A 57,671-nucleotide genomic window follows, 5' to 3' on the forward strand; every position below is an offset into this window, starting at 1 on the left:
AACAGGGTTGGGCGCACATACCAGCCGCGCTGGGCCGGACTCTCGTCACCGCCGAACACCAGCCGGGCTCCTTCCTGCTGGCCCGAGCGGATGTAGTCCCACACGCGCTGCTGTTGTCGCTGTGCGACAAGGGGTCCGATGTCAGTTCGCTCGTCGGTGGGATCGCCGACGTGCAGACCCGACATCATGTCAGCCAGCGCATCGACCACCTCGTCGTGGCGGCGTTCGCTCACCAGGATGCGGGTTTGCGCCACACAGGCCTGGCCGTTGTTCATCAAGCTGGCCGTCTTCAAGCCGGCGACGGTCTTCGTCACGTCGGCATCGTCGAGGACGATCGCTGCCGACTTGCCGCCCAGTTCCAGACTCACTCGTTTCAGCTGCTCGCCACAAAGGGCCGCAATACGGCGACCAGTAGCGCTGGACCCGGTGAAGGCGATCTTGTCGACGCCGGGATGGCGCACCAGCGCCTCGCCCACTGACGGTCCGCCGGTGACCACCGATACCACCCCCTCGGGCAGGTCGAGCCCTTCGATCATCTCCGCCAACCACAAAGAGTCCAAAGGGGTTTCGGGTGCGGGCTTGACGACGACGGCGCAGCCAGCGATGAGCGCCGGGATCAATTTGGGTATCAGCACACATTGTGGGACATTCCACGGCACGATCGCCCCGACCACCCCAACCGGGGCGCGGCGCAGGTGCGCTTCACCCAGCACGCCCCGGCGGCGTTCCACCCACGGGAACTCACGGGCGGCCGCCAGCGCCAGATGCATCATCGATACCGCCCCGGCGGCCTGGCCCAGCCTGCTGAAGCTGCGCGGTGAACCCATCTCCGCGGTGATCAGATCGGCCATCTCGTCGAGGTGGCGCCCGTAAACCGCAGCCAACTCTGCTAGCTTGCCCATTCGCTCCGCGACGTCAAGTCGAGGCCACGGACCGAGGTCGAAGGCCTGGCGCGCAGCGACAACGGCCGCGTCGACGTCTTCGGGGCCCGCTGCCGGGACGTGGCCGATTGGATCTTCGGAGTGTGGTGAGATGACGCTGAGCCGTTCCGGCGTAGCGGGTTTGCGCCAGCGCCCACCGATGAACAGTTCGTCATAGCAAAGGTGGCCAGGATCGTGCGTCACCACCGTAACTTTACTATTGGCGCTAACATAGCAAAAATGCGAAGCCGGGCTGTGGCATGAACGACGACTGGCGCCGATATCCCTTTCAATTGGTTCCTGGGGACGATTGGCTGGAGTTCCCTGCCGCCGAAGGCGAACACCCCGACCAGGAATCCGACACGTGGTTCCTCGCGGGCCAGCTCGACGCGCCCGAGGACGGCCGGTCGTTCGCGTTCCTGACCATCTTCAACAAGAACCGGCCCGGCGGTTCGATTGTCGCCGACTTCTACACGCTGGCGTTGTTCGATCTGAATACCGGCGAATACGGCACCTATACGGACTACGACATGCCACCGGCCAGCATGGACCCGGAAGCCAAGCCCAAGCTTTCGGCCGCCGCTGGGCATCTGGATCTGCAATACCGCAGCGATGCCGGCACCGCGTCATGGGTCACCCGTCGCGACGGCGACGGCGAACTACTGCCGTACAGCTACCGCGTCAGCCTGGCGGGCGTGGACCAGGCCGGCCGCTCCATGCGACTCGACCTGGACGTGACGCCTACCCGTGCCCCCACACCGGTGGGCGCCTCGACCTACCACGGCAAGATCGTCTGCTTCGGCCAGCCCGACACCTACTCCTACTTCCAGACCGCGATGACGATGACCGGAACGCTGCGCTGGGGAGACCTCACCGATCAGGTGTCCGGGGCCGCCGGTCACGTCGACCGGCAGTGGTTTCCGCTGTATGCAGGCGGTGGAACCGGGGAACCACCACGGACCAGGTCGCACGAATGGCGCACGATCAATTTCGACAACGGCGTCGACATGAGCATCTGGCGCCAATTCGACCGCAGAAACCGCAATGCCCTGCAACCGTTTACCGGAGTGACCACGAGTTATCCCGACCCGGCGCGAGCGCCGGAGTGCACCGAGGACTTCCAGATCACGATCGAGAGCTACGTGCGGTGGCCAGACGAAATCCAGCCATTGATCCGTCCGCCCGCGCCGGCGCGCTACCTACCGGACCGCCATCGAATCAGCTGTGCCGCTCTGGGTTTGGACATCGTCGGTGAGCCGCTGGTCCCTGCTCCGGCGCACGGCCTGCCGATCGAGTACATGGAAGGTCCCTACCGATACCACGGAACCCTTGCGGGTCAGCCGGTGAGTGCGTTCGCTTTCAACGAGCGTTCGCTGGCGCTGTACCGGGACTGGGAACTCGTGGAGGTTTTGACCACCACCGCCGCCAGCGCCGAACCGGCCGATCCACACCTGCAGAAGATGGTGGATCAGCTTGTCCCGCTGGTGGACTCGGGCCGTGGCCGCGAAGCTAAGGAACTGCTGATGCGGGCGCGTCGCGGCTGCGGCGACAAGGTCGGCGTGATTATCGACGATCTGATCGCGGCGCTATCGCCTGCTCCCACGTGATGTGGCGATGTTGTAGCCCAGGCTCGTTGCGGCCGAACACAAGCCGGTCCCGGGCTCCGGATTCGAGGTTGGCCTGCAGCCCCTCGACCAGTCGGTAATCCTCGTCGCGCACCGTGGCATGCGCGTACTCGAAGACGGCTTGCGCACCGGCGACCACCGATTCGTCGGAGATGTCCAGCGGCGTCGAATTCTGATGCACCGTAATGGATCTGCCCGGGCGATCACCGGGGTAGACCCGGAACAGCTCGCCATTGGCAATCGTCACCGACAGCACAATGTTGGGGAACAGCGCGTAGATCACCACCATGTTCTGGAATGGATCCCACTGGTCCTCGGGAACGTTGTCCAAGTCCAGGATCGCGTTGAGCGGGAAGATCAACCGGTGATGCGGCCCGTACGAGTCGAATACCGTGCAGTTGCTGCGGGCGATGGTGGCAAAGGTTTGCCGGTGCACGGTGGCGAAGTGGTAGTTCTCGGCGAACGTGTCGACGGCCAGCTTCCAATTGATGGGGGAGTCGAGTACCTTCTCGCCCAACGGAGACCACCGGCCGATGCCCCACGAGTCCAGTTCCTCGGCAAGTTCTCCCAGGTGCGCCGCGACATCCAGGTCGGTACCGGGAGTCATTGCCACCCAAAGGAATCCGGCGAACTCGACGGCCGGAAGTTCGGTCAGGCCGTCGGACTTCAGCGCCACGTCGGGAAAACCCTCGCGGCCCGGCAGACCGACCAGGCGCCCGGTGTTGTCGTACGTCCAGGCGTGATAGGGACAGGTGAAGCGCTTGGCGGTGCCGCAACCCGTGACCACCTGCGACTGCCGGTGCAGGCAGACGTTGTCGAAAGCCCGAACCGATTCATCGGATGTCCGGGTCAGCAGGATGGATCGGCCCATCACCGTCTTGGTGCAATAGCTGCCGGGGCCCGGCAGTTCCGAGACGTACCCGACGAGTTGCGGACTGGACAACACCATGGCCCGGTCGAGGTCGTGGCGTTCCACCGAGGTGTACTCGCGGGCGGGAACGGTGTACTGCTGGGCGGCAAGGTCAGTGGTTTTGTCGCGCGCCAGCTTCAGTGCCCGCCGGGTGAGGTCGATGAGCTGATCGTGATCCATGCGAACCCCCGTTGCAGTGAGCGCTCACCGTAACTTCACTAACTTTATAGTGACAGCAAGAATAAGGCCAACGTTCTCTAGCCCGACCCGAGGAAGCGCAGCAGCTGCGGGTACTGCTCGGCGATCATACGAAGACGCTGGGTGCCGTCAAGACGATGCAGGTAGTCGGAGGTGGACTCGTCGGCCGGAAAGAACGACTCGATTGCAAGGCTTTCCACGGAAATATCCAACGGACTGCCAAAGGTCGCGATGGTGCTGACGAACCGTAGCTCGGTGCCGTCGAGGGTGGCGAGATGAAACGGGACATAGAGCTCGCCGGCCTGTTCGCCGCGGTCGACTCTCCCGGGCGCCGGATAGCCGGCCAGTTCTTCGTAAAGCCGGCGGACGTCGGGTGCCGCGGTGGCGTCGGCGTGCCGGCGAACCCGGCGCAGGATGGACGCATGTACCTCGGCGAAGTTCAGTAGCCGCCGCGACAAGCCGCGCGGGTGCAGACACAATCTCATGACGTTGATCGGCGGTTGCAGCAGCTCGGAGTCCAGCCCTTCGGCGAGCAGAGTGCAACCGATGTTTCCGGCGATGAGGTTCCAGCACGCATCGGTGACGACAGCCGGATATGGGGCATGGCCGGCCAGCACCGAGTCGATGGCCGCCTTTACCGGCCGCATCGGCTCGGTGTCTAACGTGTGTTCACCGAAAACGGGTGCATAGCCGCCGTCGAGTAGCAGCCGGTTGCGGGCGTCCAGTGGCAGATCCAGTTGCTCGCCGATGCGTAGCAACAATGCGCGGCTGGCGTTGGCCCGACCGGTCTCGACGAAACTGAGGTGGCGCGGCGAGACGCCGATTAGATGCGCGAGTTCCATTTGGCTCAAACGCCGACGAGTGCGCCACTCGCGCACCGCAATACCCGCGGACATCTTTGTGAACCTAACGCCATTACATGGCCTGAAACCATTACCTCGAAGGTAATCGACATGATTATGTGGACGGCCAAGACTGACTACATGAGCACAACACCGATCACCACGCCGGCCTTGCCGCCGCAACCCAGGGTGCTGCGCCGCGCCTTTGCCGCCGCGGCGGTTGGCCGGATACTGTTGGGCGCCAGTGCATTTGCGTCTCCTCGTTCCCAAACCCGGATGAACGGCGTGCCAGACCAGCTGCTGTCCACCGAAACCAAGTACTTGATCCGCATATTCGGGGCCCGCGCCCTGGCCCTTGGCATCGGTTATCTCGGCAGCGACGAACTCAACCGGCGGCGTTGGCAATACCTCGGTCTCATGGTCGACACGCTGGACAACCTCAACGCCGCGATGGAATTGAAGAACCTCGAGCGCGGCGATCCCCGGGTCCGCTCACTGCTGAGCCTCGTCGCGGTGACCGGCCCTTACGCGATGCTGGGGGCAGTGGGCGCCATACAGCGCCACTGGGTCCGCTAACGAAGTTGTAGCAATGTGATGCACATGTGACTGCTGGTGTCAATGTGTCAAAAGGGGTTTTTGTCGTACTCTGTGGCATGTGTCGGTATCGCGACGTGACGTGCTCAAATTCGCGGCCGCAACTCCGGGTCTGTTGGGTCTCGGAGTAGCGGCGGCGTCGCTGCATGCGCCGCCGGCGTCGGCCTCGCTGGGCACCCTGCTGGATTATGCGGCCGGCGTCATCCCCGCCAGCCAGATCAGAGCGGCCGGCGCCGTTGGAGCGATCCGGTATGTCTCTGACCGGCGGCCCGGCGGCGCGTGGATGCTCGGCAAGCCGATTCAACTGACCGAGGCCCGTGACCTCAGCGGTGGCGGGCTGAAGATCGTGTCCTGTTATCAGTACGGAAAGGGCAGTACGTCGGACTGGCTGGGCGGTGCCGCAGGGGGGCTGCAGCATGCCAAGCGCGGCGCGGAGTTGCACGCCGCAGCCGGCGGGCCGGCCAGTGCCCCGATATACGCCTCGATCGACGACAATCCGTCATTGGACCAGTACAAAACACAGATCGTGCCCTACCTGCGGTCCTGGGAGTCGGTGATCGGACACCAGCGCACTGGCGTGTACGCCAACTCGAAGACGATCGATTGGGCGGTCAACGACGGCCTCGGTGCCTATTTCTGGCAACACAACTGGGGTTCCCCCAAGGGCTACACCCATCCGGCTGCCCATCTGCACCAAGTCGAAATTGACAAGCGTCAGGTCGGCGGGGTGGGAGTCGATGTCAACGAAATATTGAAGCCCCAATTCGGTCAGTGGGCATAAAGTTACGCATCAGTAAGTTGTGTCAACCGACCTCCAGCAAACACTCGTTCGCTCGCTGAACGGCGTCGCCCGCCCCTGCGGAACCGAGATCCCGGTCACAGCGCGACATCACGCGACCACCGAAGCGCGGATTTTTAACATAACGATTTGGTAACAATACTGCTTTGAACAGCGCTGTTATAGCTACTCGACCGTAACCACCTACATGCAGGACGTTTGTTCGGCAGACCCGCGCCGCTGATTCAGCGTGGTGTTACCCACGACACGGTTACCCGTGCGTAGAACTCGCCAGTAACCGATCGGCGTAAAAAAAGTGGACCAATCCTTATGACACTCTTATGAGGGCCGCTGCAGTTCCGGGCGCCGCTCGACCCACGAGCCGGCCCCTGACAACACACCGGTTAGTCGATTTTTCGACTGCGATTCGATGCGGAATCGATGACGCCCCGGCACGGGTGTCCTGGGACCGGCCGAACGAACCGATACGTACAGACGCATATAGAGGCATACAGGAGATAAAGACGTGACGATCCACGAGCACGACCGGGTGTCCGCTGACCGCGATGAAAACGGGCCGCAAAGCACCCATGCTCTGGTCGATCGTCTGACGGCGGGTGAGCCCTATGCTGTCGCCTTCGGCGGCCAGGGCAGTGCCTGGCTGGAGACCCTCGAAGAACTCGTGTCCTCGGCCGGCATCGAATCCGAGCTGGCCACGCTGGTAGGCGAGGTGGAGCTGCTGCTGGAGCCGGTCGCCAAAGAGCTGGTCGTGGTTCGTCCGATCGGCTTCGAGCCGTTGCAGTGGGTGCGGGCGCTGGCCGCTGAAGATACGGTCCCGTCGGAAAAGCACCTCACATCGGCCGCGGTGTCACTGCCCGGCGTGCTGCTCACCCAGATAGCGGCGGTGCGCGCCCTGGCGCGGCAGGGCATGGACCTCATCGCCACCCCGCCGGTAGCCCTGGCGGGGCACTCGCAGGGCGTATTGGCCGTTGAGGCGCTCAAGGCCGGCGGTGCTCGTGACGTCGAGCTGTTGGCGATGGGCCAACTGATCGGCGCCGCGGGGACACTGGTGGCGCGCAGGCGCGGGATCTCGATCCTCGGGGATCGGCCGCCTATGGTTTCGGTCACCAACGCCGACCCGGAGCGCATCGGGCGCCTACTGGACGAGTTCGCCCAGGACGTGCGCACGGTTTTGCCGCCGGTGCTGTCCATCCGCAACGGACGGCGTTCGGTGGTCATCACCGGAACCCCCGAGCAGCTGTCCCGCTTCGAGCTGTACTGCCGGCAGATTTCGGAGAAGGAAGAAGCCGACCGCAAGAACAAGATCCGCGGCGGTGACGTCTTCGCGCCGGTTTTCGACCCGGTCCGCACGGAGGTGGGTTTCCATACCCCGCGGCTGGCCGACGGCATCGACATCGTCGGCGGCTGGGCCGAGAAGGTCGGACTCGACGTCTCGCTGGCGCGCGCACTGGCTGACGCCATTCTGGTGCAGAAGGTCGACTGGGTTGAAGAGGTCACCCGGGTCCACGAGACCGGGGCACGCTGGATTCTCGACCTGGGGCCCGGCGACATTTTGACCCGGCTGACGGCCCCGGTGATTCGGGGCCTGGGCATCGGCATTGTGCCGGCGGCGACCCGCGGCGGTCAGCGCAACCTCTTCACCGTCGGAGCCACCCCGGAGGTCGCCCGGCCCTGGTCGAGTTACGCACCGACCGTGGTTCGACTGCCTGATGGCCGCGTCAAGCTCTCGACGAAGTTCACCCGGCTGACCGGCCGCTCGCCCATCCTGTTGGCAGGCATGACACCCACCACCGTCGACGCCAAGATCGTTGCCGCCGCGGCCAACGCCGGACACTGGGCGGAGCTGGCCGGCGGTGGCCAGGTCACCGAGGAGATCTTCGCCAACCGCATCGACGAGCTGTCCCGTCTGCTCGAGCCCGGTCGCACCTATCAGTTCAACGCGCTGTTCCTGGACCCCTACCTGTGGAAGCTCCAGGTCGGCGGCAAGCGGCTGGTACAAAAGGCCCGCCAGTCCGGCGCGGCGATCGACGGCGTGGTGGTCAGCGCCGGCATTCCGGATCTCGAAGAAGCAGTCGATCTCATCGATGAGCTCAACGACATCGGCATCAGCCACGTGGTGTTCAAGCCTGGAACGATCGAGCAGATCCGCTCGGTGATCCGCATCGCGACCGAGGTGTCCACCAAACCGGTGATCGTGCACGTTGAGGGCGGGCGTGCCGGGGGTCACCACTCCTGGGAAGACCTCGACGACCTGCTGCTGGCGACCTACTCGGAGTTGCGGTCGCGGGCCAACATCACCGTCTGTGTGGGCGGCGGCATCGGTACCCCGGAGCGGGCGGCCGAATACCTGTCCGGCCGTTGGGCGCAGGCGTACGGTTTCCCGTTGATGCCGATCGACGGCATCCTGGTCGGCACGGCCGCGATGGCGACGTGCGAGTCCACCACGTCGCCGTCGGTCAAGCGGATGCTGGTCGAAACCCAGGGCACCGACCAGTGGATCAGTGCCGGAAAAGCCCAGGGCGGCATGGCTTCCAGCCGCAGCCAGCTCGGTGCCGACATTCACGAGATCGACAACAGCGCCTCACGCTGCGGCCGGCTGCTCGACGAGGTCGCCGGCGACGCCGATGCGGTTGCCGAGCGGCGCGACGAGATCATCGCCGCGATGGCCAACACCGCCAAGCCGTACTTCGGTGATGCCGCGGAGATGACCTATCTGCAATGGCTGCAGCGCTACGTCGAATTGACAATCGGAGAAGGCAACTCGACCGCCGACACCGCCGCGCCGGGCAGTCCGTGGCTGGCCGACACCTGGCGTGACCGTTTCGAGGAGATGCTGAAGCGTGCCGAAGCACGTTTGCACCCAAAGGATTTCGGCCCCATCGATACGCTGTTTGACGAGGCCGCGTTGCTGGAGAACCCCTCCGCGGCGATCGACTTGCTGCTGCAGCGCTACCCCGATGCCGAAACCGTGCAACTGCATCCCGCGGATGTGCCGTTCTTCGTGACGCTGTGCAAGACGCTGGGTAAGCCGGTCAACTTCGTGCCCGTCATCGACAAGGATGTGCGGCGCTGGTGGCGCAGCGACTCGCTGTGGCAGGCGCACGACGCCCGCTACGACGCCGATCAGGTGTGCATCATTCCGGGCACCGCTGCCGTTGCCGGCATCACCCGAATGGACGAGCCGGTCGGCGAATTGCTCGACCGCTTCGAGCAGGCCGCTATAGACGAGGTGCTCGGCGCCGGATCCGAGCCGCGCGAGGTCACCTCGCGCCGACTCGGCCGACCCGACGTCACCGGACCGTTGGCCGTCGTGCTGGACGCCCCAGATGTGTTGTGGGCCGGGCGCACCGCCATCAACCCCGTGCACCGCATCGCGGACCCGATCGACTGGCTGGTCAATGATGAACCCCAAAGTTCCCGCGCCACACACTCGTCCACCGGAGCGCGACTGCAGCTCGACGGCCAGGGCGCCGTATTGAGCGTTCCGGTTTCGGACACCTGGATCGACATTCGATTCACCCTGCCCGCCAACACAATTGACGGTGGCATCCCGGTTGTGTCGGCTGAAGACGCCGCCACCGCAATGCGCTCGGTGCTCGCCATCGCCGCCGGTGTCGACGGTCCGGACTCGCTGCCGCCGGTGCAGAACGGAACAGCCACGCTGACCGTGGGCTGGGACCCGGAGCGGGTCGCCGACCACACCGGGGTCACCGCCACTTTCGGTGAGCCGTTGGCGCCCGGCCTCACCACCGTGCCCGATGCGCTGGTGGGCCTGTGCTGGCCCGCGGTTTTCGCGGCCATCGGCTCGGCGGCCACCGAGGCCGGCGTGCCGGTGCTGGAGGGCCTGCTGAGCCTGGTGCACCTGGACCACGCCGCGCACGTGACGGGTCAGTTGCCGGCCGAGCCGGCTCAATTGGGCGTGGTCGCAACGGCTTCGGCGGCCACCGACACCGACATGGGCCGTGTGGTGCCAGTGTCGGTGACGGTCACCGGTCCCGACGGCGCAGTAATCGCAACCCTCGACGAGCGGTTCGCGATCCTTGGGCGCACCGGCGCCGCCGAGCTTTCCGATCCCGTCCGCGCCGGCGGTGCGGTATCCGAGAACGCCACCGACACCCCGCGTCGCCGCCGCCGCGACGTCACGCTGACCGCGCCGGTCGACATGCGTCCGTTCGCGGTGGTCTCCGGCGACCACAACCCCATTCACACCGACCGGGCGGCCGCGCTGCTGGCGGGACTGGAATCGCCGATCGTGCATGGCATGTGGCTCTCGGCCGCCGCGCAGCACGCGGTGACCGCCACCGACGGGCAAGCCCGCCCACCGGCCCGGCTGATCGGTTGGACCGCACGGTTCCTGGGCATGGTGCGTCCGGGCGACGAGGTGGACTTCCGCGTCGAGCGCGTCGGAATCGACCAGGGCGCAGAGGTTTTGGAGGTAGCCGCGCGCATCGGCTCGGATCTGGTGATGTCGGCGTCGGCGCGCCTGGCCGCGCCCAAGACGGTCTACGCGTTCCCCGGCCAGGGCATCCAGCACAAGGGCATGGGCATGGATGTTCGGGCCCGGTCCAAGGCGGCCCGCAAGGTGTGGGACACCGCGGACAAGTTCACCCGCGACACCCTTGGCTTCTCGGTGCTGCACGTGGTGCGCGACAACCCGACCAGCATCATCGCCAGCGGCGTGCACTACCACCATCCGGATGGGGTGCTGTACCTGACGCAGTTCACCCAGGTCGCGATGGCAACCGTGGCGGCCGCGCAGGTTGCCGAGATGCGCGAGCAGGGCGCCTTCGTCGAAGGTGCCATCGCGTGTGGTCACTCGGTCGGCGAGTACACCGCGCTGGCCTGTGTGACCGGCATATACGAGTTGGAAGCGCTGCTGGAGACGGTGTTTCACCGCGGGTCGAAGATGCACGACATCGTGCCGCGTGACGAGCTGGGTCGCTCCAACTACCGGCTGGCCGCGATCCGGCCGTCGCAGATCGATCTTCCGGACGACGAGGTCCCCGCGTTCGTCGCCGGGATCGCTGAGAGCACCGGTGAGTTTTTGGAGATCGTGAACTTCAACCTGCGCGGTTCGCAGTACGCGATCGCCGGCACGGTCCGCGGTCTCGAGGCGCTGGAAGCCGAGGTGGAGCGCCGCCGTGAGCTCACCGGCGGACGGCGCTCGTTCATCCTGGTGCCTGGCATCGACGTTCCGTTCCACTCCCGGGTGCTGCGGGTCGGCGTGGCCGAATTCCGCCGCTCGCTAGACCGCGTCATGCCCCGCGACCAGAACCCCGACATGATCATCGGGCGTTACATTCCCAACCTGGTGCCGCGGCCGTTCACCCTGGACCGCGACTTCATCCAGGAGATTCGGGACCTGGTGCCCGCCGAGCCGCTTGACCCGATTCTGGCCGACTACGACACCTGGCTGCGCGAGCGCCGCAATGAGATGGCGCGCACCGTCGTCATCGAGCTGCTGGCATGGCAGTTCGCCAGCCCGGTGCGCTGGATCGAGACCCAGGATTTGCTGTTCATCGAGCAGGCCGCCGGCGGCCTGGGTGTCGAACGGTTCGTCGAGATCGGCGTGAAGTCGTCGCCGACCGTAGCCGGCCTGGCCACCAATACGCTCAAGTTGCCCGAATACGCCCACAGCACAGTGGAAGTGCTCAACGCCGAGCGCGACGCCGCCGTGCTGTTCGCCACCGATACCGACCCCGAGCCGGAGCCGGAAGAGGAAGAGGTTTCCGCCGGACCTGAGTCCGAAGTTTCTTCGGAAGCCGCTCCGGCCGCACCGGTCGCCGCGCCCGCGGCGCCGTCGGGTGGTCCCCGACCGGACGACATCGCATTCGACGCCGCCGACGCAACCCTGGCCCTGATCGCGATTTCGGCCAAGATGCGCATCGACCAGATCGAGGAACTGGACTCCATCGAATCCATCACCGACGGCGCGTCGTCGCGACGTAACCAGCTGCTGGTGGACCTGGGCTCCGAGCTGAACCTCGGCGCGATCGATGGCGCTGCCGAGGCCGACCTGGCCGGGCTGCGGGCACAGGTAACCAAGCTGGCACGCACGTACAAGCCTTATGGCCCAGTGCTTTCCGACGCGATCAACGATCAGCTGCGCACCGTGCTGGGGCCGTCGGGCAAGCGGCCGGCCGCCATCGCCGAGCGAGTCAAGAAGACCTGGGAGCTCGGTGAGGGCTGGGCCAAGCACGTTACCGTCGAGGTCGCGCTGGGCACCCGCGAAGGCACCAGTGTTCGTGGCGGCACCATGGGCCACTTGCACGAGGGTGCATTGGCCGACGCCGGTTCGGTCGACAAGGTCATCGACGCCGCGGTCGCCGCGGTCGCCGCGCGGCGTGGCATTTCGGTGTCCCTGCCGTCGGCCGGCGGTGGCGGCGGCGCGACCGTCGACGCGGCCGCGCTGAGTGAGTTCACCGAACAGATCACCGGTCGCGACGGTGTGCTCGCCTCGGCGGCGCGGCTGGTGCTCAACCAGCTCGGCCTGGACGACCAGGTCAGCGCCGCAGCGGCCAGCTCCGATGCCGAACTCATCGACTTGGTGACCACCGAATTAGGTTCGGACTGGCCACGTTTGGTGGCACCGGTGTTCGACGCCAGGAAGGCCGTCGTATTCGACGACCGCTGGGCCAGCGCCCGCGAGGACCTGGTCAAGTTGTGGCTGACCGACGAGGGCGACATCGACGCCGACTGGTCGCGGTTGTCGGAGCGTTTCGAGGGTGCCGGTCACGTTGTGGCGACCCAGGCCACCTGGTGGCAGGGCAAGTCACTGGCGGCGGGCAAGCAGATCCACGCGTCGCTGTACGGCCGGATCGCCGCGGGTGCCGAAAATCCCGACCCAGGCCAATACAGCAGCGAAGTCGCTGTGGTGACAGGCGCTTCGAAGGGTTCGATCGCGGCTGCTGTCGCCGCCCGTCTGCTCGATGGGGGCGCCACCGTCATCGCGACCACCTCCAAGCTCGACGAAGAGCGGCTGGCCTTCTACCGCACGCTGTACCGCGACCACGCCCGCTACGGCGCGGCGCTGTGGGTCGTTGCGGCCAACATGGCGTCCTACTCCGATATCGACGCCCTGGTCGAATGGGTAGGCAACGAGCAATCCGAAAGCCTTGGGCCGCAATCAATTCACGTCAAGGACGCGCAAACCCCGACGTTGCTGTTCCCGTTCGCCGCACCGCGGGTGGTCGGCGACCTTTCGGAGGCCGGTTCGCGCGCCGAGATGGAGATGAAGGTCCTACTATGGGCCGTGCAGCGGCTGATCGGCGGCCTGTCGACGATCGGCGCCGAGCGCGACATCGCGTCGCGGCTGCACGTGGTGCTGCCCGGTTCACCCAACCGCGGAATGTTCGGCGGCGACGGCGCTTACGGCGAAGCCAAGTCGGCGCTGGACGCCGTGGTGAGCCGTTGGCACGCCGAGTCGTCATGGGCGGCCCGGGTCAGCCTCGCGCATGCGCTGATCGGCTGGACCCGTGGCACCGGGCTGATGGGTCATAACGACGCGATCGTCACCGCGGTCGAAGAGGCCGGCGTGACGACCTACTCGACCGACGAGATGGCGGCGCTACTGCTCGGCCTGTGCGACGTGGAATCCAAGGTGGCCGCGGCGCATTCGCCGATCAAGGCCGATCTCACCGGGGGCCTGGGCGAAGCCAACCTGGATATGGCCGAGCTGGCGGCTAAAGCGCGCGAAGAGATGTCGGCCGAGGCGGCCGCGGATCCAGAAGGAGTGGCGGAGGGCACGATTGCCGCGCTGCCGTCGCCGCCGCGGCTGGTTACCCCGGCACCGGCGCCGGAATGGGACGACCTTGCCGTCGACCCCGCCGATCTGGTGGTGATCGTCGGCGGTGCCGAGATCGGCGCGTACGGTTCGTCGCGCACCCGATTCGAGATGGAGGTCGAGAACGAACTGTCGGCGGCCGGCGTGCTCGAGCTGGCCTGGACGACGGGATTGATCCGCTGGGAGGACGACCCGCAACCGGGTTGGTACGACACCGGATCCGGCGATCTCGTCGACGAGGCCGAACTTGTCGAGCGCTACCACGACATCGTGGTTGAGCGCTGCGGCATCCGCGAGTTCGTGGACGACGGTGCGATCGACCCCGATCACGCTTCGCCGCTGCTGGTGTCGGTGTTCCTGGACAAGGACTTCACCTTCGTGGTGTCGTCGGAGGCCGACGCCCGCGCGTTCGCCGAATTCGACCCCGAGCACACGGTGGTTCGGGCGGTCCCCGATTCCACCGACTGGCAGGTGACCCGCAAGGCGGGCAGCGAGATTCGGGTGCCGCGCAAGACCAAGCTGTCGCGGGTCGTCGGCGCGCAGATCCCGACCGGGTTCGACCCGACCGTGTGGGGGATCAGCCCCGACATGGCCAGTTCCATTGACCGAGTTGCGTTGTGGAACATCATCGCGACCGTCGACGCCTTCCTGTCCGCCGGATTCAGCCCGGCCGAAGTGATGCGCTATGTGCACCCCAGCATGGTGGCCAGCACGCAGGGCACCGGGATGGGCGGCATGACGTCGATGCAGACCATGTATCACGGAAACCTGTTGGGCCGGAACAAGCCGAACGACATCCTGCAGGAAGTTCTGCCGAACGTTGTCGCCGCACACGTGGTTCAGTCCTATGTCGGTAGCTACGGCGCGATGATCCACCCGGTAGCGGCGTGTGCGACCGCGGCGGTGTCGGTCGAGGAGGGCGTCGACAAGATCCGCCTGGGCAAGGCCGAATTGGTGGTTACCGGCGGGCTGGACGACCTGACGCTGGAGGCCATCATCGGCTTCGGCGACATGGCGGCCACGGCAGACACGTCCATGATGCGCGGCCGGGGCATCGCGGACTCGAAGTTCTCCAGGCCCAACGACCGGCGTCGCCTGGGCTTCGTGGAGGCCCAGGGCGGCGGGACCATTCTGCTGGCCCGCGGTGACCTTGCGCTGAAGATGGGCTTGCCGGTGCTCGCGGTCGTGGCCTATGCGCAGTCCTTCGGCGACGGTGTGCATACGTCGATCCCGGCGCCGGGCTTGGGCGCGCTGGGCGCGGGCCGCGGCGGCCGGGACTCGGCTCTGGCCCGGGCGCTGGCCAAGGTGGGCGTGGGAGCCGACGATGTCGCGGTGATCTCCAAGCACGACACCTCAACGCTGGCCAACGACCCCAACGAGACCGAACTACATGAGCGGCTGGCCGACGCGCTGGGCCGCTCGGAGGGTGCCCCGCTGTTCGTGGTGTCGCAGAAGAGCCTGACCGGTCACGCCAAGGGTGGTGCCGCCGTCTTCCAGATGATGGGGCTCTGCCAGATGCTGCGCGACGGGGTCATTCCACCCAACCGCAGCCTGGATTGCGTCGATGACGAACTCGCCGGGTCCGCGCACTTCGTGTGGATCCGCGACACCCTGCGACTGGGCGAGAAGTTCCCGCTCAAAGCCGGGTTGCTGACCAGCCTCGGGTTCGGCCACGTGTCCGGTCTGGTCGCGCTGGTGCACCCGCAGGCGTTCATCGCCTCGCTGGATCCCGAGCAGCGGACGGATTACCGGCGGCGGGCCGACGCGCGTCTGCTGGCCGGGCAGCGGCGTCTGGCATCGGCGATTGCCGGCGGTGCGCCGATGTACGAGCGGCCCGCTGACCGTCGCTTCGACCACGATGCGCCGGAGAAGCCGCAAGAGGCGTCGATGCTGTTGAATCCGGACGCGCGGCTGGGCGCCGGGGACGCTTACCAGGTCTGAGTGTCCATCCGTTAACCTGGCCACCCATGGGCATCGTCGGAGTGGGGATCGACCTCGTCTCCATTCCTGATTTCGCCGAGCAGGTCGATCAACCGGGAACGGTGTTCTCGGCGACGTTCACCCCCGGTGAGCGCCGCGACGCCTCCGACAAGAGTTCGTCGGCGGCCCGCCATCTGGCTGCCCGTTGGGCAGCCAAGGAGGCGGTGATCAAGGCCTGGTCCGGTTCCCGGTTCGCGCAGCGGCCGGTGCTGCCGGAGGACATTCACCGCGACATCGAAGTGGTCACTGACATGTGGGGGCGACCGAAGGTCCGGCTCGCCGGCGAGATCGCCAAACATCTGGCCGACGTGACGATCCATGTGTCGCTTACCCACGAAGGGGATACCGCAGCGGCGGTGGCCATCCTCGAGACCCCCTAGGGGGCCCGCGAGCAGACGCAGAATCGCATCAAAATCTCCGATTTTGTGCGATTCTGCGTCTGCTCGCGCTACTAGCGGGCCAGGCTGCGGGCGTAGCCGGCGCCCATGCCCAGCAACACCAAACCCACGACGATGAATGCCGCGACCCGGAAGATGCCGTCCAGCGTTGCCAGATCGAACAGGAACAGCTTGGCGGTGGCGGCTGCAGTGAGCGCGAGCCCCGCGGTGATGGGAGCGGTGCGGCCCGCCGGGCTGTGACGTCGCAGCGCGTAGACGAAAAGCGCCGCCGCCATAGCGATCCAGCAGATGGTGGCCGCCATGTGGCCGGCCAGGAACCCGCCGTTGCGGCCGCCGACGAGCACGCCTGCGGTCACGGTGAATGCGGTAACGGCATAGACGATCAGTGCCCCGGCTGCCGCGAGGCAGGCCCGGGCCATCAGCACCGCGAAAGCGATGGCTAGCAGGCTGCCGGCCAGGATGGACACCGCGATGGGCGTCGGGAGCACCGTCGCTCTCATCAGCGCATGCGGTGGTGCGTAGCATACGAAGAACCCGGCGCCGATGATGCCGAATCCTGTTGCGGTCCAACGAGCTATGTCGTCATGGCGGCCGGCGACGGCGACGATGACGGCCAGCGCCAGCAACACCGGGCCTTCGACGTAACCATGGAACGCGACGGTGACGGCCACCAGAGCTGCGATGGCCGACAACGCCGACCAGACTTGAGTGACGACTCGGGGCAGATCGAAGATCAGCACGATGATCAACATCCCGGCGGCCACGGCCGCCGCCAGCACGGTGGCCAGCACCCGGTCGACCCCGATTCCGGCTGCCAGTACCGGGACGGTGCCGGCGGCCGTCAGAACCGCGAGCGTGCCCGCGTTCTTGTTGGACGGCAACAGGATTAGGCCGCTGGCAATGGCGTTGATTGCGGCCACCCCGCAGGCGCCGCCGACTAGCCAGGGATTGTCGTGACGGCCGATCGTCACCAGCGCCACCAGTATCGGCAGGGTGGCCGCCGCCACCCGGGCGGCCAGCATCGACGTCCAATCCTTGCCCAGTTGCACGGGCAGGGTGGCAGCCGAGAGCGCCAGCATGAAGCTCACCAGCAACAGGCCGAAACCGGCGGTGATGACGGGTGCCAGCGCGATGAGCGGCACCAGCACCAACATCCCGAGATGTTCGGAGTCCCATCGCCGGGCCAGGGTGAGTCCGCCGCCGCCGATCAGCGCGGCGAGCAGCAGCCCTGCTGGTGCCGGAACCCACTCGTAAATGGTGGTGAGTGCGATGACATCGAGGTATGCCGTAGCAATACCGGTGGCGGCCAACGCTATTGCGCCGGTTCGTCCGCCGGGCCGGTGTTGTTGCAAACAAGCCACTCCGATGAGCACGATCGACAACGCGACACCGCCAGCCACCCGGATTTCCGGGCGCAGCAGGCCGGCCTGGGCGGCCAGGACCAGTAACAGCACCACGCCGATAAGCGTCACAGCGACCCCGGCGACGGCGAGTAGTTTGCCGATCCAACCGGATTCAGTCGCCTTCGGTTCCCGCGGTGGTGGCGGCGCAGCGGGTCTTGGGGTCGCAAGCACCGGTGGCGGGGGAGTTTGGGGCGGCTCAGGCTGCCAGTAGGGCTGCCAATAGGGCTGCCAGTAGGGCGCTATGGGTTGGGGCGGCGGTGCCGAACCGGAGATCAGGTGGTCAAGTTGGCTGAGTTCGCCGGATACTCGCGACATCTGCCGGGACAAGGCTTCGAACTCCTGGGAAAGCCGACTGATCACGGCCCGCTGCGATTCGGTCATGGGGGCAACCCTGCCGGGACGTGCCTGAGATGGGATGAGTAGGAATACCCAAATGCGGCTAGTCGTCGAGCCCGTGTTCGATGGCGTAGCGGGTCAACTCCACCCGGTTGGCGACTTGCAGTTTTCGGAATGTCGCCTGGATGTGGTTTTCCACGGTGCGATGACTTAGCGACAGGCGTTCGCCAATCTGTTTGGCGGATAACCCTTTTGCGACATACCGCAAGACTTCGGTCTCCCGCTCGGTGAGGCTGGGCGTCGCGGGTCCGGCATCCGGGCTCGCCGCGATGCGCCGGTATTCGCCCAGGACCAGCCCGGCCAGGCTCGGGGTGAACACCGCCCGCCCGGCCGCGGTGGCTCGCACGGCGTCAGCGAGTTCGGCTTTCGACGCGCTCTTGACCAGGTATCCTGTCGCACCGGCCTTGACTGCTTCGAGCACGTCGTCGCGCTCATCGGACGCCGACAGCACCAGCACCCGGGTGGACGGGGAAACCTCGAGTACCTCCGTGGTTGCCCGCACGCCGTCGCCGTCGGCAAGTCGCATGTCCATCACCACCACATCCGGCTTGACCACAGCGGCGCGGCGCCGCGCCGCCGCCACACCGTCGGCGGTGGCCACCACGTTGAACCCGTCGTCGGCGAGGTCGCGAGCAACCGCGTCGCGCCAGATCGGATGATCGTCGACCACCATCACCGTCGGTTCGGCACGCTCAGCTCCCATTCGGTACCCTCTCCCAGCTCGGTGTGCAGTTGCGCAGTACCGCCCATCGACATCAACCGTCCCACAATGGACTTCGAGATGCCCAGCCGTCCCTGGCTGGCCGCTTCCTCCAGCCTGCCGGCAGCGATGCCGATACCGTCGTCGCGGATGCTCACCGTGACCGAATCGCCGAGGTCTTCCAGCAACACGTAAGCGCGGGCGTCGGGGCCGGCGTGCAAGCGCACGTTGTCCAGGGCGTTGCCCACCGCGGAATCCAGCTCGGTAGCGAGCGCCCGGTGCATGGTCACCGGGGTTCCGGGCAAGCTCACCGAGACGCGGCCGGATTCCCTGCGGCGCAGCAGCGTGCGCAGGTCGATTTCCTGGCTGTCACCGTCTTGGTCAATGTCGGTGGAGGTCAACCAGCTTCGCAGGGTTCGTTCCTGTTCGCCGGCGAGTTTCGCCAGTTCGGATGTGGCGCCGCCGATTTCGCTACCCCGCCGGGCGACCAGCGCGAGGACCTGCATGACACCGTCGTGCACCTGCCGGGACAGCCGTTCGCGTTCATCCAGCGCGGCCGACAATTGGGCCGCCCGCTGCAGTTCGTCGTGGGCGCGCAATGCGGTGCGCGCCGCCATACCCACCGCCAAGCCGACGGCCAGTTCGACGACGATGGTGGCGCTGCGCCCCAGGTTGACGTTGAGGTAGCCCTTGACGGCTTCATTGGTGGCCGTCACCGCAACGCCGGCCAGCATGCCCCACGCCGGGCCGAACTGAAGGGCCGCCGAAATGGTGGCGTTCGTGGCCCACAGTGTTGTCGGCCAGGTCTGGTTGTCGTGGGCCCACTGGCTGGAGGCGACGATCTCGGTGGACGCCATGAGCAGCACAACGACGAGAATCTCGGCGATCACCCACGCCGTTCTGCGACCGAATCCACGCAAGTAGACAACCGCACACGCCGCGCTCCAGCCGATGAGCACCCCGAACAGCAGCCACGCCACCAAGGGGTGGCGCAGGTCGGAGTTGATGGCTATCTGGAAGCCCAGCGCGTAGCCGCAGCTCAGCAGGCGGAAGACTTGGGCTGCCCGCCACAGCGGCGCGATCGGGTCGGGACCGTCGGTGGCCATCGGGCCAAGCTTAGCGCTGAGTTGGCCCGCCGATTTCCCCACGAACAAACGATCCGGCGGATTGTCTCACTGCGCCCCACTGCCAATGTCGTTGCCGCAGGCGCCAATCGAGGAGACCCAATGCTGCCCAATTTTGCTGTGTTGCCACCGGAGATCAACTCGTTGCGGATATTCAGCGGGCCGGGTCCGGCCCGTTGCTGGAGGCGGCAGTGGCCTGGGAGGGGCTGGCCTCCGAGCTCGGTTCGGCAGCTGCTTCGTTTGGCTCGGTGACTTCGGAACTGGTTGGCCAGGCATGGCGAGGTCCCGCCGCGGCGGCGATGACGTCCGCGGCCGCACCGTATGTCAGTTGGCTCAGCGCATCGGCGGCGCAGGCGGCGGACGCGGCCGGACAGGCGCGGGCGGTAGTGAGCGTGTTCGAGGCGGCAAGGGCAGCGACCCTCCCGCCGATCGCGGTGGCGGTACGTCCGGCTTCTTCAACCAGGGCGACGATTCGTCGGGCTTCGGCAACCATGGTGATGAGAGCACCGGCATCGGCAACCTGGCTCCGAATGGCTCGGGCGTTTACAACACCGGGTTCGGCGGCTCGGGCGTCGGCAATTCCAGCGATCCGGGGTTCAGGCTTTTTCAACAGCGTCAACAATGGTGGTGGATTCCAGAACTCGGGGTTCTTCAACACCGGAATCCGCAACTCGGGCGTTGGAAACCTGAGTGAATACCCCGCCAGTCTGAGCAGGGCATTCCGGATTCTTCCACCGTTGACGGCTTCGGCGGCCATAGCCCGGCACCCGCCAAGCTAGCCTCGAGACCATGACTGATCTGGTTGAGCGGGTACGCGAGGTGTTGCCGTCGGTGCGTCGTGATCTCGAGGATCTGGTGCGCATCGAGTCGGTATGGGCCGACTCGGGTCGCCACGATGAGGTCCACCGCAGCGCACAGGCGGTGGCAGACCTGTTGTCGCAGGCCGGCCTTGGTGATGTGCGGATCGTCAGCGAGGGCGGGGCGCCGGCGGTCATCGGCCATTATCCGGCGCCACCGGGAGCGCCGACCGTCTTGCTTTACGCCCATCACGACGTGCAGCCCGAAGGCGATCGCGGTCAGTGGGCGTCGCCGCCATTTGAGCCGACGGAACGTGACGGGCGGTTGTATGGCCGTGGTACTGCCGACGACAAGGCAGGAATCGCAACGCATTTGGCGGCACTCCGGGCACATGGTGGCCGGCCACCGGTGGGGGTGACCGTCTTTGTCGAGGGTGAAGAAGAATCCGGTTCCCCGACGCTGGGCCGGTTCTTGGCCGCCCACTGTGACGCCCTCGCCGCCGACGTGATCGTCATCGCCGACTCGGACAACTGGAGCACCGACGTTCCGGCACTGACAGTGTCGCTGCGCGGACTGGCCGACTGTGTGGTCGAGGTCGTCACACTTGACCACGGACTGCACTCGGGGTTGTGGGGCGGCGTGGTTCCTGACGCGCTCAGCGTGCTGGTGCGCCTGCTGGCCAGCCTGCACGACGATGACGGCAATGTGGCGGTGCCGGGTCTGCACCACGGCGACGCCGCCGACGTGGACTACCCGCCTGAGCGGGTACGGGTGGATTCTGGTCTGCTAGAAGGGGTTTCGGAGATCGGCGCCGGTTCGGTGCCGCAACGGCTGTGGGCCAAGCCGGCGATCACCGTGATCGGCATTGACACCACCTCTGTTGCGGCAGCGTCGAACACGCTGATTCCGCGGGCACGGGCCAAGGTCAGTATGCGGGTCGCGCCGGGTGGCGACGCCATCGCGCATCTTGATGCGCTGGAAGCGCATTTGCACCGGAACGCCCCATGGGGTGCACAGGTCACCGTTACACGCGGCGAGATCGCGCAGCCGTTTAACATCGACGCGTCGGGGCCCGTCTACGACGCGGCGCGGGCGGCCTTTCGGCAGGCGTGGGGTGTCGATGCCATCGATATGGGAATGGGTGGTTCGATCCCGTTCATCGCTGAATTCGCCGCCGCGTTTCCACAGGCGCAGATCCTCGTCACCGGGGTGGAGGATCCCAACACCCAGGCACATAGCGTCAACGAAAGCCTGCATTTGGGCGTCCTGGAACGCGCCGCGACGGCTGAGGCGCTGCTGCTGGCCAATCTTGCGGCTACACAGACAGATCGCGCCGCAGTTTGCTGACGTGGCTGGCGGCCTTGATGACGTTCAGCGGTGCCTGCTGAGAGCGTCGTCGGTCACGCGCCGGCCTGACTGCCTCGGTCTGATCCACTTCTCGAGGTCGAACCCCTGCCGGGTCGCTTCAGCGAGGTAAGCCGCTTCGGTGGCGTCGTCGATGTGAGCTTCGCGGGCCAGCAGCCAGAGGCACTCGTGGTCAGGTGTACCGACGAGGGAAACCGTGTAAGCGTCATCGATTTTCAGGACCCAGTAGTCGCCTTTCGTGAACGGGATCCACCTCAGGAACTGCGGAAGGAACGACACTTGCAAGCGTCCCGCCTGGCCGTTCACCGGAGTTGCGCGGCCGATCGAGCGCGACGGTACACCGTCTTTGTTGAGGCAGCGATTGTCGACGCGGACGCTTGCATCGTCCTCGAGTGTGTATTCGGCTGTGATGTCCGAGGCCTCGGCGTCCTCCCATTTGAACGGGCGCCGGCCGATCTCATACCACAGCCCGCGATAGCGGTTGAGGTCGAGAGATTCGACAGAGGTAACGGCGCACTGTTCACGCATCATGGTTTTCGTTCGGCTTCTTGAGCGCCTCGCTCGCGCTGCTGACGACACTGCGGATGAACTCGTACTGCGTCTTCACCAGTTTGTCCGCCATATCGAGGGCGGCGTCGACGATGGTTTCGCGTCTCGACGGATGGTCGTCCCCGTGTCCGGGCAACGACTCTTCGACAGCGCCAACGAACTTGCGCACGGCTTCGATGGCGGTCCGTTGTCCGGATTCGACCGACTTGAGCACTTCGTCGGACAGGCCTGCTGCTCGCTCCGCCAGGTCTGACGCTAGTTCCGCCGGCGTCTTCTTCTCGGTGTCTTGTGACATGATCGGCCTCCAAGGAATGGCTTCAAATAAGCAGTCTCGAATGACTTGGACTCAAGAATGCGCTCAGGTCTCGGCGTTCTATAGGGCCGATGGTCCTTTCGCCTGCTGCGGAACTACCTCTGGACAGCCGGCGCAGATCCTTGTCACTGGTGTGGGGGATCCCCACCCCAGGCACACAGCGTCGACGAAAGCCTGCACCTAGGCGTCCTGGAATCTGCCGCGACGGCTGAGGCGCTGCTGCTGGCCAATCTTGCGGCTATACAGACAGATCGCGGTGACCTGTCGGGCGGCTTTGCGCGCTGAGCTGACGGCAGTAACGCACATGGATGTCAGTCGCGACGGTGAACTCGTGGCCGAAATCGTATGTGCCCGAGAGGCATGACGCGCAGGCGGCGGCGGCAAACGTTTCGAGTTGCGGTGTGCGCGCCGCTTCATGTTATCCCCGCATCGTAGAGATAGCGGAAAGCCGTCAAAGCGAAATAGGTGTTGTCCTAGGTGCAGCCGGGGCGTTAGCTTGCGTCGATGGACGCTGCTCACGCCCTGGGAATTTTGCACGACCTGGCAGCTATCCCGCTACGGGAAAGGATCGGGTACCTCATCGGTATCGCGGTCATGATCGGCGCAGCAGTTGGTGCCATTAGGCGCTGGATGCAACGGAATCCAACAATTCGCGGTGACGCGCTGACGGGTACGGCGCAGGTCCTGTCGATGAAACGGGCGGGTTGGCTTGATAACGACCACCGGCCCTATCTCCGGCTGAAGCTAGGCGTGCAGGTTCCGGGCCAAGAACCATACGAGGTGACCGTGCAGCGGAGTGTGGATAGCGTCTATTTGTCGCGCGTGCAGCCGGGCGCGACTCTCCCCGTCCAAGTAGATCCGGTCAACCCGCAAATCGTTCGGCTCATCTTCGATCAATCGATCGCCTAGCGCTTCGAGCGCGGTGTCAGCCCATCGCCTCGGCCTGCGCCAGGTATCCCTGGAAGTCGGCTGCGAGTGCTTTCTCGCGGAAGCGTGCCAGGAACTGCTGGTAGCCCAGCTTGTCTCCGCTGTTCCAGGCAAGGAGCGCCCGTAACCGCAAAAGCGGCAGTTCGTGCAGGACGAAGCCCGGCTCGGTCGGCACAGCAGCCAGTCTGTCCACCGCTTTCTGCGCTTCGTCGATGTCGGATGGTGTGCCGCGACGGAGTAATGCCTCGCCCAGTACCGCGGTGGCAGGACCACGAAACATCGTCTCGTCGGTGGCGAACTGCTCCTCGACGACCTGGCGCGCCAGAGCGATGGCGCCGTCGAGCTCGCCGGACCTGAGTTTTGCGCGAGCGAACTCGATATCGGTCAGCCTCCGCAATGTCAGGGAAAGTTTCTCGCGAACGATCACCTCGCGCGCTGCGGTCAACGCCTCGATGCCGGCCGCTCGGTCACCCTCGGGAGAGTGCAGTAACGCCGCCGCTCGATTCAGGTATGCGAAGGTGACGGCGCTGTTGTCGCCCGACTGTAGCGCGATCTGCAGCGACTCCGATGTCAACGAGATGTCCTCCGCGTCGGGCACTATAGCGTCGTTTGCCATCGCACTCGCGAATTTGTACGCCTGGGCCAGAATTCGGGTTGTCGCGTCATACGACCGCGCCATCGCAATGCCCCGTTGGATGTCGGCCCGCCATCCCGGCCGGCCCAAGGCCATCGCCGATGCACCCCTCAAACTCATGGCCCAGGCAAGCGGAGATCCGATCACGAAGTTCCCCATGACGGGGTCGCCGTCCGCGAGGTCGATAATGCGCTGCGCCAAGCGCTGGCTTTCGACCACCTCACCGGCTTCCCAATTGGCCTGCGCCGCCCCATAGAGAAGGCCCACGACCATCTCTGGTTCCTCTATCGACTCGACCAGCGCGGCGAACTCGGACGCCATATGTACGGCTTCCCGGTGGCGCGAATTGAACGTCAGCGTGTTGAGGTAGCCAGCCATGCCCACCGCCAGTGACTTCTTGTCGCCGGCTGCGGCCGTGATATTGCGCAACTCTTCGAAGCCAGTGGTTTCTGGAACGCCTCCCACGCGAAAGGCGCTGCCGCACAAGAAAGCCCGCGGTGAGATCCGCATCGCCAAACAGGTGGGATGATCGCCGGGCATTTGGTCGGCAACCCGTGCGGCCTGTTCCCAGCTTCCGCGTGCCGCCCGGATGTCGCGCGGCCCATAACCGGTCGCGGCGCGCATGAACCATTCATATGCCTCGGACAGCTCACCCGCGGACTCGTATTGAGCGGCGATCATGGCCGCCCCCTCACCGGTGGCTGCGGCATTCGTCTGCTCCATGATCACGGCCACCCGCCGGTGCAAGTCCGAGCGCGCGGCCTTGAGCTGCGATTCGTAGGCCACCTTCTGAGTGAGCGGATGGTGGAAGGCGTATTCGGCATCGTCTCCGTAAGTGACCTGGTCGACCAGTTCGGCTTCGACGAGTGGCGTCAGGTCCGTCCGATCGAGCAATCGCTCCAACAGCTCGGCGCGAAATCGAGCACCGATGACCGCTGCGGCGTTCAACGTCCGCTTCGCCGAGGGAGTGAGCCGGTCGATACGGTCACCGATGGCCGCCTGCAAGGTGGGTGGTACGTGCACGTCGCCTACTTCTCGCAGACACACGTAGGCACCCGGGTCGCCCTCGATCTCGCCCCGCTCAGCCAGATCGCGCACGATCTCTTCGGCGCAGAACGGTATGCCCGCCGCGCGGTCGGCGACCACCGTGGACAACCTGCCTACCGACGAATCCGCCCCGAGCAGCTCCTCCAGTAACTCATCGATGTACGAATCACTCAGCGGTGCAAGTACGATGGCCTCGGCTTCGGTGAGTTCTGACATGATGCCCTGATACTCGGGGCGATACGTGATCAACATCGTTGCCCGCATTTGGCGGACGGCGGCCGCGAAATCGCTGAGCATCGACTCGCTGACACCATCTATCCAGTGCGCGTCTTCGATGACATATACGACGGGGTTCGGGCGACCCAGCGAAACTGTCTTGATGAGCTCGATGAGCCGCCGCCGCCCGGCGTCCGGGCTGATGTCTGACAGCGGCATATCGGTATCACGGATGCCCAGCTGCTCATCTAGCAACAGCAGGTCCTCGGCATCGGCATGGGGTGCGGCTGCGCGCACCCGCACCCGGGCGGCTTCTGGTGTGAGACCGCCGATTCCGAACACTGCGCATAACAGTCGCGAGATCACATGGAACGAGATCTCGCGGGTATGCGATTCGCAGTAGGTGGAAAACACCTCAAAACCACGGCTTGTCGCGGCCGAAACGGATTCGCGCACCAACCGCGTCTTACCGATGCCCGGTGGCCCGGACACGGTGACCACGGAGCCGACCCCATCGAGCGCCCTGTCCAGGATCGCCGAGATCGCTGCCGTCTCCGACTCGCGGCCCACGAGGCGAGAATGCCGACGACCGACCCGCCGTTCAGCCGACGCGGACAACAGCCGACGGGCCGGCACTGTGTCCTCGGAACCCTTAATATGGACGAATTCCTTTGTGCCTAAGGAGAAATGGTACTCAACGAGGGTGGCCGTCGACTCGCTGAGCATCACCCCGCCCGGCGGCGCGATAGATTCCATCCGCTGGGCCATGCCGACCTGTTCACCGACTGCGGTGTAACCGAAAGAGCCTGAACCGATCTCACCAGCGATCACCTCGCCAGAGTTCAACCCAACCCGCAGCTTGAGCTCGATACCGTCGCGCCCCTGAACTTCGACGGCAAGGGGCTGCGCCTCCTCCTGGATAGCCAACGCCGCCAGACAGGCACGCACAGCATGGTCCTCCAAGGCCTGGGGTGCGCCGAACACCGCCATGATGCCGTCGCCGGTGAAACTGCCGACGGTGCCCCCGAAACGCCTTACCACTCCGGCGCACCTGTCCGCCAGGTCGGCCATGATCTCATGCAGCCGCTCGGCACCCACCACTGCGGCGATGTCCATCGAGTGCACCACGTCGGCGAATACGACGGTGACCTGTTTGTACTCAGCCGACTTGGTGGCCCGCGTGAGTCGGTTACCGCACTCGCTGCAGAACTTCCCCGTCGGGCTGGACGGCGCCCCACAGGAACCACAGATCAACTGGGACGCGGTCAGCCCGCTATCTCCCTGACTTCCACATGAAGATCGTTCCACCGCTGCTCGACCATGTCCGCCATATCGCCCGTACCACCTTCGACACGAACTTCGTCTATTCCGAACGCACTAGCTCACCCGAACTGGGCCATGATCTTCTGAATATTCGATGCCGTATGGGCAGCCTTGACGTTGTACTGCGCCAGGGCGATCTTGCCCTTGTCGTCGACGACGAAGGTAGACCGGATCACGCCGGTGACCGTCTTGCCGTACATCAGTTTCTCGCCGTAGGCGCCCCAGGCGCTGAGCACCTTGCGTTCGGGATCAGACAGCAGAGGAAACGTCAGACCTTCGGCGTCGCGAAACTTGGCCAGCTTCTCCGATTTGTCCGGGGAGATGCCGACGACATCGATGCCGGCGTCGTTGAGCTCGCTCAGGCTGTCGCGAAAGGCGCAGGCCTGTTTGGTGCATCCGGGCGTCGAGGCGGCGGGGTAGAAGTACACAACTAGGTGGCGGCCCTTGTAGTCGGCCAACGACACCTTCCTGCCGTCGGCGTCGGGCAGGCTGAACGCTGGGGCTTTGTCTCCGGGGGCTAGCCGTGTGGTCTCGGTCACTGCTCTAGGGTAGTGCGGGCAGGGGCACCAGGCTCAGTTGGAGGACAGACACGTGGCGGACCGCGATCCCGACACCATCAAGCAGGAGATCGACGTCGCCCGCGACCAGCTGGCGGCCACTGTTGATTCACTTGCTCAGCGCGCCAATCCTCGCCGTCTGGCCGACGACGTCAAAATACGGGTGATCGCATTCGTCAAGAAACCCGTGGTCACGGTGTCTTTGGCCGGCGTCAGCGCCATTGTTGTCGTGGTGGTGGTGCACCGGGTCAGGAATCGCTGACTCGCCAGCCTGCACCGTAGAGTGTGCATCCAGGCATTCCCGCGTCACTCCTGGGCGCAGAAGTCGCCGAACGCCCGCCGTGGGCTCACACTCGAGTCCGTCGGACATGCACCGGTATGTCATCGGCCCACGGTTGAGTGGTGACCATGTCCTCGACGTCGCAGTAGCCGCGCTCGAATTCCCCGGTCGCCGCATCGACCAGCCGGTACTCCTGCGTCTTGATGTGGATGGGCTGGGCGTCCAGAATCACCACCCGGACCTCGCCCGGCTCGAACCCGCAGCGCTCCTGTAGCGCCTCGATGAGGCATTCGTTATGCATATGCCCGTCGCCGAAGTTCCAGCCGAGCACCATCGCGCACAGTTGCTCGCCCTCGCACAGCACGTAGTCGTCCTCGTCAAAGCCGGCCAGTGCCCGGTGTACCAGCGTCATCAGCGCGCGTCCGTGCGAGTTCATCCCGCGAAAGGCATACCCGAGATGAAGGGGGATCGAGGCGTCCTCTTTGTTGCCGTACAGCCGTTCGAGCTGCAGGTGATACATCGGGCCCAGGGCGCGCGAGCCGATACGGAACTTCTCGTCGGCCGACGGCTTGACGCACCACAGTGTGGTGTCCCAGTTGCCGGCGTAATACCGCATACCGGGCAGGAAGGAAACCTTGCGGGGGTAGAGGTTTCCGACGACGACGGTTGCGGCGATAACGGCGAATAGGACGGCGATGGGCCACGGGTTGCCGACATTCGACAGTCCCAGCTGCGCATGTGCGACGAACAGCCACAGCACCCCGAAGATCATGAACACGTTCCACTCCAGGGGCACTCCCATGGGGAAGGCCAGCAGGATGTTGAGGTGGAACACGACCATCACGAACGCCGCGATGGCCGTCGGCCAACCTCCGTGTGAGAAGAAGAGCACCAGTGGCACCAGCCCCTCCACCGCCGTCGAGAAGTGGGCGATCAAACCGGCCAATGCGCTGGGCCGCAAGTCATCTGGATAGCGTCTGAACATCGACTGCTTGAGAAATCCGGCGGGGATGAACGGGTTGTTCGCCAGCATCGTCGAGATCACGAACGGGAAGTGCCGGTTGAGTTTCGACGTGGCCGCGCCCAGCCAGATCACCATGAAGACCACCTTGGCCCCCACGACGATGTCGGCGCCGGTGAACACGAACACCAGCGCCAGCGGCGCGTATACCTCGCCGCGAGCCGCCAGGAAGATGATCTTGTCGCGCAGGCTGAGCACGGCCAGCACCGACAGGATCGCGATGGTCTGCCAGCGCGGCAGCACCCCAATTGCGGTGCCTAGGGCCGGAATTGGCCCTGTGCCATCGGACACCAAGGCGACGACGAGCAACACCAGCAGCATGCCGTATAGCAGCGCGTCGAACGGGGTTCTGTTGCTGCCTTTGGTCAGCGGCACTCGGTTCGGCCAAGGTGGCAGCCGAATGGTTCCGGGCCGCAGCCAGTACAGAATCGAGCCCATCGGCGGGAAGTAGCGTCCAGCCATGGGGCCGAAGCAGCACCCGAGGCCCACGACTTCGAACAGCATGGTGAAAAGGACGGCCTTTTCGAAGACGATCGGCTCGGTCCACCACGTCACCACATTGACAAAGCCGTCGATGCCTTTGGTGGCCAATGCGAATAACCAGCACCCCAGGATGTACATCACGATCTTCAGGCCGTACATCACGTGCATGATCAGTGGGGTCCCGAAACCGTTCCGGGCGATATGGCGCGCCATCGGCACGATGCGCTCGGCGCGGGCGAGTTTGCTCCACTCGGCTACGTCGACGACGGGCAGGTTGGGCTCGATGAACCCCATTTGCAGCTCCTTCGACACAAGGGGGCGTCAGGAGGAGAAATTACCGCTGCGACCACGAATCCGACAGGATTAACCGGAAGAATCCGATTAGCGGGAGCTGATCTCGCTATCCGGCGTCGCGCCACCGAACCGAGAGCGTGGGGCCGCTACGAATCATTGTTGGCCACAAGTGCTTTGGCGCTGCAGGCCATGCTCTGGGTGAGAAGCGGTCGTCGTGACCTACTCACGCTGTCGAGTCTCCGAGTATTCGCAGGGGTGGTGCGGTGAGGGGGCGCTGAGGGGTGCCGTTCAGTTCGGCAGCAAGGTCGTGCTCTAGCGCCGGTACGCTCATGCCCCGGCGGCGCAGTTCCCTGTCCAGTGACCTGATGAATAGTCCCTCTCCGGCGCGGCGACAGCCTAGGACCGCGTTGTCGTTCATGACATCACGCGTCAAGGATGCGGCGGGGCAGGCGGCAACTACCTCTAGGGATTTGCGAAGGTCAAGTGTCTTTGTCACGCCACAGGATGGCGACGTGCCGATACCGACGATCCCCGCCACGGTGATTCCGGAGCGCTCGTAATCGACGACATCGCGGGCGATTCGCCTTGCCAGCAGGCGGTAAATGAACTTCGTCCATAGCAGGAATCCAGTGAGTAACGGGCCCCGCAACCTGTACAGCACGCTGCCCTTCGAGCCATAGAGAAGCAGGCTGTACCGCTTGAGGACACCGCCCCACGCCAGCCGTTCTGGACATGGCAACTGGTGAATTCCGTACCCCGAGTGGACCAGGTAATCCACGACTTCGCTAACGGCGCCGGCCCTGGTCGCCCCACCGGCGTATCGGGTGTTCTCGTTCAGCAGACAGTGCGACACCAGTACGACTTGCCGGCCTCGGTCATCATGCAGCTGATCAAGTAGTAGCCGCTCCCGGAATAGCCTGCGTCCGCCCATATTGGGCACGCTATCTCTACGAGCCGCCAAGCTGAATGCCTTTTCGCTCGTCTGAAGGAGATTTCCTCTTGGCCGCGGTCGCCACGCAGGCAAGAATGCAAATTCGGATGAAGTCGCTGTAATCCTTGCCGAAACGGACGTGCCTGTGCCTGAGGAAGTGTTCTTCGACTCCGGCGGTGTACGGTGTGCGGCCGATCTATACCGCCCTGAATCCGTCGACGGAAAGCTGCCGTGCGTGGTTATGGGCCACGGTGGCAGCGGCACTAAACGCCTCGGCTTGCCCAGGTACGCGGAAAGGTTCAGTGCGGCGGGCTTGGCCGTGTTCGCGTTCGACTATCGACACTTCGGAGCCAGCGCAGGCGAACCTCGACAGGTCATCGACACGGCCGAACAGCAAGACGACTACCGAGCGGCGGTGCGATGCCTGCGCGGGCGTGGCGATATCGCCCCGGACCGGATTGCTCTTTGGGGTACCTCGCTCAGCGGTGGTCATGTACTCGCGGTGGCGAGCACTGATCCGCGTATTGCGGCCGTGGTTACGCAGGTGCCCGTCATTGACGGCTGGCATCGTGGCCGGGGCCTCCGCGAGTGGCTGAGCTGGAATGTAACTTGGCGCACTGCGCAATTCACCGCGGCGGCGCTTCGGGATGTCGTCCATCAGCGTCGGGGATGGCCGCCCTACCTGGTGCCCGTGGTGGCCGAACCCGGTCGTGTCGCGGTTTTCACGGAACCGGACGCCAAGGCGGCGTTCGAAGCTCTCGGTGGTGAGACCGTCGGGTGGCAGAATGCCTTAGCACCTCGCATGCTTTTTCACCTGCCCCGCTACCGTAGCGGGACCGCCGAAAAGCTGCGCATGCCGGTTCTCTTGTGCCTTGCCGATTACGACGTGCAAGCGTCGAGCAGATTTGCCGCTCACGTTGCTACCCGCATAGTGAATGTGGAAATCCATCATTTCCCGGTGGGGCACTTCGAGGTGTACCTCGGGCCGTTGCGCGACGAAATCCTTGCTATACAAACCGAATTCCTTCGGCGGCAACTTCAATTGGGGACTTGAAAGCGATGCGTCAAAGTGGTGCCTTCCCCCGGCACTCCCGCGATCGGCCCCTCCACAGCGGGCAGGTCCGAGGACTACGGCTTCGCAGACGGTCTGGGTATCACCGAACGGCTCCAAGTCACGATGCCAGCGGTCGCGTCGTTACTCTGCGCGGCAATAGGTTCATGATCCGCGATAGCTGTTCATGCAGAAACCAGCTACGCGTGGTGGTGTGCGCGCGAAGTTCGACGCCGACCTCGCGGTGCCGCAAACTTTCGCGCGGCTACGGGCTGGTCCACACTTGTGGGATGAAGCTATGTGATTACACCGCCGTCGCGCCGACGACAGTGCGGCCGGCGTGACCGGGCCCCAGGGCGAGCCGCGTCGCGTGCTGAAAGGCCTCTCGGACGTACGCGCGTTCTTTCACACCAATACCGTGCCGTTGTACTTCATCTCGCCGACCCCGTTCAATCTGCTCGGCATCGACCGCTGGATACGAAACTTCTTCTACCTGACCTACTTTGACTCGTTCGAGGGCATACATTCACGCGTGTTCGTACCCCGCCGGCGCGACCGCATTGATTTCGAGTCCATGGGCGACGTGTGCAACCACCTGCTGCGCGATCCCGAGACGCTCGAGTTCATTGCGGGCCGAGGGCCCGGGGGCAAGGCCTGCTTTGTGATGATGGACGAGGAGACCCAGGCCCTGGCGCGGCAGGCGGGTCTCGAGGTCATGCATCCGCCGGTGGAGCTGCGTAACCGCTTGGGTTCCAAGACCGTCATGACGCGCCTGGCCGACGAGGCGGGCGTTCCGAGTGTGCCGCATGCGATGGGGCGGGCGGGCTCCTATGAGGAACTGCTGACGCTCGCGCAGAACGCCGGATTGGGTGATGACCTCGTCATCTCGATCCCCTACGGCGCCGCCGGCAGCGGGACGTTCTTCGTGCGCGGCCAGCGCGATTGGGACGAGCACGCCGCTGACCTGACCGCGCAGCAGGAATTCAAAGTCATGAAGCGCATCCGCAATGTCGAGGTGTGTATCGAGGGTGCCGTGACCCGCCACGGCACCGTGATCGGGCCCGCGATGACAAGCCTGGTCGGTTACCCGGAGCTGACTCCGCACCGGGGCGCCTGGTGCGGCAACGACATTTGGCGCGAAGTTCTGCCGCCCAACCAGACGCATGCCGCGCGGGAAATGGTGGGAAAGCTCGGCGACATCCTGAGCCGCGAAGGGTACCGCGGATATTTCGAGGTGGATCTGCTGCATGACCTGGACTCCGACCAGCTCTACCTCGGCGAGGTGAACCCACGCCTGAGCGGCGCCAGCCCTATGACGAATCTGACGACCGAGGCCTACGCCGACATGCCGCTGTTTCTCTTTCATCTGCTCGAGTACATGGATGTGGAGTACGAGCTCGACATCGAGGGGATCAACGCGCGCTGGGAGCGCGGTTATGGCGAGGACGAGGTCTGGGGCCAAGTGATATTGAACGAGACCTCGCCGGACGTAGAGCTCTTCACCTCGACGCCGCGCACCGGTGTGTGGCGCATCGACGACGACGGTCGTGTCTCCTTTTCCCGCACCGCCAACGACTGGGCCACGCTGCTCGACGGGTCTGAGGCCTTTTACATGCGGGTGGCGGCCCCGGGCGACTTACGTTCCGAAGGCGCCCAACTCGGCGTGCTGGTCACCCGGGGGCATCTGCAGACCGACGACTACCGGCTCACCGAGCGCTGCCAACGCTGGGTCAACGGCATGAAGGCGAAGTTCGCCTCGACACCGCTGGCGCCGGCCACGCCGATCGTCTCGCGGCTCGTCGCACGAGCGTGAGCCGCCCGGCCGGAATCTCACTGGACAACTGGCTGTCTGAGCCCTACGCGCGGTGGTCATTTCAGCACGTCGAAGACTTCGTGCCGACCGCGACCATCTCGCGCGGCACTGGGCCCACCGCTGCGTTGCCGGCGGCCTGTGCTCCGCTGGCCGACATCGGCGTGACCCGCACCCGAGGGGTGGATACCACGGTCAGCGCCGTGATGGCCGCGACAGCGACCGACGGTTGGGCAGTTTCCCACTGCGAGTCGATAGTGGCCGAGCACTACCTGGACGGCATGGGAGCCCACACCCGGCACCTGATGTTCTCAGTCAGCAAGTCGCTGGTGGGTGCCGTCGTCGGCGCGCTGCACGAGGCGGGTGCGATCAAGCTTGACGCGCCGGTCACGACATTCGTTCCGGCCCTGGCGAACTGCGGCTACGCCGGTGCGACGGTGCGCCACCTGCTGGATATGAGGTCGGGTATCAAATTCTCCGAGGACTACGACGACCCCGTCGCCGAGATACACCTGCTCGACCAGGCGATGGGCTGGGCGCCGAAGACTAGCCCGGATGGCCCGGCAACGCTGCGTGACTTCCTGCTGACGTTGCGGCAGAAGTCGGCGCACGGCGGTTCGTTCCAGTATCGATCGTGTGAAACCGACGTCCTCGGCTGGATCTGTGAAGTCGCCGGTGCCCAGCCGATGCCCGAACTGATGTCGGAGTTGGTGTGGAGCCGCATCGGTGCTCAATGCGACGCCACCATCGGCGTGGACGCGGACGGCACCGGATTCTTCGACGGCGGCGTCAGCGCCTGTCTAACCGACATGATCCGGTTCGGGTCGCTGTTCTTGCGCGACGGCGTCTCGCTGACCGGCCGGCAAGTGGTGCCGGCGGAGTGGATCGTCGACACCCTCGACGGCGGCCCTGACTCGCGCCAGGCCTTCGCCGCCAGTCCCGACGACACCGAACTGCCCGGCGGGATGTATCGCAACCAGATGTGGTTTCCCTACCGGGGCAACGACGTGGTGTTGTGTCTGGGCATGTGCGGTCAGATGATCTACGTCAACCGCACAGCGGAGGTGGTCGCCGCCAAGTTGTCCACCCAGCCGCACTCTCACGAGCCACACATGTTGGACACGCTGCGCGCATTCGATGCGGTGGCCGATGCGCTGAGCAAGTAGGTCGAGAGAAGGCCGAGTAGCCCGATGAGCGTGAAGTGCGCCGTCAGGGTTTCGAACCCCGGACCCGCTGATTAAGAGTCAGCTGCTCTACCAACTGAGCTAACGGCGCCTTTGGTCGGCCAGAGACCGCTTTGCGACAATAACAGGCATTCCGCCACGGCGCGAAATTCCAGGTGACATATGGCACTGGACCGGCGTGAATCACGCCAGCTTTCCGCGGAGTGCGGCCGCGAGGCACTACAATACTGGCAACAATCCAGGGTCAGCGGTGACCAACGTGAGCGAGATTATCTGGAAGGTCACTTGATGACGCCTTTGCGCAGACGTCGATCGTGGCTGGCTGCGGCCTTGATACCGGTTGCTGTGTTCGCCGTTGCGTGCAGCGGCGGCGGAGCGCCCCCGCAGGCGAAGGTCATCGTCGACAAGGGCACCCCGTTTGCCGATTTGCTGGTCCCCAAGCTCACCGCATCGGTGACCGACGGTGCCGTCGGTGTGACGGTGGATGCACCCGTCACCGTCAACGTCGCCGACGGCGTGCTGGCCGCGGTCACCATGGTCAACGACAACGGAAAGACGATCAACGGCCAGCTCAGCTCCGACGGGCTGCATTGGCAGACCACCGAGCCGCTGGGTTACAACCGGCGCTACACGCTCAACGCCAAGGCGCTCGGGCTCGGCGGTGCCGCCAACCGTCAGATGACGTTCCAGACCAGCTCTCCCGCGCATTTGACGATGCCCTACGTCGTGCCTACCGACGGCGAGGTGGTGGGAGTCGGTGAACCGGTAGCCATTCGGTTCGACGAGAACATCGCCAACCGTGTCGCCGCCGAGAAGGCCATCGTGATCACCACCAATCCGCCCGTCGAGGGCGCCTTCTACTGGCTGAACAAGCGTGAAGTGCGCTGGCGGCCAGAGCATTTCTGGAAGCCGGGTACGGCCGTCGACGTGGCGGTCAACACCTACGGCGTCGACCTCGGTGAAGGGATGTTCGGCGAGGACAACGTCAAGGTGCACTTCACCATCGGTGACGAGGTGATTGCCACTGCCGACGACAACACCAAGATGCTGACCGTTCGGGTCAACGGTGAGGTCGTCAAGACCATGCCGACGTCGATGGGTAAGGACAGCACCCCGACGGCCAACGGCATCTACACCGTCGGCGCGCGGTTCAAGCACATCATCATGGACTCGTCGACCTATGGCGTACCGGTCAACTCGCCCAACGGATATCGCACCGACGTGGACTGGGCCACGCAGATTTCCTACAGCGGAGTCTTCGTGCACTCGGCGCCATGGTCGGTGGGCGCCCAGGGGCACACCAACACCAGCCACGGCTGTCTGAATGTCAGTCCCAGCAACGCGCAGTGGTTCTACGACCACATCAAGCGTGGGGACGTCGTCGAGGTGATGAACACGGTGGGAGGCACCCTGCCGGGAACCGAGGGGCTGGGCGACTGGAACATCCCCTGGGAGCAGTGGCGTGCCGGCAACGCAGCGGGCCCGAGCTAGAGGCGCAGCACCGAACTCAGCGCTGAGAGCGGGATATGCGCTTCGACCGCACCGCCGTCCATGGACCACTGCATGGACCCTGGGGTGAAGTTGATCGGCTCGTCGTGAGCCACCGGGTAGTCGGGCATGTAGAGGATCAGTTCGTCGGGTGTCAACGCCCACGCCCGGTACGCGCCGGAATAGACCTTGTCCGGTGTCCACCGGTCGGCGACGAATGGATAGGTCCCCGGATCGTGTGGGGGCGCAGCCTGATTGAGTGCGTTCTCGATGAACGGTTGGGCCAGCGGCGGTATCGCTGAGAGCGGCGCCAGATCCGCCAGTTGCAGCCGCCGGCCGCTTGCCATGTCGAAGGCGAAGGTGCGAAACGCGTTGTTGGGTCTGGGCCCGTCGGCGTGGTAGTCCTCGTGGAACATGGCACTGAGCAGATTGCCGTGCTGGAACACCTGGTAGTTCTCCTCGCCGAAGCTGTCGGCGGCCATGCGGGCCCCGACGGTCTTCCAGTTATTGACCAGGGTTCGCAGGTAGTCGCGGATGGTTGCGCTGGTGGTCGGGTTGTCGATGAGGTCGGCCGGCACGGCGACCTTGATGTCGCGCACGGCGCCGCGTTCGGAGGTCACCGAGGTGTGGCAGTACTGGCCGTCCCAGTCGCCACCGAGCTCACCGCAGAATGAGGGGGCCGACGCGTGCGCGGTGGCCACTGCGCTGACGCCCGAGATCGCGAGCAGTAGAGACGCCGCGATCACCCTGCCGATCACAGCAGCTGGACCTTGCTGGCCAGCCAGCGGCCGTCGATCTTCTCCATGGTGATCTTGATGCGGCTGCGGTCGATTCGCGGATCGGGCACCGCCATGTTGGTCACCGTCTGGTCGATAAATACCAGCACCACAACCTTATTCGCGGATGCCGACGCGATCGCCGAGTCCACGACCACACCGTGCGCGGTCGCCTTATTATCGATCAGCAGCTGCCGAAGCTGCACGCTGGACTGGGTGTACATGTCCTTGAATTCGCCCGTCGCGCCGTCGAGCACCTGACGGAAGTTCTGGTCGACGTTGTTGGAGTCGATGCTGGTCAATATCTGGGCGTAATTGACGGCCGCTTGCTGGGCCTGCTGGCCGGCGATCATGACCTGGTGCTCCTGCCACTGCCGCCAGCCCAGCAAGCCCGAGACGGTAAGCGAGGCAACGAGCAATACCGGCAGTACGCTGCGGCGCAGATACCGCCCCCAGGGACGCTTACGGCGCTCGGCTTTGTTCCGCTTGCCGAGCAGCGGGCTGTCGTCTTCATCGCTTTCCTCGGCCCCGGTTGCCGCCTCGGTTTCAGGTTCGACGTCTTCGGTTGGGGCTTCTGGCTTTTCGGCCTCGGGCTCGGTGTCCTTCTCGGTCATGGCAACCACAATCATCTCCTAGTGGGGGTAGGTCTTAGTGCGGCGGTTCGATCGGCAGCTGCGGACCCCCATAGGGGGTGGGAATCGTGAAGCGGCCCCTGGGCGTTGGGTCGGTTCTGCGGCCCAGGTCGGCTCCCGGTGGCGGCCCGGCGGTGTCGTCTCCACCTGGTCGCGGCGCGTTCTTGGCGCCCCGGATCAAGACCCCGGGATCGTCGTCGCGGCAGTAGGTGTACATGAACGGCTCGGGATAGTCGGCGGCCGAGGGAATGTAGGAGGGCGTGCCGTAGTCGCATGCATAACGGGGGTAGAGCTCTGCCGTCGCCCACACGCCGTGGTCGTGGAAGGCGCTGGCCAGGGCATCCAGTACCGACCCGCGGTAGTCGGGGAACAGCGCGTTGAGTGCGGGCACCCGCAGATAGAGGAGCTGGGAGGTAGTGGCCATGCTGCCCAGCAGTTGCACCATGGTGTCGGAGTTGTCGGCGAACAAGCTGTCGACTCCGGCCAGCGTATGCGGGGTCTGATCGAGCAGATGCCGGTAGCCGCCTTGCATGCCGGCGATGCCGGCCAGGGTTCGGTTGAGGCCGACGGTGGTGGCGGCCAGCCCCGCGTTCTTGTCGGCAACCAGCGTCAGCACCACTCGGCTGGTCTTGATGATGCTGGTGGTTTGGGGCAGGACCGAATCGAGTGTGGAAAGCAGGAACGTGCCGCCGTCCACAATGGCGGCCAGCTTGCGCGGCCCGTCCTTGCTCATGCTCAGTTCCTTTTTGATCAGCTCGATCTTGCGCGGATCGACCTGGGCCAGCAGTCCGTCGGCGTCGCTGAGCAGTTGCGCCAAGCTGACGGGGACCGTGGCCCGGTCCAGCCCCAGGACGCTGCCGTCGAGCAGATACGGCCCAGCATCGGAGGCGGCCTCGAAATTGAGGAATTGCTCGCCGGCCGCAGATAGTGCGGAAACGTGGACGACGGCTGATGATGGAATCTTCACCCGCGACGTGATCTTGGCGACGGCGTTGACGCCGCGGTCGGTGATCTGCAGCGATTCGACTCGCCCGATCCGCACCCCGCGCAGCGCGACATCCTGATTTGGCAGCAGCCCAGCCGATTCCGGTAACTCGACGGTGACCTGGTAGGTCGAAGCGAACGGTGTCACGCGCAACGCTCCGGCCAACAGGTAGGCGGTCGCAACGACCAGGGTGAGCAATAGTCCGGCCACCGACAGCCAAGTCTGGCGCCGGTGGCCCGCACGCACCACGGCGACAAGGACATTGGCGACGGCCCCGATCATGGCGGTGGTCCTGGAGCCGGCTCGATACCGCCGGGGACGTTCGGATTCGGCAGCAACGGGATCTGCGGCGAGTTCGGCCCTCGTCCCACGACTCGTTCCTGCAGGCGCCACAGGGTGTACTTCAGCGAGCCGATGAACTGATTCCAGTTGTACCGGTGTGGTCCGTGCAGGCCGATATCGCCGGGGAACCCGATGTCGGGTATGGATCCGAGCACCAGGCGGTCGACGTTTGCGCGTACCGAAATCGAGCCTCCCGCAGTGGTTTTGACCATCGGTGGGATCATCCGGTTCAGCGGGAGCCAGCTGGTGTCGGGGCTTACTGCGATGTCGTTTGCGGCCCCGGCGATCGTGTTCAGATCGCCGATGATGCTGCGTCCGCTGGTGTCGGTTCCTGCGATGGAGGGAAACCGCGCCAGCAGGCGGGTAGTGTCGCCGACTTGTTCGACCAGATTGGAGAGCTCGGTGGTGTTGGCGGCCAAAGCATCGGTGGCCGGGCCGGCCGCCGCCATCAGTTCGGAGATGGTCTGGTCTTTGCCGTCGAGTTCTTCAGTCAGACGCGATAATTCGGACAGCGCGGTCGAGATCTGGGTGGACCGGGAGTCCAGCGTGCCGAGCAGCTGGTTGGACCTGCGCACCAGATCGCCGAACGCCTGCCCCTGGTCGCCGGTGGCTTTGCCGAGGCCGTTGATGATGTTGGTGAAATTGCGAACGGCTCCGCCGTTCACCAGGATGGCCGCCGAACTCAGCACGGACTCGACCGTCGCTGCCGCTCCCGTCGAATCCAAGCCAATGGTGTCGCCGTTCTTCAGCATCGGCATAGTCGGCTGGGCGGCAGCGGGCGGCCCGGGTGGCTTGAGGGCCACGAACACGTCGCCGAGTGGTGTGGCGGTGCGCAATTCAGCGGTGCTGCCCCGCGGCAGTTGCACACCGTTCACGATGCGTAGCGTGGTGACCGCGGTGTAGTTGCGTGCCACGATGGATTCAACCTGACCGACATCGGCGCCGGCCAGTTTGACCTTCGCATTCATCGGCAGGTTGAGCGCGTTGGAGAACACCGCCGTCAGTGTGTACCCCCCCGAGTCGAGCCCCGGAGCCGGAAGCGGCAGGCTCGCAAGGCCATTGGTGGCGCAACCTGAAGTGAAAACCACGCTGGCCGCGATAGCTGCGGCAGCCCTACTGCGGCTAGTCATTTCTGTCCCATGGCTGCCATGCCGTCCAGCACGTAGGTCAGCCCGAAATCGGGCCCGAAGTCCTGCAGGGTCCCGGTGCTGCAGCCCAATTGCCGCAGACCCATCATTTTGCAGACCTCTTTGACCACCTGGCTGTCGAATATCATTCTGTCGGTGAGGAAGTGCGCCCGGACGGATCCGTTGGCCCGATCGATCGCGTTGTAGCCGTTATCGGCGACCAGCGGGGCCAGATCGAGTATCTCGGCGAGGTCGCGTTGCTGATTGGCGACCGTCTTCAAGGTGGTGCCGGTATTGAGCAGGGTCTGCCTGATCGCGTCGCGGTTGGCGTCGAGCAGGTCTGCGGCCCGCTGCACCAGTTGATCGAGCTTGCGGCCGGTACTGCCGCTACCGAAATCCTCGTCGGCCAGGATTTGGCTGACCTGGTGGATGGTTGACGCGAATTCGCGCAGCTTCGCGTCGTTGGCGGCCGCGGCGTCGAACAACGAGCTGATGTTCTTGACGATCGTGGTGATCTGCTCGCGGGTCTGTGCGCCGCCGTCGCTGCTCAGTCGTAGGGCCCTGGACAGTTCGTTGAGTGCTCCCTTGATCTGGCCGCCGTTTCCGTCGACAACTCCGGCGCCGCCGTCGAGCACATCGGCGATCGGGCCACCGCCACGGCCGTCTCCTTCGAGTGACTTGACCACCTTGTCCAAAACGCTGAGCACCCGGCTGAATTCGACGGGCGTCTTGGTGCGGGTCAGCCCGATGGTGTCGTGGTTCTGCAGGACCGGACCGCCGCGGTACGGCGGGGTGAGCTCGATTTGTCGATCGGTGAGGATGGACGTCGACACGGTGACGGCCTGTGCATCGGCGGGAACGCTGACGTTGCGGTCGATGCTGAACTCGACTTCGACGTAGCCGCCCTTCGGGATGATTCTGATGACTTTACCCACCGGCATGCCCAGCACCGCAACCGCGTTGCCCTCGTATAGGCCTGCGGCACTGTCGAATTGGGCTGTGACGATGATCGGGTCGTCCTTGGCGCCCAGATACCACCACCCGGCGCCGATTGTTGTCGCCACCAACACCGTGGCGACAACAATAACCAGCACCCTTGCTTTCATTTGCAGTCCTTGAAATACGGGATCATCCCGAACTGCTGGGCCCGGCCACTGATCGCACACATCCACGAGTCGACGAGCATGCCGCTGGGGGCATTGAAGTTGATCGCGTTGCCGTCACCGGTGATGTTGGCCACCTCGCGGAAGAAGACGGGACTGACCTGCAACAGGTTGCGCAGCAGGTCGTCGTGTTTGGCCATCAGATCGGTGAACTCGCGCATGTCTTTGACCAATGCGTCCACCCCCGACCGATCCTTGACGACGATCCTGCCCAGGATGTCCACGAGGCTCCTCAGCGATTGCATCATGGCGTGGAAAACGACTCGGCGCGCGACGAATTGGCCCATCAGGTCCTGGCCCTGGGTGACCAGGTTGCCGATGTTGGCTTGCTGGCGGCGCAGCGTGTTGGTGACCTGTTCAGTGTTCTTGAGCAGTTGCCCCAGTTGGTCGCGCCGTTGCGCGATGATCGACGACAACGTTTTGATGTTCGTCATAGCCTGCGGCACTAGCGGGGGCAGTCGTTCGAGTTGCTTGCCGAGCACGGCAAGCGATTGGGCGAACCGGTCGGAATCGACCTGCTCGAAGGTGGTTGTGGCGTCCTTCAGTGCGGTCTGCAGGTCGTAGGGAACCTCGGTATGGCCCAGGTCGAACGTGTTGTGCGGCAGCGAACCCGGGCCGTTGGGTTCCAGTGCGAGATAGCGGGAACCGAGGATGGTGGTGACCTTGATGGTCGCCTTGGAGTCTTTACCCAGCACGATGTCGTCGCGAACCTTCAGGCCCGCTTCGACGTGGTCGCCGACGAGTTTCATGCTGGTGACGGTGCCGACCGGGATGCCCGCAATCGCGATCGGGTTTCCGGGCCGCAGCGCGGCCGCTTGGACGAACTCGGCAGTGTAGTGCCGGTACCCGGCGCCGACGAGATGGACCACGAGCATTCCCGCGATCACCACCGCAACCACCGCGACGGCGATGAACCCAAGCCAAGTCTTGTTGTAACTCTCCAGCGGACGCTTCTTGGGCCGCTTGAGCCGAACTGCGATCGACGCCTCAGCCATTGTTCCTGCACTTAGGGCTGTGCCACGCTGCGTTGCCCGGCGTGGCCGCATTGACGATGATCGGCAGCACATCGTTGAGGCCTGGGAAGAAGCCGAGAAAGTTGACGTCGCACACGTACGCGTTGCCGTAGGCGCCGCCGTTGCCGACGCGAGTGAGTCCCTTCAACATCAGCGGTATGTTGTCGCCGAAAAACGCCACCTGAGGTTCGACGCTGAGGATATGGCGGGCGAAACCTGGCTGGCGATAGATGAATTCGGCCAACGCCGGGTATACGTCGCGGGCAGAGATCGATAGCCGGCCCAGCACCCTTGCCAGGGAGCCGGTAGAGGCGACCAGCTCCGGGCGGCGCCGGTCGAGGACGGACACCGCGTCGCGGGTCTGCGTGATGACACCGTCGAGGTTGTTGTTCTGCGCAGCGAGGTTGGAGATCACCTTGTTGAGGTTGGTGATCACATCGCCGAGGGCCTGGTCTCGTCCGGCGAATGTCTCGGTGAGCGTGGATGTCTGGCTGATCAGTGTGGCCAGCGACGAGCTGTCGCCCTGCAGCGATTCGATGACGCCTTTGGTCAGGTTGTCGGCGTCTTGCGGGTTGAGCAAACTGAACAGCGGCTCGTAGCCGTTGAGAAGTACGGTGACGTCGAATGAGGGCTCGGTTCGCTGTAGCGGAATGACGCTTCCCGGCGGCAGCTGCTGCGGACTGCCTTCCTTCCCCAAAGACAGGCCGAGGTAACGCTGCCCGACGATGTTCTGGTAAGTCACCGATGCGACGGTGTTGCCGAATAGCCGCTGATCGTCCTGTACCACGAACGATACTTTGGCCAATTTGCCTTCCAGCTCAACCTTTTCGACCCGGCCCACCCGAACCCCGGCCATCCGGACGTCGTCGCCGTCCCGCAATCCGTACACGTCGCTGAACACCGCCCAATACGGCGTCGTCTTCCCGGCCACGTCGCGGCGCAGACTCACATACACCATCCAGGTGAGCGTCGTCGCGACGACCATGAACACCGAAAGCCCGATGAAGGCGCCGCGGGATCTCATTTAGACCTCGACACAGTGGTTCCGCGAGCGAGCGGGCCGAGTAGCAGCTCGGTAGCGACATTGGGCTGCTGGCCGGTGATCACCGCCAGCGCGTTGCGTTCCTGCTGGCTGCCGACGGGCCCGACGTTGCCGCCGATATTGCCGCCGACACCCCCGCCGTATGACGATGGCGCAGCTGTCCCGGGCACCGGAGGCGACGGCGTAAGCCAGGGCGGCAGCGGCGGATTGGGATCGGTCAGGTTCGGGTTGGGGTTGATCAGTGGGGGGCCGACGGCGACGAGATTGCCGTCGGGTCCGATAACTGTTCCCGCCGGGGGAGCCAGATCCATGGGCGGCTGATAGTTCTGCGGAAGCAGCACTTCGGGGAGATCAGGCCGGACCGGGACCAGCGGGGCGGTGAAACAGCTGGGTCCCTTGAGCTCGCCGTAACGTGGGCAGTCCGCGCGCGTGTAAGAGTAGCTCCGCGTGAACGAGAGGTTCACGCGCATGTTTCCGGTGCCGCTCTCGGGCACCCAGACCTCGTCCATGAATTTGGTCGCCAGGTTGTCCAGCTTGACCACGGCGGGCAGGAAGTTGTTCGACTTCAGCGCCAGGACACCCAGCACCGGGGTGAAGTCGGTGGTGATCTTGATGAGCTGGTCGATGTGGTTGTTCAGCGATTGCTGCGTGGTGGCGATCGTGTTGTCGGCGCCGGAGACCAGCGCGGCCAACTGTGCGCGCGTCTGGGCGAAGGTCCGCATCGGTTCGACGGCCTGATGCAGTGCATCGACCAGATCCGGTGCCGTCGCCTGCAGCCCGCGGGTCGCCTCGATGAGCGCGGACACCGTCGAGGGGCCGGTATCGGTTGCGACGATCGAATTGAGTTGATCCAGCAGGCGATTCAGCTGTGCCGCATCGTTGAGCAGGACTACCCGACGATGATCGGTGGCGGCAGCGAGCGCGGCCAGGATACCCAGCGAATTGTCGTCTCGGCCGCGTCCGGCCGCGGCGAGCAGGTTACGCAGCTTGGTGACGGTGGTTTGAAACAGAACCGTCGGCAACTGCGTGTCTTCGGCGATGTGCGCGCCGGCATGGATGGCCGCCCCGGGACCGTTGCCCACCAACTGAACTGACGACACGGCGAAGACATTGCTGGGCACCACCCGCGCGGTCACCGCGGCCGGGATCGATTTCGCGTATTCGGGTTTGAGGTTGATCTGGACGTAGTTGGGTTTTCCGTTCGCCGCGGGAACGACGTCGTTGACCATGCCGACCAGCACGCCGTGGTACTTGACATCGGATTTCTGCGGAAGGCCGTCGCCGACGTTCACCAGATCGGCCACCACGCGCACGTAGTCGTTGAACCGGCCGGTGGACTTGGCCAACAGCGCGACGGCGAGCAGCGCGGACACGATCACAACGGCGACCCCGCAGCCCAGTAGCTGGCGGTCCGACGGGCCACGTCCATCCAGTTCAAAAGAATTGGGCATCGGCGCTAACCACCGAACCTGGCGCCGGAGTCAGCGCCCCACAGCGCCATGGTGAGCAGCATGTTGACGATGATCACGACGGTGATGCTGGCCCGCATGCCATGTCCGGCGGCGACCCCCACACCCTCGGGTCCGCCGCTGGCATAGAAGCCGTAGTAGCACTGGATGGTGGAGGCGATCCACACGAAGATGACGGTCTTGAGCAACGAGAAGGCAATGTCCTTGCCGGCCAGCATCAACGAAAAGTAATGCAAATAGGACCCATTGGAGCCACCACTGCTGACGGTGACCACCAGTTGGGTGGTCAAGTAGCCGATCGCCAGGCATGCGGCATACAGCGGGATCATCGCGATCACCGACGCCATCAGCCGGGTGGTCACCAAGAACGGAATCGGGCGAATGGCAATGGATTCCATGGCGTCGATCTCTTCAGCGATTCGCATCGACCCCAGCTGCGCGGTGAACCGGCAGCCAGCCTGCATGGCAAACGCGAGCGACGCCATCAGCGGCGCCAACTCGCGGGTATTGACCAGCGATGAGATGAAGCCGGTGGCGGGACCAAGGCCGAGCAGTTCGAGGAAGTTGTAGCCCTCGATGCCGACCAGTGCGCCGACGGTCATACCGAGCACAACCGCCACGCCGGCGGTGCCGCCGCCCACCACGATCGAGCCGTTGCCCCAGGTGATGTTCGACAGCAGGCGCAGGAATTCGCCGCGGTAGTGGCGCATTGCGATCGGCACGCCGGCAAGCGCCCGGAAAAAGAACACCAGCATGTGGCCGACCCGAAGGATTGGCCTGGTGGCCCGGCGGTAGACCTGGGTCAGCCGGTCGGTGATCGGTGCCAGCGGTCGGTAAGACGAGACGGCCACGTCACAGCCCCGTCCGCGGCGCCAGCATGATGTGCAGTTGACTGATCGCGACGTTGACGATCATCAGCACCAGGATCGACTCGACGACGGCCGCGTTCACCGAGTTTGCGACACCCGTCGGGCCGCCCTTGGTGGACAGTCCTTTCTGCGCCGACACGACGGCGACGATGGCGCCGAAGATCATCGCCTTGAGCAACGCCAGGATCATGTCGTCCGTCGTCGCGAACGACGCGAACGTGGCCACGAAGCTGCCCGGCGCACCATCCTGGAAATACACGTTGAACAGGTAGCTGGCGAAAAACCCGACGAAGCACACGACTCCGGTGAGCGCGACGCCGATCATGATCGCCGCCGCGAAGCGCGGCACGACCAGGCGGCGGATCACCGATACGCCCATTACCTCCATGGCATCGGTTTCCTCGCGCATCGTTCGCGAGCCGAGGTCGGCGGTGATGGCCGAGCCAACGGCCGAGGCCATCAGGATGGCGGCCACCAGCGACGCGCCCTGGCGGATGACCGCGAGTCCGCTGGCCGCGCCGGCGAGCGAGACCGCGCCGACCTGGCCGGCCAGCAACGCGAACTGAATCGACAGGGTGACGCTGATGGGCAGGGACACCAGAATCGTCGGCACCACGGCGGTGCCGGCCATGAACGCGCCCTGCCGCACGAACTCCTGCCATTGGAAGCGGCCGGTGACGAGATCGAAGAAGAAGTATTGAACGGTGCGTACCGCGAGGACGAACTGTTCGCCGACCGTGGTGAGCGAGGCGAGTGGGTGGCGTTTGACGTACCCGACAGCCCAGTCGCCGATGGCGTCGACGCCGTCGTCGGTGCGTTCACCTTGCAATGCGGGCGCTCTCCCACAACTAATGTGCTGAACCCGCAGCTCATCCGGGTTTGCGGTAACACGCTAGCGCAGATGACAAAGGTTTGGAGCCGAGATGGTTCGACGAGGGCCCTTGGTCTTCTGCGCATGGGATGTCCTGGGTACAAGACGCACTTGTATCCCTGCAAGAACGCGGTGGCTGCCGGGGTGTCGTCGCCGGACGAATGATCAATGCCATGAACACTTCAGCAAAGACCGAATTCCAGAGCCGCGGCATGGCCGCTGCGCTGCTGGCCACGGCGATCATCGCGACCCCAGTGGGTCTGGCGGCACCGGGCCACGCCGACGGCGGCCAGCCGGCGTCGCCGGGCACGGCAACGCAACTGCAATCGCTGATACCTACACCGGCGAACACCCAGCACACCGACGGCCCGGCCACCATTGCCAACAACGGCATCCGGATGCACTTCATGGTCAACGGGGCAGCAATGGCCGTTCTGGACGCGTACAAGGCCGAGCTAGAGGGCATGGGCTGGACGGTGACCGTGGCGAGTTCAGGTGGTTGGGGAGGAGCCGGCGGCGCCACCTTCACCGGGACCCACGGCGGAAGTTATGGCGTATTCAGCGGAGGAGGCTCCGGTGGCGTCACCGACGTCAAGTCCTGCGCGTGGCCGGCACAGCCCGCGAACCCCAACTGCGGTGGCGGCTGATTCGTCGCCGCACAGTCAGGCGAAAGCAGAAGGTCAGAGGGTAGAAATACCCTCTGACCTCATGGGGTGAGTGACGGGACTCGAACCCGCGACATTCAGGATCACAACCTGACGCTCTACCAACTGAACTACACCCACCATGACCACCGGCCGGCCCCGAGAGGCGCAACGAGCGGCGACGTCGATATTAACCGCTTGGACGCTCGTCGGCCGAATCAATATCTTCCGGCGTGGCCTCCGCGCCGGAAATTTCGGCGACCACCGCCGCAATTTCGCTGGTAGACGGGCCTGGCGGCGGCACGAACGCAGTGCGCCGGTAGTACTGCAATTCGCGGATGGACTCATGGATGTCAGCGAGCGCCCGGTGCGCGAGCCCCTTGGGCGGCTGGCCGAAGTAGATCCGCGGGTACCAGCGTCGGCAGAGTTCCTTGATCGAGCTGACGTCGATCATCCGGTAGTGCAGGAACCCGTCGAGCTTGGGCATGTCGCGGGCGATGAAGGACCGGTCGGTGGCGATCGAGTTGCCGGCCAGCGGCGCCGTCTTGGGTTGCTTGACGTGCTCGCCGATGTAGTCGAGCACCATCTGTTCAGCCGTCGCGAGGTCGACCGTGGACGCCCGCACCTCGTCGATCAGCCCTGATCGCGAATGCATTTCGGCGACGATCTCGATCATCGACGACAGCGCGGCTTCTTCGGCGTGGATCACCACGTCGACCCCGTCGCCCAGGATGTTCAGATCGGCATCGGTGACCAGCACGGCGATCTCGATCAGCTTGTCCGAGCCCAGATCAAGCCCGGTCATCTCGCAGTCGATCCACACCAATTCGTCGCGCACAGCGCTCAGCGTAAGCCCATGTGAGGCCCCGCCCGTGGATTCCCCTACACAAGTAGTGTGATGCTTTGCCGCACTGCGAGGGGAACTGATGAGCACTGAATCGGCAGCGGGTGGGCCCGACGGTCCTGCGAAGCGGATCTCGGCCGGTTATGCCGTCGCCGGCCAAGCGCTGGAATTGGGCACCGTCGTCGTCGATGGCCAAGCCGATCCGGCCGCGCAGATACGTATTCCGCTGGCCACCGTCAACCGTCACGGTCTGGTGGCCGGGGCCACCGGGACCGGCAAGACGAAGACGCTGCAGCTGATCGCCGAGCAGCTCAGCGCCGCGGGGGTGGCAGTGCTGATGGCCGACGTGAAGGGCGATCTGTCCGGCCTGGCGCGACCGGGGGAGGGCAACGACAAGACCGCCGCGCGCGCCAAGGACACCGGCGACAACTGGACACCCACGGCGTTTCCGGTGGAGTTCTTGTCCCTGGGCACCGATGGCATCGGCGTTCCGGTGCGCGCCACCGTTTCCAGTTTCGGCCCGGTTCTGTTGTCAAAAGTGCTGGGGCTCAACGCCACTCAAGAGTCGACGCTGGGGCTGATCTTCCATTGGGCGAAGGAAAACAACCGCGCGCTGGTCACGCTGGACCAGTTGCGCAACGCCATCAGCCATCTGACCAGTGAGGCGGGCAAGGCCGACCTGAAATCCCTCGGCGGGGTCTCGTCGACGACCGCCGGTGTCATCCTGCGGTCGCTGGTAAACCTCGAAGCAGAAGGCGGTGACACGTTCTTCGGCGAGCCGAAGCTGGACCCACAGGATCTGCTGCGTGTCGACGACCAGGGCCACGGCGTCATCTCGCTGCTCGAATTCAGCGGGCAGTCGTTGCGTCCGGTCATCTTCTCCACCTTCCTGATGTGGGTGCTGGCGGACCTGTTTCAAGTCCTGCCTGAGGTCGGTGACGTAGACAAGCCCAAGCTGGTCTTCTTCTTCGACGAGGCGCATCTTTTGTTCACCGATGCCTCCAAGGCATTCCTCGAGCGGGTCGAGCAGACGGTCAAGCTGATTCGTTCCAAGGGCGTCGGTGTTTTCTTCTGCACCCAGCTGCCCACCGATCTGCCCAACGACGTGCTCTCCCAACTCGGAGCCAGGGTGCAGCACGCATTGCGCGCGTTCACTCCCGATGACCAGAAGGCGCTGAGCAAGACCGTGCGCACCTATCCGAAAACAGATGTCTACGACCTGGAGTCGGCGTTGACGTCACTGGGAATCGGTGAAGCGATTGTCACCGTGCTGTCCGAGAAGGGCGCACCCACACCGGTCGCCTGGACACGCATGCGAGTACCACGGTCGCTCATGGCCGCCATCGGTACCGACGCGGTTGCTGCCGCGGCCAAATCAAGTCCGCTGCAGGCCAAATACGGCCAGACGATCCAGCAGGCAACGGAACCTCAAGTGCCCCAACAGGTCCCGCCGCCGCAGGAAACGCCGCAGCCGCGCGGACAATACGACCCGCTGCCGTGGCCCGACCAACTCGAGGTGCCGCCGATGCCTGCGCCCGCGGAGCCGCAAGGTCCCGCCATGTGGGAGCAGGTACTGCAGAACCCGACGGTGAAAAGCGCGATCAACACCGGGGTACGCGAGGCGATGCGCAACCTGTTCGGCAGCGGCCGGCGTCGCCGGAAATGACCCGGCCCTAGCCGCCACCGAGCTTCTTGTAGAACGCGCCCACGATCGGAGCCACGACGGCACGGGGCCCGTAGCCGCTCGCCACCGACATCGCCTTGGACGTCAGACCCGGCACCACCCGCATCTTGTTGCGCTCCAAAGCGTCCAGCGATATCTGCGCGGTGTGCTCCGTCGAAATCCACAGGAAGTCGGGCACCAGCTTCTCGACGAGCGAGCGTTCGGCGTCGGCGGGCAGGTCGCTGCGCACCGGCCCCGGGGCCAACACCGTGACATGCACACCGCAGCGGCGCAACTCGCCGCGCAACGATTCACTGAACGTGTTCGCGAACGCCTTGGTGGCGGCATATGTGGCGTTGTAGGGGATTGGCGAATTGCCGGCTGCTGAACCGGAAATCAAGATCCCGCCGGCCTTTCGTTCGACCATACCCGGCAGCACGGCCAGCGTAAGGTCATGCACACCAAGGACATTCAACTGCACCTGAGCTTTTTCCCCCGCCGGGTCCAGTGTCGCTATCGGGCCGAACGTCGCGGTTCCCGCGTTGGCGCACAGAATTGAGATGGGCCGCGCGGCCAATTCCTCGCACAGCTTTCCTCGTTCGGACGGGTCAGCGAGATCGGCGGGTCGCACATCGATGGTGACCCGATACTGGTCGGTCAGCCTGGCCGCCAAATCGTTGAGCAGGTCTTCGCGGCGCGCGGTGACGATCAGGTTGTGCCCGCGCGCGGCAAGTTCGGTGGCCAGGGCTTCGCCGATGTTCTGCGAAGCGCCGGTGACCACCGCACGCGCGTCAGGACTGGGAGCGGGAATGGGCATGAGCACGATCGTAAACGTGCACCGGAAGCGGGGACCCTGCCGATCCCATTAGAGTGCCGGGCATGAATCAGCCGGGGCCGGGTCCCGTCGAGCCTGCAAATCCGCAGACAAACTCCGAGTACGGGCCTGCGATATTGCAGCCTCGGCGCCAACCGCGATCTCGCATTGTGGCGTGGGCATTGTGGGATTGCGGTTCCACCGGTCTGAACGCGATCGTGACGACGTTTGTGTTCTCGGTCTACCTGACCAACAGCGTGGGCGTGGGCACGCCAGGCGGCGCCACGCCGGAAAGCTGGCTGGGCCGCGCCGGGGCCTTCGCCGGGATAACCATCGCCGTGCTGGCGCCGGTGGTCGGAGTGTGGGTGGAGTCCCCGCATCGCCGGCGGGTGGCGCTGGGCGTATTGACCGGGGTAGCGGTGGCCCTGACCTGCGCGATGTTCCTCATCCACGACAGTCCCGGCTACCTGTGGGCCGGGCTGGCGTTGCTGGCCCTGACGGCGGCATGCAGCGACCTGGCCAGCGTCCCGTACAACGCCATGCTGCGACAGCTCTCGACGCCTTCGACTGCCGGCCGGATTTCCGGGTTCGGCTGGGCGGCGGGTTATGCCGGCAGCGTCCTGCTGCTGGTGCTGGTCTATGTGGGCTTCGTCTCCGGCCGAGGCGACGTGCGTGGGTTGCTGCAGCTGCCCGCTCAGGACGGGCTCAACGTGCGCGCGGCGATGCTGATGGCCGCGGCGTGGCTGGCGTTGTTGGCGCTGCCGCTACTTTTGGTGGCACACCGACTACCCGATTCCGGCGCGGTGGCCCGCTCGACCACCACCGTGCGGGGCGCCTATCGCAAGCTATGGACCGACATCACCGGCGAATGGCGCCGCGACCGCAACCTCGTCTACTTCTTGATCGCCAGCGCGATCTTTCGGGACGGGCTCGCGGCGATGTTCGCCTTCGGCGCGGTGCTCGGAGTGAACGTCTACGGACTCACCCAGGCCGATGTGCTGATGTTCGGCGTGGCCGGAAGCGTGGTGGCCGCGCTCGGTGCGACGGTGGGCGGATTCGTCGACCACCGAGTGGGATCCAAGCCCGTCATCGTCGTGTCGCTGGCCGCGATCCTCACGTCGGCGCTCACCCTGATGACGCTGTCTGGATCGTTCGCGTTCTGGGTGTGCGGGCTGCTGCTGTGCCTGTTCATCGGACCGTCGCAGTCGTCGGCACGCGCCTTGTTGCTGCGCATGGCTCAGCACGGGAAGGAGGGGGTGGCGTTCGGCCTGTACACGATGACGGGCCGGGCGGTGGCGTTCCTGGCGCCTTGGCTGTTCTCTGTGTTCGTCGACGTGTTCGACGCGGTTCGCGCCGGCTTGGGCGGGATCTGCCTGGTGCTGTTCGTCGGCCTGGTGGCGATGCTGGCGGTTCGTGTGCCGCGGCACGGCGTCACAGTCGTCGCCGAAACGGCCTAGTTCGTCGGGGCGTCGCAGATGGTCAAGCCCACCCCGGTGCGCTGACGTACCTGCACTCCAGCCACGGTCACCGAACAGGTGACGTTGTGGCCGATGTTGACGATCGTGACGGTTGCCGGATGTTCCGTCGACCTCGACAGGCTGACCTCTTTGCTCCACGGCAGTGCAACATTGAACTCGGTCTGGATGACGTCCCCGGTGTCGAGGTAGGTGACGCTGATGGCGCGGCCTTCGCCGGTGACGTTATAGACAACGGTCTGCATGGCGCCGGCCGGGGTGGTTGCGGTGGGGGTACCCGACTCGGTTGTGGTCGTTGGCGTCGACGTGACACTGGGCGAAGGCGTAGTCCTGGTCGTGGTCGGAAGTGTCGAACTCGGCGTCGGCATCGGCGGCAACGGCTCGACCGCCGTTTGATCCTTGACCGACATATTCGCAATCACCAGTGCGATGACCAGCCCGACCACCAACAACACGGCCGCGCCGGCGGCGACCCACAACCAGCGCGGTGTCTTCGGGCCGTGCGGTGGCGGCGGCTCCTCAGGTGGGCCGGAACCCGGCGTGCCCTGGTCTTGCATCCAGTACGGCGGCAACTGCTGGGTGGGGTTGGGGTCGTTGGGGCCCGGCGTCCACGGCGGGACGGTGCCGCCATAGGTGGGCGCGTACGGCGCCTGACCGGCGTACGCCGGATCGATGGGCGGCGGATTGTAGGAACCCTGCGGCCCGACCGGTCCCGCCCCCGATTGAGGGGGACCAAACCTTTGGGGCCGACGTGGATCGTTCATGTCCACCTCATGGATTGCAGGGTACCCAAGACTCGCGCGGCAGCGCTGGCGGACTGCTCTGCCGGTGCTTACTTGCCCCCGGCGGTTAGCGCGGCGAGCGTCATGGCCCGCATGACGGCGCGGGAACGAACCGTGCGCGCCGGCTTGGTGTCGGCCGACTTCATGCTGTGCGGTGTCGAGTTCAGCAGGCCGAAGGTGGCGTGTGCCATCAGCCGGGCATCAGCTTCGGCCAAGTCGGGGTGAAGCTCGCGCAACACGCCCACCCAGACCTCGACGTATTGCCGCTGGGCTTTGCGTACTTGCCGTTCCGCGGCGTCGGGCAGGTGCGCAAGGTCACGGTCCTGGATGCGGATGAGGTTGGGTTCCCCCAACGCGAAATCAAGGTGAAAGTCGATGAGGCCGTCCAGCGCCGCGGTCGGATCCGGGTTGTGTGCCGTGACGTCGCGCGCGCCGGCCAGCAGCCGGGCACTGATGCCCACCAGCAACTCGACCAGCAGTGACTCCTTGTTGGGGAAGTGACGGTAAATCGCCGGACCGCTGACGCCGGCAGCGGCACCGATGTCCTCCAGTCGCACCGCCAGGAAACCGCGCTCGGCGAACAGGCGCTCGGCGGCCGACAGGAGCTGCAGTCGCCGGTCGGACTTCAACTTGCTGCGACGATTCGGGGCCTCCGGCTGGCCCGGCCGGCCGTCGGGCGCGGTCATGACGGCCTCCGTCCCAACTGGTTCTGGACACTTCGGTTAATCGTCACTAACATAGCACGAGTTATTCGCTGTTAACTCGAGTTTGTCGCGTGGGGGGCGCCAGGCGGAGGAACCGTGACCACAGCAGGCCCCCTTTCGTATGAGCGCGGTCCGGCCGAACCCGCACTACTGGCGACGACGATCGGCGCCAATCTGGCCAATACCGCGGCGCTGTATGGGACGCGGGATGCTCTGGTCGACATCCAGGCCGCGCGGCGGTGGACGTACGACGAACTGCTTGCCGCCGTGCGCCGCCTGGCGACCGGACTGATGCGGGCCGGAATCGGGCCTGGCGATCGGGTTGGAATCTGGGCGCCGAACCGGTGGGAGTGGGTCCTGGTTCAGTATGCGACCGCTGAGATCGGCGCGGTGCTGGTGACCATCAATCCCGCCTACCGTGAGCGTGAATTAGACTATGCGCTAAGCCAATCCGGGGTTGCCATGGTGATTGCCGCGGCGGGCTTCAAGGATGCGGACTACGCCAGGATGCTGGCTGAGGTGGTGCCGCACTGCCCCGGGGTGCGCGAGGTGGTGCTGTTGGACAGCGATGACTGGGAGCGGCTGGCCGGGGCACACGCCGACCTGACGATGTTGCAGAATATTGCGGCGACGTTGGACAGCACCGATCCCGTGAACATCCAATACACCTCAGGCACAACAGGTTTCCCGAAGGGTGTCACGCTGAGTCATCGCAACATCCTCAACAACGGCTACCTGGTGGGCGAACTGCTCGACTACACCCCACACGATCGGATCTGCATCCCGGTGCCGTTCTATCACTGCTTCGGCATGGTGATGGGCAATCTGGCGGCCACCAGCCACGGCGCCTGTATGGTGATCCCGGCGGCCCGCTTCGACCCCGCGGCCACGCTGCAAGCGGTGCAGGATGAACGGTGCACCAGCCTCTATGGGGTGCCCACGATGTTCATTGCCGAGCTGGGGCTGCCGAATTTCGCCGAGTACGAGCTGACGAGCCTGCGGACCGGGATCATGGCCGGCGCTGTCTGTCCGGTGGAGGTGATGCGCAAGGTGATGCACCGCATGCATATGCCCGGTGTGTCGATCTGCTACGGCATGACCGAAACATCGCCCGTTTCGACCCAGACTCGCAGCGACGACTCGCTGGTGCGCCGCGTGGCCACCGTCGGCCGGGTAGGGCCGCACCTCGAAATCAAGGTGATCGACCCGCTCACCGGGCAGATGGTGCCGCGCGGCGTGACCGGCGAGTTGTGCACCCGCGGCTACTCGGTGATGGCGGGCTACTGGAACGAGCCGGAGCGTACCGCCGAGGTGATCGATGCCGACGGCTGGATGCACACCGGAGACCTGGCCGCGATGGATGAGTGCGGTTACCTACAGATCACCGGACGGATCAAGGACATCGTCGTGCGCGGCGGCGAGAACATCTCCCCACGTGAAATCGAGGAGTTCCTGCACAGCCACCCTGATATCGCCGACGGCCACGTCATCGGGGTGCCCGACGCCAAGTACGGGGAGGAACTGATGGCGGTGGTCAAGCTGCGTTGCGGTGCGCCGGAGCTCACCGTCGAGCAACTGCGCGAATTCTGCACCGGCCGGATCGCTGCGTTCAAGATCCCGCGGTATCTGTGGATCGTCGACGAATTCCCCATGACCGTCACCGGAAAGGTGCGCAAGGTGGAGATGCGGCAACAAGCGATCGAGTACCTGCGCGACGCCCGGTGACAGTGCTGTCCCTGGACGCGTCGCGAGGGCGGTGGTATCCTCGGCTCCAGTTAATCAGGATTAACTGAACCGGAGGCCATGCGGTAAATGGATAAGGTGGTAGCTACCGCTGCTGAGGCGGTGGCGGACATAACCGACGGGTCGTCTCTGGCGGTCGGAGGTTTCGGGTTGTGCGGCATTCCCGAAGCGCTGATCGCAGCGCTGGTGGACAGCGGTGTCACCGACCTGGAGACGGTATCCAACAACTGCGGAGTCGACGGTGTCGGCCTCGGAGTGCTATTGGAAAACAAGCGAATTCGGCGAACTGTCTCATCCTATGTGGGTGAGAACAAGGAGTTCGCCCGCCAGTTTCTGTCCGGTGAACTCGAAGTCGAGCTAACCCCCCAGGGAACCCTGGCCGAGCGGTTGCGCGCCGGCGGTATGGGCATACCCGCGTTCTACACCCCGGCCGGGGTCGGCACTCAGATCGCCGATGGGGGATTGCCCTGGCGGTACGACGCCTCAGGCGAGGTCGCGGTGATGTCGCCGCCCAAGGAAACCCGTGAATTCGACGGCGTCACCTACGTTCTCGAGCGTGGCATCCGCACCGACTTCGCACTGGTGCACGCTTGGAAGGGCGACCGCCACGGCAACCTGGTGTACCGCTACGCCGCAGCCAACTTCAACCCGGAATGCGCTCCGGCCGGTCGGATCACGATCGCAGAGGTCGAACATCTCGTCGAGCCGGGGGAAATCGATCCGGCCACCGTGCACACCCCCGGGGTGTTCGTGCAGCGCGTGGTTCATGTGCCCGATCCCGTGAAGAAGATCGAGAAGGAGACCGTTCGGTGAGCTGGGATAGGGACGGTATGGCCGCGCGGGTGGCGGCGGAATTCGAAGACGGCCAATACATCAACCTCGGCATCGGGATGCCCACCCTGATCCCGAATCACATTCCCGACGGCGTCCACGTCGTGTTGCACTCGGAGAACGGCATCCTCGGTGTCGGCCCGTACCCTCGCCGCGAGGATGTGGACGCCGATCTGATCAACGCGGGTAAGGAAACCGTCACCACGCTGCCCGGCGCCGCGTTCTTCGGTTCGTCGACCTCGTTCGGCATCATCCGCGGCGGTCACCTGGACGTGGCCGTGCTTGGGGCGATGCAGGTTTCGGTTACCGGCGACCTCGCCAACTGGATGATCCCCGGCAAGATGGTCAAAGGCATGGGCGGCGCGATGGACTTGGTGCACGGCGCTCGCAAGGTGATCGTGATGATGGAGCACGCCGCCAAAGACGGCAGCCCGAAGATCCTCGAACGCTGTACCTTGCCGTTGACCGGCGTCGGCTGTGTCAACCGGATCGTCACCGAACTCGCGGTCATCGACATCTGCGGCGACGGCCTGCACCTGATCGAAACCGCCCCCGGCGTGTCCGTCGAAGAGGTGGTCGCCAAAACTCAACCGCCGCTTGTGCTTCGGAACCTGGCAACACAGTGACGACCATCGCGCCCTCCTTCGCCGACGAGCACCGCCGGCTCGTGGCGGAGTTGAACGACAAGCTTGCCACCGCAGCGTTGGGCGGTAATGAACGCGCCCGGGAACGCCATGTCAGCCGCGGCAAGCTGCTGCCGCGCGAACGGGTGGACCGGCTGCTGGATCCGGGTAGCCCTTTCCTCGAGCTGGCTCCATTGGCCGCCAACGGCATGTACGGCGACGAGTCGCCCGGTGCGGGAATCATCACCGGGATCGGCCGGGTGGCCGGGCGTGAATGCGTGATCGTCGCCAACGACGCAACGGTCAAGGGCGGCACCTACTATCCGATAACGGTCAAAAAGCATCTGCGTGCCCAAGAGGTGGCACTGCAGAACCTGTTGCCGTGCATCTACCTCGTGGATTCCGGCGGCGCCTTCCTGCCACGCCAGGACGAGGTGTTCCCCGACCGCGAGCACTTCGGGCGGATCTTCTACAACCAGGCGACCATGAGCGCCAAGGGCATTCCGCAGGTGGCTGCCGTCCTCGGGTCGTGCACGGCCGGCGGCGCCTATGTTCCGGCGATGAGCGACGAAGCCGTGATCGTGCGCGAGCAGGGCACGATCTTTCTCGGCGGTCCGCCGCTGGTCAAAGCCGCCACCGGCGAAATCGTCTCGGCCGAGGACCTCGGCGGCGGCGACCTGCACTCGCGGGTATCGGGCGTCACTGATCATCTGGCCGACGACGACGAGGATGCCCTGCGCATCGTCCGCTCGATTGCGGCCACCTTCGGACCACGCGAGCCCGCCCAGTGGGATGTAACGCGGTCGGTCGAGCCCAAGCACTCGCCGCACGAGCTTTACGACGTGGTACCGCCGGACCCGCGGGTGCCCTACGACGTACACGAGGTCATCACGCGCCTGGTCGACGGTAGCGAATTCAGCGAGTTCAAAGCCAAATACGGCAAAACGCTGGTGACCGCGTTCGCCCGCATACACGGCCATCCGGTCGGCATCATCGCCAACAACGGCGTGTTGTTCAGCGAATCCGCTTTGAAGGGCGCACATTTCATCGAGTTGTGCGACAAACGCAAGATCCCGCTGCTGTTTCTGCAGAACATCGCCGGCTTCATGGTCGGCCGCGACTACGAGGCCGGCGGCATTGCCAAGCACGGCGCCAAGATGGTCACCGCGGTGGCCTGCGCTCGGGTGCCCAAGCTGACCGTGGTCATCGGCGGGTCCTATGGCGCAGGCAACTATTCGATGTGTGGACGGGCCTATTCGCCCCGCTTCCTATGGATGTGGCCGAATGCGCGGATCTCGGTGATGGGCGGGGAACAG

Annotated in this window: 46 protein-coding genes, 2 tRNA genes and 2 pseudogenes (2 of these 50 cut by a window edge); 22 read left to right on the forward strand and 28 right to left on the reverse strand. The window is 65.0% G+C overall.

Translation table 11 applies throughout. The features are described from left to right. Positions 1 to 1,124 carry the 5' portion of an aldehyde dehydrogenase gene (locus AWC27_RS16750; protein ID WP_085671571.1) on the reverse strand. The gene continues 367 nt to the left of window position 1, outside the view, so 1,124 of the gene's 1,491 nt are visible here — the first part of the coding sequence; the start codon lies at positions 1,122 to 1,124; its stop codon lies off the left edge, out of view. 56 nt (positions 1,125 to 1,180) lie between these two features. Here AWC27_RS16750 and AWC27_RS16755 point away from each other — a divergent pair, with 56 nt between their 5' ends. Beyond that, on the forward strand, positions 1,181 to 2,527 hold the full coding sequence (locus tag AWC27_RS16755) for a secreted hydrolase (RefSeq protein WP_085671501.1): 1,347 nt from the start codon (positions 1,181 to 1,183) through the stop codon (positions 2,525 to 2,527). On the opposite strand, the gene AWC27_RS16760 is transcribed toward AWC27_RS16755, so the two are convergent. Next, positions 2,484 to 3,635, reverse strand: coding sequence for an aromatic ring-hydroxylating oxygenase subunit alpha (locus tag AWC27_RS16760; RefSeq protein ID WP_085671502.1), 1,152 nt, complete (start codon positions 3,633 to 3,635; stop codon positions 2,484 to 2,486). The genes AWC27_RS16755 and AWC27_RS16760 overlap by 44 nt on opposite strands. 77 nt (positions 3,636 to 3,712) lie before the next feature. Next, the gene (locus tag AWC27_RS16765; protein WP_085671503.1) at positions 3,713 to 4,549 is read right to left on the reverse strand and encodes a helix-turn-helix domain-containing protein; all 837 of its coding nucleotides are present in this window, start codon (positions 4,547 to 4,549) and stop codon (positions 3,713 to 3,715) included. 87 nt (positions 4,550 to 4,636) lie between these two features. Here AWC27_RS16765 and AWC27_RS16770 point away from each other — a divergent pair, with 87 nt between their 5' ends. From AWC27_RS16770 to acpS, 4 genes are all read left to right on the forward strand, one after another. Next, complete coding sequence (locus tag AWC27_RS16770; RefSeq protein ID WP_085671572.1) at positions 4,637 to 5,071, forward strand: hypothetical protein; 435 nt, start codon at positions 4,637 to 4,639, stop codon at positions 5,069 to 5,071. A 79-nt stretch (positions 5,072 to 5,150) separates the two neighbouring features. After that, positions 5,151 to 5,870 (forward strand): DUF1906 domain-containing protein, encoded by a 720-nt coding sequence (locus tag AWC27_RS16775; protein WP_085671504.1) that lies wholly within the window; start codon positions 5,151 to 5,153, stop codon positions 5,868 to 5,870. Between the two features lie 523 nt (positions 5,871 to 6,393). After that, a complete protein-coding gene (locus AWC27_RS16785) occupies positions 6,394 to 15,612 on the forward strand; it encodes a type I polyketide synthase (RefSeq protein WP_085671505.1) in 9,219 nt (3,072 codons plus the stop codon). Between the two features lie 26 nt (positions 15,613 to 15,638). After that, positions 15,639 to 16,031 (forward strand): holo-ACP synthase AcpS, encoded by a 393-nt coding sequence (acpS, locus tag AWC27_RS16790; protein WP_085671506.1) that lies wholly within the window; start codon positions 15,639 to 15,641, stop codon positions 16,029 to 16,031. Positions 16,032 to 16,102: 71 nt separating this feature from the next. Here the strand turns inward: acpS and AWC27_RS16795 are convergent, their stop codons facing one another. Genes AWC27_RS16795 through macS form a run of 3 tightly spaced genes read right to left on the reverse strand, consistent with a single transcriptional unit; the run spans position 16,103 to position 19,654 of the window. After that, positions 16,103 to 17,833, reverse strand: coding sequence for a DUF2339 domain-containing protein (locus tag AWC27_RS16795; RefSeq protein WP_085671507.1), 1,731 nt, complete (start codon positions 17,831 to 17,833; stop codon positions 16,103 to 16,105). A 58-nt stretch (positions 17,834 to 17,891) separates the two neighbouring features. After that, the gene (locus AWC27_RS16800; RefSeq protein WP_085671508.1) at positions 17,892 to 18,551 is read right to left on the reverse strand and encodes a response regulator; all 660 of its coding nucleotides are present in this window, start codon (positions 18,549 to 18,551) and stop codon (positions 17,892 to 17,894) included. After that, positions 18,521 to 19,654, reverse strand: coding sequence for a MacS family sensor histidine kinase (macS, locus tag AWC27_RS16805; RefSeq protein ID WP_085671509.1), 1,134 nt, complete (start codon positions 19,652 to 19,654; stop codon positions 18,521 to 18,523). Before macS ends, AWC27_RS16800 begins: the two co-directional genes overlap by 31 nt. Positions 19,655 to 19,774: 120 nt before the next feature. Between macS and AWC27_RS33250 the strand changes: the two are divergent. Both AWC27_RS33250 and AWC27_RS16815 read left to right on the forward strand, forming a co-directional pair. Then, a pseudogene (locus AWC27_RS33250) lies at positions 19,775 to 20,112 on the forward strand (PPE family protein); the annotation flags it as partial. Between the two features lie 349 nt (positions 20,113 to 20,461). Continuing rightward, on the forward strand, positions 20,462 to 21,817 hold the full coding sequence (locus tag AWC27_RS16815; protein ID WP_085671511.1) for a dipeptidase: 1,356 nt from the start codon (positions 20,462 to 20,464) through the stop codon (positions 21,815 to 21,817). Positions 21,818 to 21,841: 24 nt separating this feature from the next. Here the strand turns inward: AWC27_RS16815 and AWC27_RS16820 are convergent, their stop codons facing one another. Continuing rightward, positions 21,842 to 22,366, reverse strand: coding sequence for a lipocalin family protein (locus AWC27_RS16820; protein ID WP_245847200.1), 525 nt, complete (start codon positions 22,364 to 22,366; stop codon positions 21,842 to 21,844). Then, on the reverse strand, positions 22,356 to 22,679 hold the full coding sequence (locus AWC27_RS16825; protein WP_085671512.1) for a hypothetical protein: 324 nt from the start codon (positions 22,677 to 22,679) through the stop codon (positions 22,356 to 22,358). The genes AWC27_RS16820 and AWC27_RS16825 overlap by 11 nt, the downstream gene beginning before the upstream one ends. 130 nt (positions 22,680 to 22,809) lie before the next feature. On the opposite strand from AWC27_RS16825, the pseudogene AWC27_RS33255 reads away from it, so the two are divergent. Together AWC27_RS33255 and AWC27_RS16830 are read left to right on the forward strand one after the other, a co-directional pair. After that, positions 22,810 to 22,982 (forward strand): annotated as a pseudogene (locus AWC27_RS33255) (hypothetical protein); the annotation flags it as partial. Between the two features lie 219 nt (positions 22,983 to 23,201). Beyond that, positions 23,202 to 23,606 carry a hypothetical protein gene (locus AWC27_RS16830; protein ID WP_085671513.1) on the forward strand — a complete coding sequence of 135 codons (405 nt, stop codon included), beginning with the start codon at positions 23,202 to 23,204 and terminating at the stop codon, positions 23,604 to 23,606. 16 nt (positions 23,607 to 23,622) lie between these two features. Here AWC27_RS16830 and AWC27_RS16835 read toward each other — a convergent pair whose 3' ends face one another. Next, on the reverse strand, positions 23,623 to 26,637 hold the full coding sequence (locus AWC27_RS16835) for an ATP-binding protein (protein WP_245847201.1): 3,015 nt from the start codon (positions 26,635 to 26,637) through the stop codon (positions 23,623 to 23,625). Here AWC27_RS16835 and AWC27_RS32195 point away from each other — a divergent pair. Then, entirely contained in the window at positions 26,630 to 26,806 is a 177-nt protein-coding gene (locus AWC27_RS32195; protein WP_245847204.1) for a hypothetical protein, read from the forward strand. The two genes, AWC27_RS16835 and AWC27_RS32195, sit on opposite strands and share 8 nt — an antisense overlap. Positions 26,807 to 26,903: 97 nt before the next feature. Here AWC27_RS32195 and bcp read toward each other — a convergent pair whose 3' ends face one another. Next, positions 26,904 to 27,383: a thioredoxin-dependent thiol peroxidase gene (gene bcp / locus AWC27_RS16840; protein WP_085671514.1), complete on the reverse strand. Its 480-nt coding sequence runs from the start codon at positions 27,381 to 27,383 to the stop codon at positions 26,904 to 26,906. A gap of 52 nt (positions 27,384 to 27,435) precedes the next feature. Between bcp and AWC27_RS16845 the strand changes: the two genes are divergently transcribed. Then, positions 27,436 to 27,663, forward strand: coding sequence for a DUF3618 domain-containing protein (locus AWC27_RS16845; protein ID WP_085671515.1), 228 nt, complete (start codon positions 27,436 to 27,438; stop codon positions 27,661 to 27,663). A gap of 85 nt (positions 27,664 to 27,748) precedes the next feature. Here AWC27_RS16845 and AWC27_RS16850 read toward each other — a convergent pair whose 3' ends face one another. Both AWC27_RS16850 and AWC27_RS16855 read right to left on the reverse strand, forming a co-directional pair. Continuing rightward, entirely contained in the window at positions 27,749 to 29,479 is a 1,731-nt protein-coding gene (locus AWC27_RS16850; RefSeq protein WP_085671575.1) for a DUF3556 domain-containing protein, read from the reverse strand. A 223-nt stretch (positions 29,480 to 29,702) separates the two neighbouring features. Further along, positions 29,703 to 30,410, reverse strand: coding sequence for a hypothetical protein (locus AWC27_RS16855; protein WP_085671516.1), 708 nt, complete (start codon positions 30,408 to 30,410; stop codon positions 29,703 to 29,705). Positions 30,411 to 30,555: 145 nt separating this feature from the next. Between AWC27_RS16855 and AWC27_RS16860 the strand changes: the two genes are divergently transcribed. From AWC27_RS16860 to AWC27_RS16870, 3 genes are all read left to right on the forward strand, one after another. After that, positions 30,556 to 31,464: an alpha/beta hydrolase gene (locus tag AWC27_RS16860; RefSeq protein WP_139837050.1), complete on the forward strand. Its 909-nt coding sequence runs from the start codon at positions 30,556 to 30,558 to the stop codon at positions 31,462 to 31,464. Positions 31,465 to 31,801: 337 nt separating this feature from the next. Further along, positions 31,802 to 33,274: a biotin carboxylase gene (locus AWC27_RS16865; RefSeq protein ID WP_085671518.1), complete on the forward strand. Its 1,473-nt coding sequence runs from the start codon at positions 31,802 to 31,804 to the stop codon at positions 33,272 to 33,274. Beyond that, a complete protein-coding gene (locus tag AWC27_RS16870) occupies positions 33,271 to 34,437 on the forward strand; it encodes a serine hydrolase domain-containing protein (RefSeq protein ID WP_085671519.1) in 1,167 nt (388 codons plus the stop codon). Before AWC27_RS16865 ends, AWC27_RS16870 begins: the two co-directional genes overlap by 4 nt. 36 nt (positions 34,438 to 34,473) lie before the next feature. On the opposite strand, the gene AWC27_RS16875 is transcribed toward AWC27_RS16870, so the two are convergent. Then, positions 34,474 to 34,546: transfer RNA gene (locus AWC27_RS16875), tRNA-Lys, on the reverse strand. 197 nt (positions 34,547 to 34,743) lie between these two features. Between AWC27_RS16875 and AWC27_RS16880 the strand changes: the two genes are divergently transcribed. Continuing rightward, positions 34,744 to 35,946, forward strand: coding sequence for a L,D-transpeptidase (locus tag AWC27_RS16880; protein WP_085671576.1), 1,203 nt, complete (start codon positions 34,744 to 34,746; stop codon positions 35,944 to 35,946). On the opposite strand, the gene AWC27_RS16885 is transcribed toward AWC27_RS16880, so the two are convergent. Genes AWC27_RS16885 through AWC27_RS16930 form a run of 10 tightly spaced genes read right to left on the reverse strand, consistent with a single transcriptional unit; the run spans position 35,943 to position 46,190 of the window. Then, the gene (locus AWC27_RS16885) at positions 35,943 to 36,701 is read right to left on the reverse strand and encodes a mannan-binding family protein (protein WP_085671520.1); all 759 of its coding nucleotides are present in this window, start codon (positions 36,699 to 36,701) and stop codon (positions 35,943 to 35,945) included. The genes AWC27_RS16880 and AWC27_RS16885 overlap by 4 nt on opposite strands. After that, on the reverse strand, positions 36,698 to 37,348 hold the full coding sequence (locus AWC27_RS16890; protein ID WP_085671521.1) for a tetratricopeptide repeat protein: 651 nt from the start codon (positions 37,346 to 37,348) through the stop codon (positions 36,698 to 36,700). The genes AWC27_RS16885 and AWC27_RS16890 overlap by 4 nt, the downstream gene beginning before the upstream one ends. A 19-nt stretch (positions 37,349 to 37,367) precedes the next feature. Continuing rightward, positions 37,368 to 38,618 carry an MlaD family protein gene (locus AWC27_RS16895; RefSeq protein WP_085671522.1) on the reverse strand — a complete coding sequence of 417 codons (1,251 nt, stop codon included), beginning with the start codon at positions 38,616 to 38,618 and terminating at the stop codon, positions 37,368 to 37,370. Continuing rightward, positions 38,615 to 39,808, reverse strand: a complete 1,194-nt coding sequence (locus tag AWC27_RS16900; RefSeq protein ID WP_085671523.1) for an MlaD family protein — start codon at positions 39,806 to 39,808, stop codon at positions 38,615 to 38,617. Before AWC27_RS16900 ends, AWC27_RS16895 begins: the two co-directional genes overlap by 4 nt. After that, entirely contained in the window at positions 39,805 to 40,911 is a 1,107-nt protein-coding gene (locus AWC27_RS16905; RefSeq protein WP_085671524.1) for an MCE family protein, read from the reverse strand. The genes AWC27_RS16900 and AWC27_RS16905 overlap by 4 nt, the downstream gene beginning before the upstream one ends. Beyond that, positions 40,908 to 41,963, reverse strand: coding sequence for an MlaD family protein (locus tag AWC27_RS16910; RefSeq protein ID WP_085671525.1), 1,056 nt, complete (start codon positions 41,961 to 41,963; stop codon positions 40,908 to 40,910). The genes AWC27_RS16905 and AWC27_RS16910 overlap by 4 nt, the downstream gene beginning before the upstream one ends. Further along, a complete protein-coding gene (locus tag AWC27_RS16915) occupies positions 41,956 to 43,005 on the reverse strand; it encodes an MlaD family protein (RefSeq protein ID WP_085671526.1) in 1,050 nt (349 codons plus the stop codon). The genes AWC27_RS16910 and AWC27_RS16915 overlap by 8 nt, the downstream gene beginning before the upstream one ends. Further along, positions 43,002 to 44,474: an MlaD family protein gene (locus AWC27_RS16920; RefSeq protein ID WP_085671527.1), complete on the reverse strand. Its 1,473-nt coding sequence runs from the start codon at positions 44,472 to 44,474 to the stop codon at positions 43,002 to 43,004. The genes AWC27_RS16915 and AWC27_RS16920 overlap by 4 nt, the downstream gene beginning before the upstream one ends. A 5-nt stretch (positions 44,475 to 44,479) precedes the next feature. Next, a complete protein-coding gene (locus tag AWC27_RS16925; protein WP_085671528.1) occupies positions 44,480 to 45,343 on the reverse strand; it encodes an MlaE family ABC transporter permease in 864 nt (287 codons plus the stop codon). A 1-nt stretch (position 45,344) separates the two neighbouring features. Beyond that, positions 45,345 to 46,190, reverse strand: a complete 846-nt coding sequence (locus tag AWC27_RS16930; protein WP_211281653.1) for an MlaE family ABC transporter permease — start codon at positions 46,188 to 46,190, stop codon at positions 45,345 to 45,347. Between the two features lie 215 nt (positions 46,191 to 46,405). Here AWC27_RS16930 and AWC27_RS16935 point away from each other — a divergent pair, with 215 nt between their 5' ends. Further along, positions 46,406 to 46,879, forward strand: a complete 474-nt coding sequence (locus AWC27_RS16935) for a hypothetical protein (protein ID WP_139837051.1) — start codon at positions 46,406 to 46,408, stop codon at positions 46,877 to 46,879. Positions 46,880 to 46,941: 62 nt separating this feature from the next. On the opposite strand, the gene AWC27_RS16940 is transcribed toward AWC27_RS16935, so the two are convergent. After that, a tRNA-His gene (locus AWC27_RS16940) sits at positions 46,942 to 47,017 on the reverse strand. Between the two features lie 49 nt (positions 47,018 to 47,066). Then, entirely contained in the window at positions 47,067 to 47,714 is a 648-nt protein-coding gene (gene orn / locus AWC27_RS16945) for an oligoribonuclease (protein ID WP_085671530.1), read from the reverse strand. 88 nt (positions 47,715 to 47,802) lie between these two features. On the opposite strand from orn, the gene AWC27_RS16950 reads away from it, so the two are divergent. Further along, a complete protein-coding gene (locus AWC27_RS16950) occupies positions 47,803 to 49,386 on the forward strand; it encodes a helicase HerA-like domain-containing protein (RefSeq protein WP_085671531.1) in 1,584 nt (527 codons plus the stop codon). Between the two features lie 7 nt (positions 49,387 to 49,393). Here the strand turns inward: AWC27_RS16950 and cmrA are convergent, their stop codons facing one another. Continuing rightward, positions 49,394 to 50,200, reverse strand: coding sequence for a mycolate reductase (gene cmrA, locus AWC27_RS16955; RefSeq protein ID WP_085671578.1), 807 nt, complete (start codon positions 50,198 to 50,200; stop codon positions 49,394 to 49,396). Positions 50,201 to 50,262: 62 nt separating this feature from the next. Between cmrA and AWC27_RS16960 the strand changes: the two genes are divergently transcribed. Continuing rightward, positions 50,263 to 51,654, forward strand: coding sequence for an MFS transporter (locus tag AWC27_RS16960; RefSeq protein WP_085671532.1), 1,392 nt, complete (start codon positions 50,263 to 50,265; stop codon positions 51,652 to 51,654). Here the strand turns inward: AWC27_RS16960 and AWC27_RS16965 are convergent. Both AWC27_RS16965 and AWC27_RS16970 read right to left on the reverse strand, forming a co-directional pair. Continuing rightward, complete coding sequence (locus tag AWC27_RS16965) at positions 51,651 to 52,436, reverse strand: MmpS family transport accessory protein (RefSeq protein WP_085671579.1); 786 nt, start codon at positions 52,434 to 52,436, stop codon at positions 51,651 to 51,653. The two genes, AWC27_RS16960 and AWC27_RS16965, sit on opposite strands and share 4 nt — an antisense overlap. A gap of 68 nt (positions 52,437 to 52,504) precedes the next feature. Next, positions 52,505 to 53,140: an SACE_7040 family transcriptional regulator gene (locus tag AWC27_RS16970; RefSeq protein WP_085671533.1), complete on the reverse strand. Its 636-nt coding sequence runs from the start codon at positions 53,138 to 53,140 to the stop codon at positions 52,505 to 52,507. A gap of 114 nt (positions 53,141 to 53,254) precedes the next feature. On the opposite strand from AWC27_RS16970, the gene AWC27_RS16975 reads away from it, so the two are divergent. From AWC27_RS16975 to AWC27_RS16990, 4 genes are all read left to right on the forward strand, one after another. Beyond that, positions 53,255 to 54,883, forward strand: a complete 1,629-nt coding sequence (locus AWC27_RS16975) for an AMP-binding protein (RefSeq protein WP_085671534.1) — start codon at positions 53,255 to 53,257, stop codon at positions 54,881 to 54,883. Between the two features lie 87 nt (positions 54,884 to 54,970). Then, complete coding sequence (locus AWC27_RS16980; RefSeq protein ID WP_085671535.1) at positions 54,971 to 55,714, forward strand: CoA transferase subunit A; 744 nt, start codon at positions 54,971 to 54,973, stop codon at positions 55,712 to 55,714. Next, positions 55,711 to 56,358 (forward strand): CoA transferase subunit B, encoded by a 648-nt coding sequence (locus tag AWC27_RS16985; protein ID WP_085671536.1) that lies wholly within the window; start codon positions 55,711 to 55,713, stop codon positions 56,356 to 56,358. The genes AWC27_RS16980 and AWC27_RS16985 overlap by 4 nt, the downstream gene beginning before the upstream one ends. Continuing rightward, a protein-coding gene (locus tag AWC27_RS16990; protein ID WP_085671537.1) for a carboxyl transferase domain-containing protein crosses the window boundary here: on the forward strand, positions 56,355 to 57,671 show its 5' portion. Its footprint extends 261 nt past the window's final position; only the first 1,317 of its 1,578 coding nucleotides appear in the window; it begins with the start codon at positions 56,355 to 56,357; its stop codon lies off the right edge, out of view. The genes AWC27_RS16985 and AWC27_RS16990 overlap by 4 nt, the downstream gene beginning before the upstream one ends.

This window comes from Mycobacterium szulgai, assembly GCF_002116635.1.
Taxonomy (GTDB): domain Bacteria; phylum Actinomycetota; class Actinomycetes; order Mycobacteriales; family Mycobacteriaceae; genus Mycobacterium; species Mycobacterium szulgai.

Excerpts from the sequence above, each read along its gene's own strand:
- cmrA (WP_085671578.1), bottom strand. The coding sequence starts at position 50,200 with ATGCCCATTCCCGCTCCCAGTCCTGACGCGCGTGCGGTGGTCACCGGC.
- AWC27_RS16765 (WP_085671503.1), bottom strand. The coding sequence starts at position 4,549 with ATGTCCGCGGGTATTGCGGTGCGCGAGTGGCGCACTCGTCGGCGTTTG.
- macS (WP_085671509.1), bottom strand. The coding sequence starts at position 19,654 with ATGGCCACCGACGGTCCCGACCCGATCGCGCCGCTGTGGCGGGCAGCC.
- AWC27_RS16890 (WP_085671521.1), bottom strand. The coding sequence starts at position 37,348 with ATGATTGTGGTTGCCATGACCGAGAAGGACACCGAGCCCGAGGCCGAA.
- AWC27_RS16915 (WP_085671526.1), bottom strand. The coding sequence starts at position 43,005 with ATGAGATCCCGCGGCGCCTTCATCGGGCTTTCGGTGTTCATGGTCGTC.
- AWC27_RS16835 (WP_245847201.1), bottom strand. The coding sequence starts at position 26,637 with ATGGACATCGCCGCAGTGGTGGGTGCCGAGCGGCTGCATGAGATCATG.
- acpS (WP_085671506.1), top strand. The coding sequence starts at position 15,639 with ATGGGCATCGTCGGAGTGGGGATCGACCTCGTCTCCATTCCTGATTTC.
- AWC27_RS16820 (WP_245847200.1), bottom strand. The coding sequence starts at position 22,366 with ATGATGCGTGAACAGTGCGCCGTTACCTCTGTCGAATCTCTCGACCTC.
- AWC27_RS16905 (WP_085671524.1), bottom strand. The coding sequence starts at position 40,911 with ATGAAAGCAAGGGTGCTGGTTATTGTTGTCGCCACGGTGTTGGTGGCG.
- AWC27_RS32195 (WP_245847204.1), top strand. The coding sequence starts at position 26,630 with ATGTCCATCGAGTGCACCACGTCGGCGAATACGACGGTGACCTGTTTG.
- AWC27_RS16935 (WP_139837051.1), top strand. The coding sequence starts at position 46,406 with ATGAACACTTCAGCAAAGACCGAATTCCAGAGCCGCGGCATGGCCGCT.
- AWC27_RS16830 (WP_085671513.1), top strand. The coding sequence starts at position 23,202 with ATGGACGCTGCTCACGCCCTGGGAATTTTGCACGACCTGGCAGCTATC.
- AWC27_RS16970 (WP_085671533.1), bottom strand. The coding sequence starts at position 53,140 with ATGACCGCGCCCGACGGCCGGCCGGGCCAGCCGGAGGCCCCGAATCGT.
- AWC27_RS16910 (WP_085671525.1), bottom strand. The coding sequence starts at position 41,963 with ATGGCTGAGGCGTCGATCGCAGTTCGGCTCAAGCGGCCCAAGAAGCGT.
- AWC27_RS16880 (WP_085671576.1), top strand. The coding sequence starts at position 34,744 with ATGACGCCTTTGCGCAGACGTCGATCGTGGCTGGCTGCGGCCTTGATA.
- AWC27_RS16965 (WP_085671579.1), bottom strand. The coding sequence starts at position 52,436 with ATGAACGATCCACGTCGGCCCCAAAGGTTTGGTCCCCCTCAATCGGGG.
- AWC27_RS16770 (WP_085671572.1), top strand. The coding sequence starts at position 4,637 with ATGAGCACAACACCGATCACCACGCCGGCCTTGCCGCCGCAACCCAGG.
- AWC27_RS16795 (WP_085671507.1), bottom strand. The coding sequence starts at position 17,833 with ATGACCGAATCGCAGCGGGCCGTGATCAGTCGGCTTTCCCAGGAGTTC.
- AWC27_RS16980 (WP_085671535.1), top strand. The coding sequence starts at position 54,971 with ATGGATAAGGTGGTAGCTACCGCTGCTGAGGCGGTGGCGGACATAACC.
- AWC27_RS16895 (WP_085671522.1), bottom strand. The coding sequence starts at position 38,618 with ATGATCGGGGCCGTCGCCAATGTCCTTGTCGCCGTGGTGCGTGCGGGC.
- AWC27_RS16825 (WP_085671512.1), bottom strand. The coding sequence starts at position 22,679 with ATGTCACAAGACACCGAGAAGAAGACGCCGGCGGAACTAGCGTCAGAC.
- AWC27_RS16800 (WP_085671508.1), bottom strand. The coding sequence starts at position 18,551 with ATGGGAGCTGAGCGTGCCGAACCGACGGTGATGGTGGTCGACGATCAT.
- AWC27_RS16960 (WP_085671532.1), top strand. The coding sequence starts at position 50,263 with ATGAATCAGCCGGGGCCGGGTCCCGTCGAGCCTGCAAATCCGCAGACA.
- AWC27_RS16850 (WP_085671575.1), bottom strand. The coding sequence starts at position 29,479 with ATGGGGTTCATCGAGCCCAACCTGCCCGTCGTCGACGTAGCCGAGTGG.
- AWC27_RS16760 (WP_085671502.1), bottom strand. The coding sequence starts at position 3,635 with ATGGATCACGATCAGCTCATCGACCTCACCCGGCGGGCACTGAAGCTG.
- AWC27_RS16815 (WP_085671511.1), top strand. The coding sequence starts at position 20,462 with ATGACTGATCTGGTTGAGCGGGTACGCGAGGTGTTGCCGTCGGTGCGT.
- AWC27_RS16950 (WP_085671531.1), top strand. The coding sequence starts at position 47,803 with ATGAGCACTGAATCGGCAGCGGGTGGGCCCGACGGTCCTGCGAAGCGG.
- AWC27_RS16755 (WP_085671501.1), top strand. The coding sequence starts at position 1,181 with ATGAACGACGACTGGCGCCGATATCCCTTTCAATTGGTTCCTGGGGAC.
- AWC27_RS16920 (WP_085671527.1), bottom strand. The coding sequence starts at position 44,474 with ATGCCCAATTCTTTTGAACTGGATGGACGTGGCCCGTCGGACCGCCAG.
- AWC27_RS16900 (WP_085671523.1), bottom strand. The coding sequence starts at position 39,808 with ATGACTAGCCGCAGTAGGGCTGCCGCAGCTATCGCGGCCAGCGTGGTT.
- AWC27_RS16855 (WP_085671516.1), bottom strand. The coding sequence starts at position 30,410 with ATGGGCGGACGCAGGCTATTCCGGGAGCGGCTACTACTTGATCAGCTG.